58 protein-coding genes and 1 tRNA gene (1 of these 59 only partly in view) are annotated in these 55,953 nt (G+C 64.5%); 37 read left to right on the top strand and 22 right to left on the bottom strand.

Annotated features, from left to right (window positions below; genetic code table 11):
- The 4 genes from B0G57_RS08035 to B0G57_RS08020 form a co-directional block, all read left to right on the top strand.
- Window positions 1–1,408: the 3' portion of an ABC transporter permease gene (locus B0G57_RS08035; RefSeq protein ID WP_018442946.1), read on the top strand. Its footprint begins 1,169 nt before the window's first position; only the last 1,408 of its 2,577 coding nucleotides appear in the window; its start codon lies off the left edge, out of view; the stop codon is at window positions 1,406–1,408.
- 18 nt (window positions 1,409–1,426) lie between these two features.
- Window positions 1,427–1,840, top strand: coding sequence for a group II truncated hemoglobin (locus tag B0G57_RS08030; RefSeq protein ID WP_018442945.1), 414 nt, complete (start codon window positions 1,427–1,429; stop codon window positions 1,838–1,840).
- Between the two features lie 99 nt (window positions 1,841–1,939).
- Entirely contained in the window at window positions 1,940–2,674 is a 735-nt protein-coding gene (locus B0G57_RS08025) for an alanyl-tRNA editing protein (RefSeq protein WP_018442944.1), read from the top strand.
- Window positions 2,671–3,285, top strand: coding sequence for a DUF924 family protein (locus B0G57_RS08020; RefSeq protein WP_018442943.1), 615 nt, complete (start codon window positions 2,671–2,673; stop codon window positions 3,283–3,285). The genes B0G57_RS08025 and B0G57_RS08020 overlap by 4 nt, the downstream gene beginning before the upstream one ends.
- A gap of 39 nt (window positions 3,286–3,324) precedes the next feature.
- On the opposite strand, the gene B0G57_RS08015 is transcribed toward B0G57_RS08020, so the two are convergent.
- From B0G57_RS08015 to B0G57_RS07970, 10 genes are all read right to left on the bottom strand, one after another.
- Window positions 3,325–4,080 (bottom strand): SDR family oxidoreductase, encoded by a 756-nt coding sequence (locus tag B0G57_RS08015; RefSeq protein WP_018442942.1) that lies wholly within the window; start codon window positions 4,078–4,080, stop codon window positions 3,325–3,327.
- Window positions 4,081–4,092: 12 nt separating this feature from the next.
- Complete coding sequence (locus B0G57_RS08010; RefSeq protein WP_018442941.1) at window positions 4,093–4,677, bottom strand: LOG family protein; 585 nt, start codon at window positions 4,675–4,677, stop codon at window positions 4,093–4,095.
- Window positions 4,674–5,402: a TetR/AcrR family transcriptional regulator gene (locus B0G57_RS08005; RefSeq protein ID WP_018442940.1), complete on the bottom strand. Its 729-nt coding sequence runs from the start codon at window positions 5,400–5,402 to the stop codon at window positions 4,674–4,676. Before B0G57_RS08005 ends, B0G57_RS08010 begins: the two co-directional genes overlap by 4 nt.
- Window positions 5,403–5,561: 159 nt before the next feature.
- Entirely contained in the window at window positions 5,562–6,143 is a 582-nt protein-coding gene (locus B0G57_RS08000; RefSeq protein WP_018442939.1) for a diacylglycerol kinase, read from the bottom strand.
- On the bottom strand, window positions 6,140–7,177 hold the full coding sequence (locus tag B0G57_RS07995; protein WP_102607132.1) for a glycosyltransferase family 4 protein: 1,038 nt from the start codon (window positions 7,175–7,177) through the stop codon (window positions 6,140–6,142). Before B0G57_RS07995 ends, B0G57_RS08000 begins: the two co-directional genes overlap by 4 nt.
- 75 nt (window positions 7,178–7,252) lie before the next feature.
- Window positions 7,253–8,194: a UDP-2,3-diacylglucosamine diphosphatase gene (locus B0G57_RS07990; RefSeq protein ID WP_018442937.1), complete on the bottom strand. Its 942-nt coding sequence runs from the start codon at window positions 8,192–8,194 to the stop codon at window positions 7,253–7,255.
- A gap of 132 nt (window positions 8,195–8,326) precedes the next feature.
- Entirely contained in the window at window positions 8,327–8,905 is a 579-nt protein-coding gene (locus B0G57_RS07985) for an RDD family protein (RefSeq protein ID WP_018442936.1), read from the bottom strand.
- An 11-nt stretch (window positions 8,906–8,916) separates the two neighbouring features.
- Window positions 8,917–9,687 carry a DUF3106 domain-containing protein gene (locus B0G57_RS07980; RefSeq protein WP_018442935.1) on the bottom strand — a complete coding sequence of 257 codons (771 nt, stop codon included), beginning with the start codon at window positions 9,685–9,687 and terminating at the stop codon, window positions 8,917–8,919.
- A gap of 21 nt (window positions 9,688–9,708) precedes the next feature.
- Entirely contained in the window at window positions 9,709–10,143 is a 435-nt protein-coding gene (locus B0G57_RS07975) for a DUF3619 family protein (RefSeq protein WP_018442934.1), read from the bottom strand.
- A complete protein-coding gene (locus tag B0G57_RS07970; RefSeq protein ID WP_018442933.1) occupies window positions 10,140–10,703 on the bottom strand; it encodes an RNA polymerase sigma factor in 564 nt (187 codons plus the stop codon). The genes B0G57_RS07975 and B0G57_RS07970 overlap by 4 nt, the downstream gene beginning before the upstream one ends.
- Window positions 10,704–11,107: 404 nt before the next feature.
- Between B0G57_RS07970 and B0G57_RS07965 the strand changes: the two genes are divergently transcribed.
- The 6 genes from B0G57_RS07965 (at window position 11,108) to B0G57_RS07940 (ending at window position 17,980) form a co-directional block, all read left to right on the top strand.
- Window positions 11,108–12,871 (top strand): acetolactate synthase 3 catalytic subunit, encoded by a 1,764-nt coding sequence (locus B0G57_RS07965; RefSeq protein WP_026230088.1) that lies wholly within the window; start codon window positions 11,108–11,110, stop codon window positions 12,869–12,871.
- Window positions 12,872–12,884: 13 nt separating this feature from the next.
- The gene (ilvN, locus tag B0G57_RS07960) at window positions 12,885–13,376 is read left to right on the top strand and encodes an acetolactate synthase small subunit (RefSeq protein WP_018442931.1); all 492 of its coding nucleotides are present in this window, start codon (window positions 12,885–12,887) and stop codon (window positions 13,374–13,376) included.
- A 92-nt stretch (window positions 13,377–13,468) separates the two neighbouring features.
- Entirely contained in the window at window positions 13,469–14,485 is a 1,017-nt protein-coding gene (gene ilvC / locus B0G57_RS07955; protein WP_018442930.1) for a ketol-acid reductoisomerase, read from the top strand.
- A 102-nt stretch (window positions 14,486–14,587) separates the two neighbouring features.
- Window positions 14,588–15,226, top strand: a complete 639-nt coding sequence (locus tag B0G57_RS07950) for a phosphatidylserine decarboxylase (RefSeq protein ID WP_018442929.1) — start codon at window positions 14,588–14,590, stop codon at window positions 15,224–15,226.
- Window positions 15,227–15,247: 21 nt separating this feature from the next.
- On the top strand, window positions 15,248–16,138 hold the full coding sequence (pssA, locus tag B0G57_RS07945) for a CDP-diacylglycerol--serine O-phosphatidyltransferase (RefSeq protein ID WP_018442928.1): 891 nt from the start codon (window positions 15,248–15,250) through the stop codon (window positions 16,136–16,138).
- A gap of 300 nt (window positions 16,139–16,438) precedes the next feature.
- Window positions 16,439–17,980: a 2-isopropylmalate synthase gene (locus B0G57_RS07940; protein ID WP_018442927.1), complete on the top strand. Its 1,542-nt coding sequence runs from the start codon at window positions 16,439–16,441 to the stop codon at window positions 17,978–17,980.
- A 95-nt stretch (window positions 17,981–18,075) separates the two neighbouring features.
- On the opposite strand, the gene B0G57_RS07935 is transcribed toward B0G57_RS07940, so the two are convergent.
- Window positions 18,076–18,591: a hypothetical protein gene (locus tag B0G57_RS07935; RefSeq protein WP_018442926.1), complete on the bottom strand. Its 516-nt coding sequence runs from the start codon at window positions 18,589–18,591 to the stop codon at window positions 18,076–18,078.
- Between the two features lie 179 nt (window positions 18,592–18,770).
- Between B0G57_RS07935 and B0G57_RS07930 the strand changes: the two genes are divergently transcribed.
- From B0G57_RS07930 to B0G57_RS07810, 25 genes are all read left to right on the top strand, one after another.
- Window positions 18,771–20,099, top strand: a complete 1,329-nt coding sequence (locus tag B0G57_RS07930) for a branched-chain amino acid ABC transporter substrate-binding protein (RefSeq protein WP_189595331.1) — start codon at window positions 18,771–18,773, stop codon at window positions 20,097–20,099.
- A gap of 102 nt (window positions 20,100–20,201) precedes the next feature.
- Complete coding sequence (rpsO, locus tag B0G57_RS07925) at window positions 20,202–20,471, top strand: 30S ribosomal protein S15 (protein ID WP_018442924.1); 270 nt, start codon at window positions 20,202–20,204, stop codon at window positions 20,469–20,471.
- Between the two features lie 318 nt (window positions 20,472–20,789).
- A complete protein-coding gene (pnp, locus tag B0G57_RS07920; RefSeq protein ID WP_026230085.1) occupies window positions 20,790–22,949 on the top strand; it encodes a polyribonucleotide nucleotidyltransferase in 2,160 nt (719 codons plus the stop codon).
- Between the two features lie 117 nt (window positions 22,950–23,066).
- Complete coding sequence (locus B0G57_RS07915) at window positions 23,067–24,080, top strand: NAD(P)H-quinone oxidoreductase (RefSeq protein ID WP_018442922.1); 1,014 nt, start codon at window positions 23,067–23,069, stop codon at window positions 24,078–24,080.
- A gap of 91 nt (window positions 24,081–24,171) precedes the next feature.
- Window positions 24,172–24,975: a triose-phosphate isomerase gene (tpiA, locus tag B0G57_RS07910; protein WP_102607130.1), complete on the top strand. Its 804-nt coding sequence runs from the start codon at window positions 24,172–24,174 to the stop codon at window positions 24,973–24,975.
- A gap of 86 nt (window positions 24,976–25,061) precedes the next feature.
- A complete protein-coding gene (gene secG / locus B0G57_RS07905; RefSeq protein WP_018442920.1) occupies window positions 25,062–25,454 on the top strand; it encodes a preprotein translocase subunit SecG in 393 nt (130 codons plus the stop codon).
- Window positions 25,455–25,569: 115 nt separating this feature from the next.
- Window positions 25,570–25,654, top strand: a tRNA-Leu gene (locus B0G57_RS07900).
- A gap of 191 nt (window positions 25,655–25,845) precedes the next feature.
- The gene (locus B0G57_RS07895) at window positions 25,846–26,205 is read left to right on the top strand and encodes an NADH-quinone oxidoreductase subunit A (protein WP_018442919.1); all 360 of its coding nucleotides are present in this window, start codon (window positions 25,846–25,848) and stop codon (window positions 26,203–26,205) included.
- Between the two features lie 68 nt (window positions 26,206–26,273).
- Window positions 26,274–26,753, top strand: a complete 480-nt coding sequence (locus B0G57_RS07890; protein ID WP_006052903.1) for a NuoB/complex I 20 kDa subunit family protein — start codon at window positions 26,274–26,276, stop codon at window positions 26,751–26,753.
- A 29-nt stretch (window positions 26,754–26,782) separates the two neighbouring features.
- Window positions 26,783–27,385 carry an NADH-quinone oxidoreductase subunit C gene (locus B0G57_RS07885; protein ID WP_018442918.1) on the top strand — a complete coding sequence of 201 codons (603 nt, stop codon included), beginning with the start codon at window positions 26,783–26,785 and terminating at the stop codon, window positions 27,383–27,385.
- Between the two features lie 9 nt (window positions 27,386–27,394).
- Window positions 27,395–28,648, top strand: a complete 1,254-nt coding sequence (locus B0G57_RS07880; RefSeq protein WP_018442917.1) for an NADH-quinone oxidoreductase subunit D — start codon at window positions 27,395–27,397, stop codon at window positions 28,646–28,648.
- A gap of 106 nt (window positions 28,649–28,754) precedes the next feature.
- A complete protein-coding gene (gene nuoE / locus B0G57_RS07875; RefSeq protein ID WP_018442916.1) occupies window positions 28,755–29,240 on the top strand; it encodes an NADH-quinone oxidoreductase subunit NuoE in 486 nt (161 codons plus the stop codon).
- Entirely contained in the window at window positions 29,237–30,565 is a 1,329-nt protein-coding gene (gene nuoF, locus B0G57_RS07870; protein WP_102607129.1) for an NADH-quinone oxidoreductase subunit NuoF, read from the top strand. Before nuoE ends, nuoF begins: the two co-directional genes overlap by 4 nt.
- 148 nt (window positions 30,566–30,713) lie before the next feature.
- The gene (gene nuoG / locus B0G57_RS07865) at window positions 30,714–33,050 is read left to right on the top strand and encodes an NADH-quinone oxidoreductase subunit NuoG (protein WP_018442914.1); all 2,337 of its coding nucleotides are present in this window, start codon (window positions 30,714–30,716) and stop codon (window positions 33,048–33,050) included.
- Window positions 33,051–34,115, top strand: coding sequence for an NADH-quinone oxidoreductase subunit NuoH (gene nuoH, locus B0G57_RS07860; protein WP_018442913.1), 1,065 nt, complete (start codon window positions 33,051–33,053; stop codon window positions 34,113–34,115).
- Window positions 34,116–34,128: 13 nt separating this feature from the next.
- On the top strand, window positions 34,129–34,617 hold the full coding sequence (nuoI, locus tag B0G57_RS07855) for an NADH-quinone oxidoreductase subunit NuoI (protein ID WP_018442912.1): 489 nt from the start codon (window positions 34,129–34,131) through the stop codon (window positions 34,615–34,617).
- A 126-nt stretch (window positions 34,618–34,743) separates the two neighbouring features.
- Entirely contained in the window at window positions 34,744–35,439 is a 696-nt protein-coding gene (locus B0G57_RS07850; RefSeq protein WP_018442911.1) for an NADH-quinone oxidoreductase subunit J, read from the top strand.
- A 17-nt stretch (window positions 35,440–35,456) separates the two neighbouring features.
- Window positions 35,457–35,762: an NADH-quinone oxidoreductase subunit NuoK gene (nuoK, locus tag B0G57_RS07845; RefSeq protein WP_018442910.1), complete on the top strand. Its 306-nt coding sequence runs from the start codon at window positions 35,457–35,459 to the stop codon at window positions 35,760–35,762.
- A 16-nt stretch (window positions 35,763–35,778) separates the two neighbouring features.
- Window positions 35,779–37,824: an NADH-quinone oxidoreductase subunit L gene (nuoL, locus tag B0G57_RS07840; protein ID WP_018442909.1), complete on the top strand. Its 2,046-nt coding sequence runs from the start codon at window positions 35,779–35,781 to the stop codon at window positions 37,822–37,824.
- Window positions 37,825–37,844: 20 nt separating this feature from the next.
- The gene (locus B0G57_RS07835; protein ID WP_018442908.1) at window positions 37,845–39,338 is read left to right on the top strand and encodes an NADH-quinone oxidoreductase subunit M; all 1,494 of its coding nucleotides are present in this window, start codon (window positions 37,845–37,847) and stop codon (window positions 39,336–39,338) included.
- Between the two features lie 25 nt (window positions 39,339–39,363).
- Window positions 39,364–40,839: an NADH-quinone oxidoreductase subunit NuoN gene (gene nuoN / locus B0G57_RS07830; RefSeq protein WP_035469306.1), complete on the top strand. Its 1,476-nt coding sequence runs from the start codon at window positions 39,364–39,366 to the stop codon at window positions 40,837–40,839.
- Between the two features lie 63 nt (window positions 40,840–40,902).
- Complete coding sequence (locus B0G57_RS07825) at window positions 40,903–41,199, top strand: DUF2818 family protein (RefSeq protein WP_018442906.1); 297 nt, start codon at window positions 40,903–40,905, stop codon at window positions 41,197–41,199.
- 59 nt (window positions 41,200–41,258) lie between these two features.
- Window positions 41,259–41,870, top strand: coding sequence for an NUDIX domain-containing protein (locus B0G57_RS07820; protein ID WP_018442905.1), 612 nt, complete (start codon window positions 41,259–41,261; stop codon window positions 41,868–41,870).
- Window positions 41,871–41,987: 117 nt separating this feature from the next.
- Window positions 41,988–42,476, top strand: a complete 489-nt coding sequence (locus B0G57_RS07815; protein ID WP_018442904.1) for a DUF1178 family protein — start codon at window positions 41,988–41,990, stop codon at window positions 42,474–42,476.
- A gap of 21 nt (window positions 42,477–42,497) precedes the next feature.
- A complete protein-coding gene (locus B0G57_RS07810) occupies window positions 42,498–42,944 on the top strand; it encodes a MaoC family dehydratase (protein WP_018442903.1) in 447 nt (148 codons plus the stop codon).
- Here the strand turns inward: B0G57_RS07810 and B0G57_RS07805 are convergent.
- From B0G57_RS07805 to B0G57_RS07775, 7 genes are all read right to left on the bottom strand, one after another.
- On the bottom strand, window positions 42,941–43,633 hold the full coding sequence (locus tag B0G57_RS07805; protein WP_018442902.1) for a glutathione binding-like protein: 693 nt from the start codon (window positions 43,631–43,633) through the stop codon (window positions 42,941–42,943). The two genes, B0G57_RS07810 and B0G57_RS07805, sit on opposite strands and share 4 nt — an antisense overlap.
- A 158-nt stretch (window positions 43,634–43,791) precedes the next feature.
- Entirely contained in the window at window positions 43,792–45,021 is a 1,230-nt protein-coding gene (locus tag B0G57_RS07800; protein WP_018442901.1) for an acyl-CoA dehydrogenase family protein, read from the bottom strand.
- A 24-nt stretch (window positions 45,022–45,045) separates the two neighbouring features.
- Window positions 45,046–46,164 carry a phosphotransferase gene (locus tag B0G57_RS07795; RefSeq protein WP_018442900.1) on the bottom strand — a complete coding sequence of 373 codons (1,119 nt, stop codon included), beginning with the start codon at window positions 46,162–46,164 and terminating at the stop codon, window positions 45,046–45,048.
- 32 nt (window positions 46,165–46,196) lie between these two features.
- Entirely contained in the window at window positions 46,197–46,997 is an 801-nt protein-coding gene (locus B0G57_RS07790) for a histidine phosphatase family protein (protein ID WP_018442899.1), read from the bottom strand.
- A gap of 12 nt (window positions 46,998–47,009) precedes the next feature.
- Entirely contained in the window at window positions 47,010–47,804 is a 795-nt protein-coding gene (locus B0G57_RS07785; RefSeq protein ID WP_026230083.1) for an oxepin-CoA hydrolase, alternative type, read from the bottom strand.
- Between the two features lie 5 nt (window positions 47,805–47,809).
- On the bottom strand, window positions 47,810–49,000 hold the full coding sequence (locus tag B0G57_RS07780; RefSeq protein WP_018442897.1) for a pyridoxal phosphate-dependent aminotransferase: 1,191 nt from the start codon (window positions 48,998–49,000) through the stop codon (window positions 47,810–47,812).
- Window positions 48,997–49,500 (bottom strand): putative toxin-antitoxin system toxin component, PIN family, encoded by a 504-nt coding sequence (locus tag B0G57_RS07775; RefSeq protein WP_018442896.1) that lies wholly within the window; start codon window positions 49,498–49,500, stop codon window positions 48,997–48,999. Before B0G57_RS07775 ends, B0G57_RS07780 begins: the two co-directional genes overlap by 4 nt.
- A gap of 57 nt (window positions 49,501–49,557) precedes the next feature.
- On the opposite strand from B0G57_RS07775, the gene yaaA reads away from it, so the two are divergent.
- Window positions 49,558–50,340: a peroxide stress protein YaaA gene (gene yaaA, locus B0G57_RS07770; protein ID WP_018442895.1), complete on the top strand. Its 783-nt coding sequence runs from the start codon at window positions 49,558–49,560 to the stop codon at window positions 50,338–50,340.
- 8 nt (window positions 50,341–50,348) lie between these two features.
- On the top strand, window positions 50,349–51,524 hold the full coding sequence (locus B0G57_RS07765; RefSeq protein ID WP_018442894.1) for a M14 family metallopeptidase: 1,176 nt from the start codon (window positions 50,349–50,351) through the stop codon (window positions 51,522–51,524).
- Between the two features lie 37 nt (window positions 51,525–51,561).
- Here B0G57_RS07765 and B0G57_RS07760 read toward each other — a convergent pair whose 3' ends face one another.
- The 4 genes from B0G57_RS07760 to B0G57_RS07740 form a co-directional block, all read right to left on the bottom strand.
- Window positions 51,562–52,137: a BspC domain-containing protein gene (locus tag B0G57_RS07760; RefSeq protein ID WP_026230082.1), complete on the bottom strand. Its 576-nt coding sequence runs from the start codon at window positions 52,135–52,137 to the stop codon at window positions 51,562–51,564.
- Window positions 52,138–52,399: 262 nt separating this feature from the next.
- The gene (locus B0G57_RS07755) at window positions 52,400–53,077 is read right to left on the bottom strand and encodes an energy-coupling factor ABC transporter permease (protein WP_018442890.1); all 678 of its coding nucleotides are present in this window, start codon (window positions 53,075–53,077) and stop codon (window positions 52,400–52,402) included.
- Window positions 53,078–53,158: 81 nt separating this feature from the next.
- Window positions 53,159–54,016 carry a response regulator transcription factor gene (locus B0G57_RS07750; RefSeq protein WP_018442889.1) on the bottom strand — a complete coding sequence of 286 codons (858 nt, stop codon included), beginning with the start codon at window positions 54,014–54,016 and terminating at the stop codon, window positions 53,159–53,161.
- A gap of 342 nt (window positions 54,017–54,358) precedes the next feature.
- Window positions 54,359–55,564 (bottom strand): DUF2863 family protein, encoded by a 1,206-nt coding sequence (locus B0G57_RS07740; RefSeq protein WP_018442888.1) that lies wholly within the window; start codon window positions 55,562–55,564, stop codon window positions 54,359–54,361.
- Window positions 55,565–55,953 lie beyond the last annotated feature (389 nt).

Below are 55,953 nucleotides of genomic sequence, written 5' to 3'. Positions count from 1 at the left end.
GCCGCTCTTGCCGTTGACGCGCGTGCCGCCCGTGCGCGTGCTGCGGCGCGAGTGGGGCGGCGAGGCGCGCATCGCCTGGTACGCCTATGCGATCGGGATCGCGCTCTTCGGCGCGCTGCTGGTGCTCGCGGCGGGCGAGGTGAAGCTCGGCGGCATCGTCGCGGGCGGATTCGCGGCGGGGCTCGTCGTATTCGGCGGGGTCGCGCGCGCGGCGCTTTGGACGACCTCGAAGATCGCACGCAGCGAGCGCGGTGTTCAGCGCATCGCGGCCGGCGTCGGCTGGCGTTACGCCCTTGCTTCGCTCGAGCGGCGCGGCGCCGCGAGCGCGCTGCAGATCACGGCGCTCGCGATCGGGCTCATGTGCCTGCTCATGATCGCGATCACGCGCAACGACCTCATCGCCGGTTGGCGCAAGTCGACGCCGCCCGACGCGCCCAACGAGTTCCTCATCGACATTCAGCCCGACGAGCGGCAGGCCGTGACGGATTATCTGGCCGCGCACGGCTTCCCGGGCGTCGTGCTCGAGCCGATGGTCCGCGGGCGGCTCCTCGCGATCGACGGCAAGCCTGTCGATCCCGCGTCGTACAAGGACGAACAGGCACGCCGTCTCGTCGATCGCGAGTTCAATCTCTCGTATCGCTCGAGCCTGCCCGACGATAATCGGATCGTCGGGGGCCGATGGTACGGCGACACGACACGGCCCGAGATTTCGATCGAAGAAGGACTCGCCAAGCTCGTCGGGATCAAGCTCGGCGACGTGCTGCGCTTCGACGTGACGGGCCTGACGATCGACGCGCCGGTCACGAGCGTGCGCAAGCTCGACTGGGGCACGTTCAATGTCAACTTCTTCGTGCTCATGCCGCCTTCGTCGCTGAAGGGCTTTCCGGCCACTTACATCACGAGCTTTCACCTGCCGCCCGAGCGGCGTGCCGTCCTCGATAGTCTGATCGCGGCCCATCCGAACGTGACGGCGATCGACGTCGGGCCGATTCTCGCGCAGATCCAGCACGTGCTCGAGCAGGTGATCGGCGCGGTGCAGTTCCTGTTTGCGTTCACGCTCGGAGCCGGCGTCCTGGTGCTTTATGCGGCGCTGGCCGGCACACGCGACGAACGCATGAAAGAATCGGCGCTCTTGCGGGCGCTCGGGGCCTCGCACCGGCAGGTGCGCGCGGTGCAGGCGGCCGAGTTCGCCGTCGTGGGCGCGCTGGCGGGGCTCATGGCGGCCATCGGCGCACAGGTGCTCGGCTCGGTACTCGCGACGCATGTGTTTCTCTTCTATCTCGATTTCGATCCATGGCTGCTGCCGGCCGGCATCGCCGCGGGTATTGCATGTGCCGGCGTTGGCGGGTGGCTCAGCTTGCGGCATGTGCTCGAGCGGCCCGCCGGACAGTCGTTGCGCGACGCTTGATCTTTGACCCTTTCGCTTATGACCGATTCCACCGACGACGATGCGCGATCGCAACCGAGCGCATTCGAGCTCATTGGAGGCGAGGCGCGCGTGCGCGAGCTCGTCGACCGTTTTTATGACCTGATGGACCTCGAGCCGGAGTTCGCCGGCATTCGGGCGCTTCATCCGCCGACGCTCGAGGGCTCGCGCGACAAATTGTTCTGGTTCCTTTGCGGCTGGCTCGGCGGCCCCAGTCACTACACCGATCGTTTCGGCCATCCGATGCTGCGTGCGCGCCACCTGCCGTTCGCGATCGCCTCGTCCGAGCGCGATCAGTGGCTGCGCTGTATGGCGTGGGCGATGGAGGACGCGGGCCTGCCGGAATGGCTGCGCGAGCGTCTGTTGCGCGCGTTTTTCGATACGGCGGACTGGATGCGCAACCGGCCCGGCTGAACGCCCGGTACAGTCGCGACGGGGCGGCTCTCGAAGCGTGCTGTCGACGCGTCGCGACGAACGCGATAATCGGCAACGAGATCGACAAGGAATCGGCCCATGACGACACAAGCGCTTTTTCGAGAAGACGCCTATCTGACGCGATGCGAGGCGACGATCGCCGCGATCGGCGACGAGGGGATCCTGCTTGACCGAACCGTTTTCTATCCGCTCGGCGGCGGCCAGGCGGGCGACGCCGGCGCGCTCGTCCTTTCCGACGGCACGCGCATCGACATTGCGGACACGCGCAAGGCGAAGTTCGAGGATGCGACGCCCGACGACGCGCTGCACGTGCCCGCGCCGGGTCAGGACGCGGTACTGGAGAGGCTCGCTGCGGGCGAATCGGTGCTGGCCGAGATCGATTGGGCTCGCCGCTACCGGCACATGCGCCTGCATACGGCGAGCCACCTCATGTGCGCGGTGCTGCCGTACCCCGTCGATGGCTGCAGCATCACGGTCGACTATGCGCGCCTCGACTTCGCGACCGTCGAGCCGATCGAGCGCGAGTTCGTCGAGACGCGGCTTGCGTCGCTCGTCGACGGCGGACACCGCGTCGGCACCGAATGGATCACCGACGACGAGATGGCGGCGAGACCCGAGCTCGTGCGCACGATGAGCGTGAAGCCGCCGATGGGGCTCGGGCGCGTGCGGCTGTTGCGCATCGAGGGTGTCGATCTGCAGCCGTGCGGCGGCACGCATGTGCGCAATACGGCGGAGATTGGCGCGTTGCGCGTGGCCAAGCTCGAGAAGAAGAGCGCGCGCACGCGGCGCCTCGTGCTGGAGCTCGCGTCGTGATCGTGGGGGCTGACGACTACGCCGCGCTCGCGCCGGCCGCGCGCGACGTGCTCGATTTCTGGTTCGGCGAGCCGGGCTCGGCGCGCTTCGGCAAGGAGTGGGATCGGTGGTTCGACGGCGACGAAGGCTTCGATGCGACGCTGAGCGCGCGCTTCGGCAAGACGCTGGAAGCCGCGCGGCGCGGGGACTTCGACGATTGGGAACGCTCGCCGCCAGGTACGCTCGCGCTCATCGTCGTGCTCGACCAGTTCTCACGGAACATCCATCGTGGCAGCGCCGAGGCTTTCGCCGGCGACGCCCGGGCGCTCGCGGCGGCGCGCCGCATGGTCGATTCCGGCGCCGACCGCTGCCTTCCCTCGGCGCAGCATCGTGCGTTCGTCTACATGCCGTTCGAGCATGATGAGTCCCGGGAGAGCCAGGAGCTTGCCGTACGCCTTTTCGAGGCGCTCGAGCGTGAAACGGGATTGAGCGGGTACCTCCGCTATGCGCGGCGTCACGCGGAGATCATCGAGCGCTTCGGGCGCTTTCCGCACCGCAATGCCATGCTTGGCCGGCGCCCGACCGATGCCGAGCGTGACTTCCTGTCCGAGCCGGGCTCCTCGTTCCGCTAGCGGATCCAGTGCCCAAGCGCACATCGAATCCGGGCGGACTCAGCGCCCGCCCGCAACGTCGAGCAGTGCGCCGTTCACATACGATGCCGCATCGGAGAGCAGCCAGACGATCGCCGCCGCCACTTCGTCGGCGCGGCCGGGCCGTCCGGCCGGCGTTTGCGCGCCGAGCTGCGCGGCGCGATCGGGCTTGCCGCCGCTCGCGTGAATCTCGGTATCGATGAGGCCGGGGCGCACGGCATTGACGCGTACGCCGCGCGCGCCGAGCTCCTTCGCAAGTCCGATCGTCATCGTGTCGACGGCGCCCTTCGAGCCCGCATAGTCGACGTACTCGTTCGGCGACCCGAGTCGCGACGCCGCGGATGAAACGTTGACGATCGCGCCGCCCGCTCCGCCACGGTCCGTCGCCATGCGCCGCGCTGCTTCGCGGGCGCACAGATAGGCGCCCAAGACGTTGACGTCGAACACTCGCTTAAGACGCGCGAGATCCATGTCCGCGAGCGGCATCGAGGGCGCGACAATGCCCGCGTTGTTGACGAGCGCATCGAGCCGGCCGAACGCCTGCGCGACGGCATCGAACATCGCGCTGACGGCCGGTTCGTCGGCGACGTCGGCCTGCACAAAGAGGGCCTTGCCGCCCGCCTGCTCGACTTCGCGTGCCGTTTGCTCGGCCGCTTGCCGATCTCGCGCATAGTTGATGCCGACGGCCCAGCCCTGCGCGCCCAGCGACCGCGCGGTCGCGCGTCCGATGCCGCGGCTCGCGCCGGTGATGAGTACGACACGCATCTCCGTTTTCATGGGGCGGCTCGCTCAAACGGCCTCGCGCTCGGTGGCCCATTTATCGGGACCGGGCGGGCGATAGCGGCGCAGCTTGTCGACGAGTGCCGCGGGTTGCGAATCGATTTGCAGGATGTCCACGTAGCGCTGCTGCATGAAGCCTTCGCGGACCGTATGCCGCAGCAGGCCGACGAGCGGCGCGTAGTAGCCGTCGACATCGAACAGGCCGATCGGTTTCGAGTGATACCCGAGCTGGGCCCACGTGTAGACCTCGAACAGCTCTTCCAACGTGCCGGCGCCGCCCGGCAGGGCAACGAACGCGTCGGCGAGGTCGGCCATCATTTTCTTGCGCTGGTGCATATCCGGCACGACGTGCAATTCGGTGAGCCCGCGATGCCCCACCTCCTTGTCGACGAGGAGCTTCGGAATGACGCCGATCGCACGGCCCCCCGCCGCGAGCACCTCGTCGGCGACGACGCCCATCAAGCCGACGCGGCCGCCGCCGTAGACGAGCGTGCAGCCCGCCTCGACGAGTGCACGGCCGAAGCCGCGCGCCGCTTCCGCATAGGCGGGTTTGGCGCCGAGCGAAGAACCACAGTAGACGCAGATCGACTTCATGGCTGCGCGTCCTTGACGACCGTCTTCACGGCGGAATCGCGTGGCGGCAGATAGTCGTGGAATTCCCGCAAGGGGCGCCGGCCGGAGACGAGATCATCGAAGAGCTGCCGCGAGCGGCCGCGCAGATAGGGCGCCATGACCGAGATGACGTGGACGCTCACCTGATGCAACTCAGCGCGGATCGCCTCCTGCTCGTTGTACTTGCGCGGATGCATGACGAACTGATACGAGAGCCAGTAGGTGGCGATGACGCCCATGTTCGTCGAGATGACCTGGATTTCGTCGGGCGTCGCGACCATTTCGTCGTCGGCGACGAGCAATTCGCACATTTCGCGCGCAAAGCGCACCTTGTGACTGATGATCTGCTTGAAATGCGTCTCGAGGGTGCGGTTGCGCGCGAGCAGATCGTTGAGGTCGCGATAGAGAAAGCGGTACTGCCACATGAAATCGGCCATGTACTGCAGATATGACCAGGTTTCGTCGATGGTCGGACGATGATCTTCCGGGAACCGGAGCCGCTTTTCGATCGCCTGCTCGAACTGAGCAAATATGCTGTTGATGATGTCGTCTTTATTACGGAAATGGTAATAAAGATTGCCGGGGCTGATCTCCATTTCCTCGGCGATGGTCGTGGTCGTGACGTTCGGCTCGCCGATCTCGTTGAAGAGCTTCAACGACAGTTCGAGGATCCGTTCACGGGTGCGGCGGGGAGTTTTTGCTTCCATGTCGTCCGGCCCTGAAATGTGTTCGCGCTGGGCCAAATACGACGGAACGCGCGGCACTTTCGCGACGCTGCGTCGTGTCAGCCCGGCGTGGTTGGTCTGTCTCGGAGTTGTGGGCCGATTATAAACCGGTCGTTCTCTTCTTCGACCGGCCTAGGGTTTTCATGGAGAAGCGACAAGCCGCCCGATCCATGCAACGAGGAGCGGGCCGGCGATGAGCACCCACGTGAGCAGGCATGCGCCGAGCGCGACCGTCACGGCCGCGCTGCCGAGATCCTTCGCGCGCCGGGAAAGCTCGTGGCGCTCGAGCGAAATGCGGTCGATGGCCGCTTCGACGCTCGAATTGAGCAGCTCGACGATCAGCACGAGCAGCACGGAGCCGATCAGGAGCACGTGCGAGACGGCGTCGACCGGAACGAGCGCGCCGCCCGGCACGAGTATCGCGGCGAGCGTGAGTTCCTGGCGAAACGCGCTCTCCTCGCGGATGGCCACTCGGAAGCCATTGACCGAGTTTTTGAGCGCATGCCAGGCGCGCGTGAACCCGCGATTGCCCTTGTAGGGGTTGAAGGGCGGCGGGGCGAGCGGATCGTCGGGGGAGAGCGGCTCCGGCCGCTCCACGTGGTCATCGCGCGCGTGCGACTCGTCGGGCGCGAGCTCGACGTGGCGCTCGCGAGCCGCGGGCGGTTCAGCGGGCGGGGGCGACTCGACCCGTTCGTCGCGGGCGAGCGATTCATCGCGCCTCATGCCGCGGCGTTCTCGTTCTCTTCGCGCCACGGGGCGCGCGAAAGGGGTTTCAAATGCGCGGCGAACTGCTCGGACGCGGCGCGCCAGGAGAACCGCTCGGCCCAGGCACGCGCGTGTGCGCGCTCGATCTTCAGCGCGTCGAGGCAAGCTTCGCGCAAGTCCTCGTTCATCGCGCCGGCTCCACCGTCGCCGAGCACGTCGATCGGGCCCGTCACGGGGTAGGCCGCGACGGGCGTGCCGCAGGCGAGCGCCTCGAGCAGCACGAGCCCGAAGGTGTCGGTGCGGCTCGGAAAGACGAACACGTCGGCGGCCGCGTAGACTTTCGCGAGCTCGGCCTGCGTCAGCACGCCGAGGTAGTTGGCCTCGGGGTAGCGGGACTTGAGCTCCGCGAGCGCCGGGCCTTCGCCGGCCACCCATTTGGAACCGGGCAGATCGAGCTTGAGGAAAGCCTCGACGTTCTTCTCGATCGCGACACGGCCGACATAAAGGAAGATCGGCCGCGCCGTGTTGAGCACCTTTGATTCCATCGGATGGAAGATATCGAGGTCGACTCCGCGCGACCAGAGCACGACATTCGTGAAGCCGTACTCCTCGAGATCGGCTTTCACGACGGGCGTCGGCGCCATGACGGCGAGCGACGGCCGGTGGAACCAGCGCAGGAACCGATAGGAGACCGCGGCCGGCAGCGCGAAGCGGGCCTCGATGTACTCGGGAAACCGCGTGTGATAGGCCGTCGTGAACGGCAACCCGTGCCGGATCGCGTAGCGGCGCGCGGCGAGCCCGAGCGGGCCCTCCGTCGCAATATGGAGCGCGTCGGGGCCGAACTCGTCGATCCGCCGGTTCAGCCGCATGCGCGGAAAGAGTGACAGGCGGATCTCGGGGTAGGTCGGACACGGCACCGTGCGAAACTCGAGCGGGGCGAGCAGCTCGACGCGATGCCCGAGCGCCGTGAGTTCGCGCGTGGTGTTCTTGAGCGTGCGGACGACGCCGTTGACTTGAGGTTCCCACGCGTCGGTGACGATCATGATCTTCATGCGAAGCCCTATGCGGTGAAGGGGGAGCGTGAGGAGCGGGGCGGCGGACGTCGCGACCGTGAGCGCCCTGTCATTTTAGGCGGTTGCCTTGGCCTTGCGCGAATTGACTTCCGGCGAGCGCATCACGGTCCAATAGACCACCTGCAGCTCGCCCTCGAGCGTTTCGACGAGCGCGGATAGACTTTCGACCCAATCGCCGTCGTTGCAATAGGTGAGGCCGTCGACCTCGCGGATCTCGGCCTTGTGGATGTGGCCGCAGACGACGCCGTCGCAGCCGCGGCGGCGCGCCTCGTCGATCATGACCTGCTCGAACGACGAGATGAAGTTCACCGCGTTCTTGACCTGGTGTTTCAGATATTGCGAGAGCGACCAGTACTGAAACCCGAAGCGGCTGCGAATACGGTTGAACCAGCGGTTGAGCACGAGGATCGCCGTGTAGGCGGTGTCGCCGAGATAGGCGAGCCACTTGGCGTGCTGAATCACGCCGTCGAAGAGATCGCCGTGAACGATCCAGAGGCGCTTGCCCGCCAACGTCGTATGAAATGCTTCGCCGCGCACGTGAATGTCGCCGAACGCGAGATCGCAGAACTGCCGTGCCGCTTCGTCGTGATTGCCGGGAATGTAGACGACCTGCGTGCCTTTGCGCGCCTTGCGCAGGATTTTCTGCACGACGTCGTTGTGCGCCTGCGGCCAGTACCAGCCCTTCTTGAGCTGCCAGCCGTCGATGATATCGCCGACGAGATAGAGATACTCGGACTCGTTGTGGCGCAGGAAATCCAGCAGGTAATTGGCCTGGCAGCCGCTCGAACCGAGGTGGATGTCGGAGAGCCAGATCGTGCGGTAACGGTGGGGATCGGGCACGCTGTCGTCGTGGTGGCTGCTGCTCGAAGCCGACTGCCGACCCCCTGCATCCTCGATCGTCGACGCGCCGCCGGGCGTGGCGGGGTGGAACGGAACGGCGTCGACCGAAGCGCCGATCTGCCGTAGGAGGGAAGTCGCGGACGTCGCACGGTCCATGGCTTCTCGCGTCGAGTTGTACATGTGTGCATTGCGCCACGCGCCTGTGACTGCCACATGACAGTCACGAGAAGTTCTTATTACGCAGCGGGGATTCGACGGGCGGCCCGCGAGAGGGTCGCGGCGCGCGCGTCAGGAGGGCGACGTGCCGGCCGTGGCCTGCCGACGCGCTTCGGCAATCACGATGCGTGTGCCGGCGAGGCGATCGTGGGGGAACTGTCGTGCGCCGTCGAGCCGCGCGGAGGCGGCCCAGAGCACGAACCAGACGGCGGCGGCGCCGAGCGTGTAAGGCAGCGAAAGGTCGATGAGCGGATGCAGCGCGAGGGGCGGCAGAAACCAGAGCCAGGCCAGCAGATAGCGAACGACGGCGCGGGCGGGCCGCACCGGGGAGCCGTGGCGGCCGACGAGGCGCAGGCGCCAGGTTTTCATCGGCAGCGTCTGGCCGCCGTGCGTCCAGCACCAGACGAAGTAGGCACCGACGACGAGCGCGATCCACGCCGCGAGCAGGTCGCGATGGACGAGCCCGTTGCGCTGCTGGGTGAGCGTGCCGAACAGATAGCCGGCGAAAAAGACGATGCCGAAGAGAATCACCGCCTCGTAGACGAGCGCGGCGAGACGCCGGCGCACACTCGGGGGCGGCAACGGCGGCGCACTCTTTGCCGCGCCGGCGTTGCCGAGCGCGCTCGTGTCCGATTCGTCCAATGCCGACATCGCGCGAGCCCTCAGGCGCCTTTGAAAATGCCCGATTGGTCCTCGGACGGCGAGAGCGGCGCACTGTTGGCCGGTGCCGGGCTGGCCGGGGCCGTCGGGACCGACGGCGGCGGTACGGCGACGGGCGCCGACGCGCTCGTCGCGGATGCGACGCTACTGCCCGCGCCTGGCCGCTGCTCGACGAGTCGATTGAGCCCGCGGATCTCGCTTTTCGCGCCCGACGGGGGCGCGCTGACGACGGTCGGCCGCCGCTTGCGCTCGCTTGCCGCCAAGCGGGCCTTTTGCTCGGGTGAGAGTTGCTGATAGGCCGTCCATGCCTTTTGGCGCGCTTGCGGCGGCAGCGCTTTCGAGAGCTGGTAGTTTTCGCGCGCGACGCGCCGCTGCTCGGGCGTCATGCGCACCCACTCCGCCATCTGTTCATGCAGCCTTTTTTGCCGTTCGGGCGACATCTTCGCGAAACCGGACGCGATCTTGATCCATTTTCGCTTGCGTTCGTCGCTGAACTTGTCCCATACCGCAGCGAAAGGCGCGAGCGCCGCGTGTTGCGCGGGCGTCAGACGGGCCCATGAAAGCGGATTGTGGTCCGTGACGAGCGGCGGAAAGTCGAGCGCGAGGGGGGCGCCGGGCGTCGACGCCGACGCGACGGCGGGCGCGCTGGCGCCCGCGGCCGCATGGGCGGCGGCCGGCGGCGGGGCGAAAAACCGGTGGTAGGTGGCGGCGAATGCGACCGCCGAGGCGATCGCGCACGCGAACACGACGGCCAGGCCGCGCTTGTAGCTCACGCAGGACTCCTCCGCATGCGTTCAGCGCGCACGCGAGAGATACGCGTTGAACCCGTGATCGAGATACGCGTTGAGCGGGAGCTCGTCGTTGAGCATGGCTGCGTCGATGTCGGCAAGCTCTGCCGAGCGTTGCAGGTTTTCCCAGTAGGCGATCGCGGCGACGCCGACGACGAGTGCAATGACGGGCCACGCGCGCAGCATGCGGACGAACGGCGACACGCGCCGTTCGCGCGGCGCGGACCTCGGACTCATGCTCGGCTCCCCCCCGGCATGCGCGAGCACTGGCACGAACGCGCGCGCCGCGAGCGCTTCGGGCTTCTTGCGCGCGAGCGCGACAAGCCGCGCGGCCGCGAGTTTCTCGACCGTCGAGGCGGGCAAGCTGGCCGCGTTTTCGTCGAGCGCGCGACAGATGTTGTGCGCGAACTCGCGTTCTTTGATTTCGGGAGCGGGGCTCATAGCGTGATTCCTTTGGCCTTGAGCGCAACCGCCAGCGTATGCGTGGCTCTCGAGCAGTGCGTCTTGACACTGCCTTCGGAGCAGCCCATCGCGGCGGCAGTCTCGGCGACATCCATATCTTCCCAGTAACGCATGAGAAACGCCTCCCGTTGACGCGCCGGTAATTTTTGGATCTCTTCGTCGATGAGTGCGAGCACTTGATGGCGCTCGAGCGTTTGCTCGGAGCTTTCCGATCCGCCCGAGGCTTCCTGTCCTTCGATCGTCTCCAGCAGGTCGAATTCCTCGTCTTCGCCGCTGCCGAACGACGAAAAGAGGCTCACCCAGGTGTTGCGCACCTTTTGCCGACGAAAAAAGTCGTGCGTCGCATTCTGGAGAATACGCTGAAAGAGGAGCGGAAGCTCGGCGAGCGGCCGGTCGCCATACCGTTCGGCGAGCCGGATCATCGCGTCCTGCACGATGTCGAGGGCGGCATCGTCGTCGCGCACGGCGTAGACGGTCTGCTTGAACGCACGCCTTTCGACGCTCGTCAGGAAATCGGCGAGTTCCTTGTCTGATGCCATCCGAGGGAGGCCGCGCCTCTTTTTGGGGCGCGCGCCGTAATCGATTGAAAAAAATCCGTAAAACTGGCGGATGCTAGCAAACTTTTCGAGATGACGGGGTGCGAACAGGGGGCCGCGGCGGCTGCGGGCGGCGTTTTTTCGAAGCCTTGTGGTGCAAACGCCACCGGCACGGCTGCGCGGTGTCGGCTAGCGGCGCCGCATGCTCTTCCGGCGCTGCAGCAAATTTTGCTTGACCCGCAGGGCCGTACCCGTTAACGTTTCCGGTTCGCAACATAAGTGATTGTCTTCTTTGAGGCGTGCCCAAGAGGCCCGCCTGTCAAACTGGACGCGCCGCTTGAACCCGAGCCACAAGCCCGGCAGAGAGCACCCGATCAATTTTTTGCCGAAAATTCGAAAGGTGAATGATGAATATGCCCAGCGCGGAATTCTCCACGTCGGATACCACCCCCCCTCATGAAGCTCCCTCGATCGGCGCGACCGTGCTCATGCGCGCGCTGGCCGACGAAGGCGTCGAGGTGCTCTGGGGCTATCCCGGCGGCGCAGTGCTCTACATCTACGACGAACTCTACAAGCAGGACAAAGTGCAGCACGTGCTCGTGCGCCACGAGCAGGCGGCGGTGCACGCGGCCGACGGCTACGCGCGCTCGACGGGCAAGGTGGGCGTGTGCCTCGTCACGTCGGGCCCCGGCGTGACGAACGCGGTGACGGGTATTGCCACTGCCTACATGGATTCGATTCCGCTCGTCATCATCAGCGGCCAGGTGCCGACGGCCGCGATCGGCCAGGATGCGTTCCAGGAGTGCGATACGGTCGGCATCACGCGCCCGTGCGTCAAGCACAACTTCCTCGTGAAGGATGTGCGCGACCTCGCGGCGACCGTCAAGAAGGCCTTCTACATCGCGCGTACGGGCCGCCCGGGACCGGTGCTCATCGACATTCCGAAGGACGTGTCGAAGACGCCGTGCGAGTACGAGCCCGTGAAGAGCGTGTCGCTGCGCTCGTACAACCCGGTGACGAAAGGGCACTCGGGCCAGATCCGCAAGGCCGTCTCGCTGCTGCTCGGCGCGAAGCGCCCCTACATCTACACGGGCGGCGGCATCGTTCTCGCCGACGCCGCGCGCGAGCTCAATCAGTTCGCCGATCTGCTCGGCTATCCCGTCACGAACACGCTGATGGGCCTGGGCGGCTACCGCGCGAGCGACAAGAAATTCCTCGGCATGCTCGGCATGCACGGCACGTATGAAGCCAACATGGCGATGCAGCACTGCGACGTGCTGATCGCGATCGGCGCCCGCTTCGACGACCGCGTGATCGGCGATCCGCAGCATTTCTCGTCGCGTCCGCGCAAGATCATCCATATCGATATCGATCCGTCGTCGATCAGCAAGCGAGTGAAGGTCGACATTCCGATCGTCGGCGACGTGAAAGAGGTGCTCAAGGAGCTCATCGAGCAGCTGCAGCACGCCGAGCACGGGCCCGACGCCGCGGCGCTCGCCGAATGGTGGAAAGAAATCGAGAGCTGGCGCGCGAAGGATTGCCTCAAGTACGACCGGACGAGCCCGATCATCAAGCCGCAGTATGTCGTCGAGAAGCTCTGGGAGCTCACGGACGGCAGCGCCTACGTCTGCTCCGACGTCGGTCAGCACCAGATGTGGGCGGCGCAGTTCTACCGCTTCGACAAGCCGCGCCGCTGGATCAACTCGGGCGGGCTCGGCACGATGGGCTTCGGGCTGCCCGCGGCGATGGGCGTGAAGATGGCGCATCCCGAGTCCGACGTGGCCTGCATCACGGGCGAAGGCTCGATCCAGATGTGCATCCAGGAGCTGTCGACGTGCAAGCAGTACGACACGCCGATCAAGATCATCTCGCTCAACAACCGCTATCTCGGCATGGTTCGCCAGTGGCAGCAGATCGAGTACAGCAAGCGCTATTCGCATTCGTATATGGATGCGCTGCCGGATTTCGTGAAGCTGGCCGAGGCGTACGGCCATATCGGCATCCGCGTCGAAAAGACGGCGGATGTCGAGCCCGCGTTGAAGGAGGCCCTGCGGCTCAAGGATCGCACCGTGTTTCTCGATTTCCAGACCGATCCGACCGAAAACGTCTGGCCGATGGTTCAAGCCGGCAAGGGCATCACCGAGATGCTGCTCGGTGCGGAAGATCTCTGACGGGGAACACAACATGCGACATATCATCTCCGTCCTGCTGGAAAACGAACCGGGTGCGCTTTCGCGCGTGGTCGGCCTTTTTTCTGCACGCGGCTACAACATCGAAACCTTGACGGTGGCGCCGACCGAAGACCAATCGCTTTCGCGCCTGACCATCGTCTCCATTGGCTCGGACGACGTGATCGAACAGATCACGAAGCACTTGAACCGCCTGATCGAGGTGGTCAAAGTGGTCGACTTGACCGAAGGCGCCCACATCGAGCGCGAGCTGATGTTGATCAAGGTAAGAGCGGTCGGCAAGGAACGCGAAGAGATGAAGCGGATGGCGGACATCTTCCGCGGCCGCATCATCGACGTCACCGAAAAGACCTACACGATCGAGCTGACGGGGGCGAGCGACAAGCTCGACGCCTTCATCGAAGGGCTCGACAGCACGGTGATTCTCGAGACGGTCCGCACGGGCAGCTCGGGCATCGGCCGTGGCGAGCGCATTCTGAAGGTCTGAGGCCGCGTCAATGCTTTTTGGCGCCTCGCTCGTCGTGTACGGGTGGGCGCGTTATCCGAATTTCACTGAATCGATCAAGCGAAGGAATCAACATGAAAGTTTTCTACGATAAAGACGCGGACCTCTCCCTCATCAAGGGCAAGGACGTCACGATCATCGGCTACGGCTCGCAAGGCCATGCCCACGCGCTGAACCTCAAGGAGAGCGGCGTGCGCGTGACGGTCGGTCTGCGCCGTGGCGGGGCATCGTGGAAGAAGGCCGAGCAGGCCGGGCTCGCGGTCAAGGAAGTCGCGGAAGCCGTGAAGGGCGCCGATGTCGTCATGATGCTGCTGCCCGACGAGCAGATCGCCGAGGTCTACAAGAGCGAAGTGCACGCGAACATCAAGGAAGGCGCGGCGCTCGCGTTCGCGCACGGCTTCAACGTCCACTACGGCCAGGTCATTCCTCGCGCCGATCTCGACGTGATCATGATTGCGCCGAAGGCGCCGGGTCACACCGTGCGCAACACGTACCAGAACGGCGGCGGCGTGCCGCATCTCATCGCCGTTGCGCAGGACAAGTCGGGCGCGGCGCGCGACATCGCGCTCTCGTACGCGGCGGCGAACGGCGGCGGCCGCGCCGGCGTGATCGAGACGAACTTCCGCGAAGAGACCGAGACGGACCTCTTCGGCGAGCAGGCGGTCCTTTGCGGCGGCACGGTCGAGCTCATCAAGGCTGGCTTCGAGACGCTCGTCGAAGCCGGCTATGCTCCCGAGATGGCGTATTTCGAATGCCTGCACGAGCTCAAGCTCATCGTCGACCTCATCTACGAAGGCGGCATCGCGAACATGAACTACTCGATCTCGAACAACGCCGAGTACGGCGAGTACGTGACGGGGCCGCGCATCGTCAATGAAGAGACGAAGAAGGTCATGAAGGAAGTCCTGAAGGACATCCAGACCGGCGAGTACGCGAAGAGCTTCATCATCGAGAACCGCGCCGGCGCGCCGGTGCTGCAATCGCGCCGCCGCATCACGGCCGAGCACCCGATCGAAACCGTCGGCGAGAAGCTGCGCGCAATGATGCCGTGGATCGCGAAGAACAAGCTCGTCGACCAGTCGAAGAACTAAGCGCGCCCGATTCATCGGCATGTTCGAGAAAGCCGTCCCGCGCGTCGAGCGCCGGACGGCTTTTGCTATCCTACGGTTTTACAAAAAGACCCAAACTGTTTTATGAATTACCCTCATCCGATCATCGCGCGCGAAGGGTGGCCCTTCATTGCGATTGCCGCCGTCGTCGCGCTGTTGATCCATGCGGTCGCGGGATTCGGCGTAGCCTGGATTTTCTGGCTGCTGCTCATTTTCGTCGTGCAGTTTTTCCGCGATCCGGCGCGCCCGATTCCGACTGAGCCCGGCGCGGTGCTGTGCCCCGCCGACGGCCGTATCGTTGCGGTGGAGACGACGCTCGATCCTTACGTCGGCCGCGAGGCGCTCAAAATCAGCGTGTTCATGAATGTCTTCAACGTTCATTCGCAGCGTTCGCCCGTCGACGGCGCCGTGACCAAAGTCGAGTATTTTCCGGGCGCATACCTCAATGCGTCGATCGACAAGGCATCGCTCGAAAACGAGCGCAACGCGATCGTCATCCAGACGGGGAGCGGACATACGGTGACATCGGTGCAAATCGCCGGGCTCATCGCGCGGCGCATTCTCTGCTACGTGAGGGAAGGGGAGCCGCTCACGCGCGGTCAGCGCTACGGCTTCATTCGCTTCGGTTCGCGCGTCGACGTCTATTTGCCTGTCGGCAGTCGCGCCAAGGTCTCGATCGGCGAGAAGGTGTTCGCCTCGTCGACGATTCTCGCCGAGCTCTGACGCGGCGCGAGGAGGAGTTCGATGGCCGCATTGAAACCGCGCCGCCCACGCATCGGCAAATCGCCGCTGCCGCGAGCGTTCAGGCGCAACAAGATATTCGCCGACGCGGCGTCGCAGTCGTCAGTGAGCGCGCCGGCCGAAAACCGGCGTTTCGCGCGTCAGCAGTTCCTGCGCAGGCGCGGCATTTACCTGCTGCCGAACGCATTCACGACGGCTGCGCTCTTTTGCGGCTTCTTCGCCGTCGTGCAGGCGATGAACGTGCGCTTCGAGATCGCGGCCATCGCGATCTTCGTCGCGATGGTGCTCGACGGGATGGACGGCCGCGTCGCGCGCATGACGCATACGCAAAGCGCGTTCGGCGAACAGTTCGACAGCCTTTCCGACATGGTCTCGTTCGGCGTCGCGCCGGCGCTCGTCATGTACGAATGGGTGCTGAAGGACCTCGGGCGCTGGGGCTGGCTCGCGGCCTTCGTCTACTGTTCGGGGGCGGCGCTGCGGCTCGCCCGCTTCAACACCAACATCGGCGTCGTCGACAAGCGCTTCTTCCAGGGGCTGCCGAGCCCGGCCGCGGCCGCGCTGATCGCCGGCTTCGTCTGGCTCGCCACTGACAACCGCGTGCCGCTCAAGCTCGTCTGGCTGCCCTGGGTGGCGTTTGCACTGACCGTCTACGCGGGCGTGACGATGGTATCGAACGCGCCGTTTTATAGCGGCAAGGCGCTCGACGTGAGGCATCGCGTGCCGTTCGCGGCGATATTGCTCGTCGTCGTCGCGTTCGTGCTCGTGTCGTCCGACCCGCCGTTGATGCTGTTCGGCCTCTTCGTGCTTTACGGCCTGTCGGGCTATGCGTTCTGGGGGTATCTGGCGCTGCGCCGGCGCGACAACCCGGCTCGCTCGGTGCCGCACGACCGCTGATTTGAGGGGGGCGCCGAGCCAGGCGCCCCCGACCAGGGGCACCCAGCCGATCGATTGCACGTTTTCGCGAATGCCGCTATAGTCGGCGACATGTCGAAATTTGCGTTCCCCCTCCTATCCCTTCTCGCCGGTGCGCCGCTACTACGCGGTCTAGCACTAGCGTCGGCGCGTCTCGCGCGCTGACCGTTCTCGCCCCCCGTCTGCCTTCGTTCGTTGTTCGGCGTCGCCAGCGGTGGCGCGAACACCCGAATTCCGTTGTGACTTTCCGACTTCCGATTGCAAATCGTCCAGGAGACCCAGATGGCAGACAAGCTGATAATTTTCGACACGACGTTGCGTGACGGCGAGCAGTCGCCGGGTGCTTCGATGACGAAAGAAGAGAAGATCCGCATCGCGCGGCAGCTCGAGCGGATGAAGGTCGACGTCATCGAGGCAGGCTTCGCGGCGAGCTCGAACGGCGATTTCGACGCCATCAACGCCATCGCGTCGCTCGTTAAAGAGAGCACCGTCTGCTCGCTCGCGCGCGCGAACGACAAGGACATCCAGCGGGCCGCCGACGCGCTGAAGCCGGCCGAGCGCTTCCGCATCCATACCTTTATCGCGACGTCGCCGCTGCATATGGAAAAGAAGCTGCGCATGACGCCCGATCAGGTCTACGAGCAGGCGCGGCTCGCCGTGCGCTTCGCGCGCAAGTTCACGGACGACGTCGAGTTCTCGCCCGAGGACGGCAGCCGCTCGGACATGGACTTCCTCTGCCGAGTGCTCGAGGCCGTGATCGACGAAGGCGCGACGACGATCAACATCGCCGATACGGTCGGCTACGGCGTGCCCGAGCTTTACGGCAACCTCGTGAAGACATTGCGCGAGCGGATTCCGAATGCGGACAAGGCCGTCTTCTCCGTGCATTGCCACAACGATCTCGGGATGGCCGTCGCGAACTCGCTCGCGGGCGTGCAGCTCGGCGGTGCGCGTCAGGTCGAGTGCACGATCAACGGCCTCGGCGAGCGCGCGGGCAACACGGCGCTCGAGGAAATCGTCATGGCCGTGAAGACGCGCAAGGACTATTTCGGTCTCGAGCTCGGCATCGATACGACGCAGATCGTGCCGGCGTCGAAGCTCGTCTCGCAGATCACCGGTTTCGTCGTGCAGCCGAACAAGGCGGTCGTCGGTGCCAACGCGTTCGCTCACGCTTCGGGCATCCATCAGGACGGCGTGCTGAAGGCGCGCGATACGTACGAGATCATGCGCGCCGAAGACGTGGGCTGGTCGGCGAACAAGATCGTGCTCGGCAAGCTCTCGGGGCGCAACGCCTTCAAGCAGCGCTTGCAGGAGCTCAACGTCAGGCTCGAGAGCGAAGCAGAGCTCAACACAGCATTCGCGCGCTTCAAGGAACTCGCCGATCGCAAGGCCGAGATCTACGACGAGGACATCATGGCGATCGTCGGCGAAGAATCGGCCGGGGCGGCCGAGCGCGAGCATTTCAAGTTCGTTTCGCTTTCGCAGCGTTCCGAGACGGGCGAGCGGCCGCACGCGCGCATCGTGATGTCGTCCGAGGGGCAGGAGGTCACGACCGAGTCCGATGGCAACGGACCTGTCGATGCGACGCTCAATGCCATCGAGGCGCACGCGAAGAGCGGCTCCGAGATGCTCCTCTACTCGGTCAACGCCATCACGACGGGCACGCAGGCGCAAGGGGAAGTGACGGTGCGTCTCTCGAAGAACGGGCGCATCGTCAACGGTGTCGGCACGGATCTCGACATCGTCGCGGCATCGGCGAAGGCCTATATCGCCGCCCTCAACAAGCTTTACGCCGGTGGCGAGAAGCTGAATCCGCAGATCTGACGTGGAACGCAACGGCGCCCGGTCCGAGCGGGCCCGGCGCCTGCCTCCCCGCGTAGCACGCGCGTAGCGCGGGGGGGAGGCAGCCGTGGCGCACCCTACATCATTCCGAAGTGGTCGCGCTCGGGCTCGTGCAACGGATCGGGCGTCTTCTGCGTGAGCCGCAGCACGCCCTGCTGGTCGAAATAAAAGTTGTAGAGCAGGTACCAGACGTTGTCTTCCTGGTACCGGTAGGACCAGACCTCGCGCTTCATCAGCGGAAAATACGACGTTTCGACGGGGCGGCCGAAGTTGATGAGCACGTCCTTCTTCGTCCACGTGCCGATCTGCGCTTTATAGAACTCGTTGGCCGACAGCACCTGACGCACCGTCAGGACTTTGCCTGAAGCATCGATGTCCGCGGCCGTCGTCACTTCGCCCATCGGTTGCGTCGGCCACATGAGACGCTTGCCGCCCGTCGGCAGGTCATAGACTTCACGCGGCGGGCCCAGGCGCGCGACGAGCGTCGATTCCGCTTCTCCCGGCGTAAATTGCTGCCAAGGCTGCGCGCAGCCGGCCGTCACGAGCACGGCTGCCGCTGCCGCCACTGCTGAAAGACGCTTGCCCATCGACATAAGAAACTCCTCCGTTCGTCTCCGGCGTTTTATCACGAGCCCCATTATTTTGACAGGCAACGCCCTCAAAAGATCGAGGGCGTCCCCCGCGAGCCACCCGCCGCTTGCGGCAGACCGCTTCGACGGCCTATGATCCGCGCTTTCGATCGATTGCATCGCGGGTGAGGAAGGACATCAACATGATTGCCGGAAGATGGGCTTGGATCGCCGTCGCCGCCGTCTCGACGGCGTTCTGCCTGGCGCGGGCGGCCGCGGCGGACGAACGGGCCGAACCGGTGCGCCTGGCATTGATTGAAGGCATGTCGGGACCGTTCGCGGATGCCGGCGCGGCCGTCGAGCGCAACCTGCGCTTCGGCGTCGAGCGGGTCAACGCGCGCGGCGGAGTCGAGCTTGCCGATGGACGGCATCCGCTCGAGCTCGTCGTCCTCGACAGTCATGGGAGCGTCGACGAGGCGCTCGTGCAGCAGCGCGCGGCAGCCGACCGCCGTATTCCGTTCGTTCTGCAAGGGAACAGCTCGGCCGTCGCCGCGGCCCTGATGGCGGCCATCGACAAGCACAATGCGCGCGAGCCCGGCGATCGCCAGCTCTTCCTCAACTACTCGGCCGACGACCCGGCATTGACGGGCTCGGGGTGCAGCTTCTGGCATTTCCGCTTCGACGCGCATGCCGGCATGCGAATGAGCGCGCTCGCGGCCGTGATCGAGCGCGATCGGTCGGTGAAGAAAGTCTATCTGCTCAATCAGGACTATAGCTTCGGACGCGACGTGAGCGCGCTTGCGCGCGAGGCGCTTGCGGCTCGCCGCCCCGAAATCGCCATCGTCGGGGACGAGTTCCACCCGATCGGGCGCGTGAAGGACTTCGCGCCCTATATCGCCAAAATCCGAGCGAGCGGCGCCGATGCGGTCGTGACCGGCAACTGGGGAAACGACTTGACCTTGCTCGTCAAGGCGGCGCGCGAGCAGGGCTTCAACGGCAAGTTCTATACGTTCTATGGCAACAGCCTCGGCGCGCCCGCCGCGCTCGGCGACGCGGGCGTCGGCCGCGTGCTTGCCGTGGCGGACTGGCACCCGAACGCGGGCGTCGCGCCGATGCCGGGGGAGGCCGGCGGCGCCCGGCAGCCCGATGCCGACGCGGCCGCCGCCTCGAACGCCTATTACGCCGCGTTTCGCGCGCGTTTTCCGGCCGCGCGCGACGACTATCCCGTGCTGCGCATGGAGATTCTCGTGGAAATGCTGGCCGACGCGATCACCCGCGCCCGTACGACGGAAGCGGCGGCTGTCGCCAAAGCGCTCGAAGGGATGCGCTACGACAACGGATTCCAGCGGGTCGAGATGCGGGCCGACGATCACCAGCTGATCCAGCCCCTTTACGTGATCGAGATGGAGCGGGCCGGAGCCCCGGCTGTCCGGTTCGACAACGAGGGCTCCGGCTACGGCTTTCGCACGGTCCTCGCGCTGTCGCCGCAAGCAACGGCCGAGCCGGTCGCCTGCCGGATGAAGCGTCCATGAATGGGTGGCCGGCCGGCGCGCCTGTGCTACAATGCTCGCTTCGTCGTAACCCACGGCACGGCCGTTCCTCCGTGACCGCCTGTCAGATTCAAAGGAAATCACATGTCTGTAGCTGATATCAAGAAGTCCGACATCGTCGCGCAATACGCGCGCGCCGCGAACGATACGGGTTCGCCCGAGGTTCAGGTTGCTCTGCTGACCTCCCGCATCAACGAATTGACCGCCCACTTCAAGTCGCACGTGAAGGATCACCACAGCCGCCGCGGCCTGCTGCGCATGGTGAGCCGTCGCCGCAAGCTGCTCGACTACCTGAAGGGCAAAGATGCCGACCGTTACCGTTCGCTGATCGAAAAGCTGGGTCTGCGCAAGTAATCGGCGCGGCGGTCGTCGCTTCATGCAAGATGCCTGTGTCAGCATGCTGATGCAGGCATTTTGTTTTTTTCGACCGCGCAAGGCCGCATGAGGCCGCAGAGGGTCGCTGAGAGACGGGCTAGAGCTTTGTGTCATTCCAGTGCGGTGCACGAATAAGAGCCGGAGTGCCGACGAGCGGCGCGCTGGAATGGCATAACACTCCTCTTCCCGTGTCGCGAGGGCCCGCGGCGTCGTTGCCGGCATGTCTCGTCATGCCGCGCGGCGACAATCGACAACGAAGACGAGCAAAGAGAAAGTGAGAGAAAGCAAGGAGTGACCATGTCAATGTTCAATAAAGTCGTCAAAGAATTCAAATGGGGGCAGCACAACGTTCGCCTCGAGACGGGCGAGCTTGCTCGCCAGGCCACCGGTGCCGTCATTGTCGATATCGAAGACACCGTCGTGCTCGCGACCGTCGTCGGCGCGAAGGCGGCCAAGCCCGGCCAGGATTTCTTCCCGCTGACCGTCGATTACCTGGAAAAGACGTACTCGGCCGGCAAGATCCCGGGCGGCTTCTTCCGCCGGGAAGGGCGCCCGTCGGAACACGAGACGCTGACGTCGCGTCTCATCGACAGGCCGTTGCGCCCGCTCTTTCCCGAAGGTTTCTACAACGAAGTGCAGGTTGTCGTGCACGTGCTGTCGGTGAACCCGGAAGTGCCGGCCGATATTCCCGCGTTGATCGGCGCATCGGCCGCGCTCGCCGTGTCGGGCATTCCGTTCAACGGCCCGGTCGGCGCCGCGCGCGTGGCCTACGTCAACAACGAGTACGTGCTGAACCCGACACGCACGCAGATGAAGGATTCGCGCCTCGACCTCGTCGTCGCCGGCACTGAGCGTGCCGTGCTGATGGTGGAATCGGAAGCCGATCAACTGCCCGAAGACGTGATGCTCGGCGCCGTCGTGTTCGGCCACGAGCAGATGCAGACCGCCATCGATGCGATCCACGAGCTCGTCCGTGAAGGCGGCAAGCCCGAATGGGATTGGCAGCCGGCAGCGAAGGACGAGGCATTGATTGCGCGCGTGACCGAGCTCGCGCAGGCACAGCTCGACGGCGCCTATCAGATCCGCAACAAGCAGGAGCGCTCGAACAAGCTCAAGGAAACCTACGCGGCAACGGGCGTGAAGCTCGACGAAGAGGCGCTCGCGGCGGGCAAGCTGCCTGTCGACAAGGCGACGATCGGCAACATCCTGTTCGACCTCGAGGCGAAGATCGTGCGCAGCCAGATTCTCTCGGGCGAGCCGCGGATCGACGGCCGCGACACGCGTACCGTTCGCCCCATCGAGATTCGCACCGGCGTGCTGCCGCGCACGCACGGCTCGGCGCTCTTCACGCGCGGCGAGACGCAGGCGCTCGTCGTGGCAACGCTCGGCACGAAAGGCGACGAGCAGATCATCGATGCGCTCGAAGGCGAGTACCGCGAACGCTTCATGCTCCACTACAACATGCCGCCGTTCGCGACGGGCGAAACCGGCCGTGTCGGTTCGCCGAAGCGGCGCGAGATCGGCCATGGCCGGCTCGCGAAGCGCGCGCTCTCGCCGTGCCTGCCCGGGCCCGACGAGTTCGGCTATTCGATTCGCGTCGTCTCGGAGATCACCGAGTCGAACGGATCGTCGTCGATGGCCTCGGTGTGCGGCGGCTGTCTGGCATTGATGGATGCGGGCGTTCCGATGAAGGCTCACGTGGCCGGCATCGCGATGGGCCTCATCCTCGAAGGCAACAAGTTCGCGGTGCTCTCCGACATCCTCGGCGACGAGGATCACCTCGGCGACATGGACTTCAAGGTGGCCGGCACGGCCGAAGGCGTCACGGCGCTGCAGATGGACATCAAGATCCAGGGGATCACGAAGGAGATCATGCAGGTCGCGCTCGCGCAGGCAAAGGAAGGGCGCATGCACATCCTCGGCAAGATGAAGGACGCCGTGGCCGGGGCGAGCACCGAGCTCTCCGAATTCGCGCCGCGCATGATCACGATCAAGATCAATCCGGAGAAGATCCGCGACGTGATCGGCAAGGGCGGCTCCGTCATCCGCGCGCTGACCGAGGAAACGGGCACGACGATCGACATCTCCGACGACGGCGTCGTCACGATCGCGAGCACGAGCAGCGAAGGCATGGCCGAAGCGAAGCGCCGCATCGAACAGATCACGGCGGAGGTCGAAGTCGGCCAGGTGTACGAAGGCACCGTCCTCAAGCTGCTCGAATTCGGCGCGATCGTGAATATCCTGCCGGGCAAGGACGGCCTGCTGCACATCTCCGAGATCGCCAACGAGCGCATCAAGGACATCAAGGACTACCTGAGCGAAGGCCAGCAGGTCAAAGTCAAGGTCATTCAGACGGACGAGAAGGGTCGCGTTCGCCTGTCGGCCAAGGCGCTGCTCAACGAGGCCGCCTCGGGTGGGTCGGGTGCCGTGGAGAGTGAGTCGGCGCCGCAGCAGTAACGCTGCGACGACGATGATGAGCGGCCGGTGCGCTTGCGAGCGAGCCGGCCGTTTTTTTATCAGAATAGTGCCGCGTGAAGTTGCTGCGCGAACCCGTCAGCGAGAGAGGTGAGGTAGATGAGAGCAATCGAAATTACCGAATTCGGCGGCCCCGAGGTGCTCGCGCTGGCCGAGCGGCCAAAGCCCGAGCCCGCGCCCGGCGAGGTGCTGGTGAAGGTCGCCGCATCGGGCGTCAACCGCCCCGATGTGTTTCAGCGCAAAGGCGCTTATGCGCCGCCTCCGGGCGCCTCCGACCTGCCGGGCCTCGAAATCGCCGGCGAGATCGTCGGCGGCGCGCTCGAAGACAAGCACAATCCGTTCGGCCTCAGGATCGGCGATCGCGTTTGCGCGTTGTTGGCGGGCGGCGGCTACGCCGAATACGCGGCCGTGCCGCTCGCGCAGTGCTTGCCGGTGCCGGCCGGCCTCTCCGATGTCGAGGCCGCGTCGCTGCCCGAGACGTTCTTCACCGTCTGGAGCAATGTATTCGAGCGCGGACAGCTCGGCGCCGGAGAGGGAGGGGCCAACGAAACGCTGCTCGTGCAGGGCGGCACGAGCGGCATCGGCGTGGCGGCGATCCAAATCGCGCACGCGCGGGGCTTCCGAGTCTTCGCGACGGCGGGCACGGCCGACAAATGCCTGGCTTGCGAAGCGCTCGGCGCCGAGCGCGCGATCAACTACAAGTCGGAAGATTTCGTCGAGGTAGTGAAGTCGCTGACGAACGATCGCGGTGTCGATGTGATTCTCGACATGGTGGCGGGCGGTTACGTGCCGCGCGAGCTGTCGGCGCTTGCCGACGGCGGGCGGCTCGTGATCATCGCGCTGCTCGGCGGCGCGAAGGCCGAGGTGAATCTCAACGAGATTCTGCGCAGGAGACTGACCGTCACAGGCTCGACGCTGCGCGCACGCTCCGTCGACTTCAAGGCGGCGGTCGCGAGGCAGCTGAAGGAGCATGTCTGGCCGCTCGTCGAGGACGGACGCGTGAAGCCGATCGTCTATCGCGTTCTGCCTGCGCCGCAGGCGGCGGATGCGCACGCGCTCATGGAAAGCGGCGAGCACGTCGGCAAGATCGTGCTGGATTGGACGCAAGTTTGACCCGCCGTGCTCGCGCACAGTAAAATTGCGCGTTTTGCGTGCGCGTTGCGTAGTCGAATCGCGTAGGGCGACACAGGGGAGTTCGGGGACGATGGCGAGACAACCTGGGCAACGAAAGAAATGGGTGGTCGGCAACTGGAAGATGCATGGGCGGCTCGCCGATAACGAGGCGCTCTTGCGGGCTCTTGCCAGCGGTGCGGGCGCCTGCTCCGGTATCCGGGTGGGCGTTTGCGTGCCGACCCCTTATCTCGCGCAGGTCGAGGCGGCGCTAAGCGGTACTCCGTTCGCCTGGGGCGTGCAGGACGTTTCGGCCTATACGCATGGCGCTTATACGGGCGAAGTGGCCGCCGAGATGACACTCGAGTTCGGCGCAACGCTTGCCATCGTCGGACACTCGGAGCGGCGCGCCTATCATGGCGAGCATTCGGAGCTTGTGGCCGCGAAAGCCCAGCGCGCGTTGCAAGCGGGTCTGACGCCGATCGTCTGCGTCGGCGAGACGCTCGAAGAGCGCGAAAGCGGCGCAACGCAGGCGGTCGTCGGCGCCCAGATCGACGCACTGCTCGCGAAGCTGTCCGTCGATGAAACGGCGCGCGTCGTCATCGCCTATGAGCCGGTCTGGGCGATCGGCACCGGCAGGACGGCGACGACCGACCAGGCGCAGGAGGTGCACGCGTTCTTGCGTGCGCGTCTCCTCGGCAAGCATGCGGTGCTCGCAAGCGTACCGCTGCTTTACGGCGGCAGCGTCAAGCCGGAGAACGCCGCGGCGCTTTTCTCGCAGGCGGACATCGACGGCGGCCTCATCGGCGGCGCGTCGTTGAAGAGTCAGGATTTTCTTGCAATCTGCGCGGCGGCGCAGGCGGCGCAGGCGGCGCAGGCGGCGGGCGCGGCGCGCTGAAGGCGCGCGGCGAACCGTGCCGGCTTTGCTTCCGGGTGCGCAAGCGAAAGGCGCTTTGCGCCTAAACCTCAATTCAGGTGAATGTGATGCTGTTTTTCAAAACGTTGGTCATCGTCGTACAGCTGCTGTCGGCGCTCGGTATCATCGGTCTCGTGCTGCTTCAGCACGGCAAGGGCGCGGACATGGGCGCGGCGTTTGGCAGCGGTGCATCGGGGAGTCTCTTCGGCGCGACGGGGTCAGCGAATTTCCTTTCGCGCACCACGGCAATCCTGGCAGCGGTGTTCTTTGCCGCAACGCTCGCGCTGACCTACATCGGCTCGTATAAATCGAAGCCTTCGGCCGGTGTGCTCGGTGTGGCCCCGACGGCGCCCGTCACTGCTTCGGCCGCCGGTCCCGCTTCCGCGCCCGCCGCGTCGGCCGCGCTTGCGCCGGCTCCCGCATCGGGGCAGAGCGCGCCGGCGCCGGCCGTTCCGAAATGATCTTTTTCGCTGAACGTCGTATTTGTGCGTTGAACAAATCCAGCGGACAGGTTAGAATTTAAGTCTTGAAGCGATTCGCGGGTCTCGAAGAGTTCTGTCCCGGGTTGCAGTCAGTGCCGACGTGGTGAAATTGGTAGACACGCTATCTTGAGGGGGTAGTGGCGAAAGCTGTGCGAGTTCGAGTCTCGCCGTCGGCACCAACGTTATCCAATGCCAGCCGCTTGCTTCGCTTCGGCTGGCATTTCCACTTCTGGGGTTAAGCTTGCGGCATCCTTGCGGTGCAGGGGCACGTTGCGCGGGATGTGTGGGCAGTGTGAAGTGATTTTTCGATCGGGGATGGCATCAGCAGTCGGTCTCCGTGGCACTTAGAACCAACCGTTAGAGGATAGTCTTGAACCTCGCAGCCTACTTCCCCGTTTTTCTCTTCCTCCTCGTGGGCCTGGGTTTGGGCATTGCGCTTGTCAGCATCGGCAAGATCCTCGGTCCCAGCAAGCCAGATAGCGACAAGAACGCCCCCTATGAATGCGGCTTCGAGGCGTTCGAAGACGCGCGTATGAAGTTCGACGTACGCTATTACCTCGTCGCCATCCTTTTCATCATCTTCGATATCGAGACCGCGTTCCTGTTCCCGTGGGGCGTTGCCCTGCGCGACATCGGCTGGTTCGGCTTCCTGTCGATGATGATCTTCCTCGTCGAACTGCTGCTCGGATTCGCCTATATCTGGCGCAAGGGCGGGCTCGAGTGGGAATGATGGATCGTTAATTGCCGATTTCTCGCGGGCGGCTAAGCGCGCGCCGCTCCGTTTGGAGTGCAAAGCAAATGAGTATCGAAGGGGTCTTGAAGGAAGGGTTTGTCACCACGACGGCTGACAAGCTGATCAACTGGACGCGCACAGGGTCGCTTTGGCCCATGACGTTCGGGCTTGCCTGCTGTGCGGTCGAGATGATGCACGCGGGCGCGGCCCGCTACGATCTCGACCGGTTCGGCGTGGTGTTCCGCCCGAGTCCGCGTCAGTCGGATGTGATGATCGTCGCCGGCACGCTTTGCAACAAGATGGCGCCGGCGTTGCGCAAGGTCTACGACCAGATGGCCGAGCCGCGCTGGGTCATTTCGATGGGTTCGTGCGCGAACGGTGGCGGCTACTACCACTACTCGTACTCGGTCGTGCGCGGTTGCGACCGGATCGTGCCCGTCGATGTCTACGTGCCCGGTTGTCCGCCCACCGCGGAGGCGCTCGTCTACGGCGTGATCCAGCTGCAAGCGAAGATCCGCCGCACGAACACGATCGCCCGGCAATAGCCCCAGAACAGATCCAGCTTCCCCACAACATGGCAAGCAAACTCGAGACTCTCAAAGCGAACCTCGAGGCGGCCTTCGGCGGCCGTCTCTCGAGCATCACCGAATCGGTCGGGGAGCTCACGATCGTCGTGAAGGCGGGCGATTTCCTCGACGTGGCGAAGCGCCTGCGCGACGATCGCTCGCTCGGCTTCGAGCAGTTGATCGACTTGTGCGGCGTCGACTATCAAACGTACGGCGACGGCGCTTATGACGGTCCTCGCTTCGCCGCGGTCCTCCATCTGCTCTCGATTTCGAACAACTGGCGGTTGCGCGTGCGCGTGTTCGCACCCGACGACGATCTGCCGATCGTGCCGTCGGTCGTTGAAATCTGGAACTCGGCGAACTGGTACGAGCGAGAGGCGTTCGATCTCTACGGCATCGTCTTCGAGGGGCATCCGGACCTGCGCCGCATCCTGACCGACTACGGCTTCATCGGCCACCCGTTCCGCAAGGATTTCCCGATCTCGGGCTATGTGGAAATGCGTTACGACCCGGAAGAGAAGCGCGTCGTCTACCAGCCGGTGACGATCGAGCCGCGCGAAATCACGCCTCGCGTGATCCGCGAGGATCGCTACGGCGGTCTGAAACACTAAGAGGGCGCCATGGCAGAGATCAAGAACTACACGCTCAACTTCGGTCCGCAACACCCGGCCGCGCACGGCGTGCTGCGCCTCGTCCTCGAGCTCGACGGCGAAGTGATCCAGCGCGCCGATCCGCATATCGGCCTTTTGCATCGCGCGACCGAAAAGCTCGCCGAGAACAAGACGTTCATCCAGTCGGTGCCGTACATGGACCGGCTCGATTACGTGTCGATGATGGCGAACGAGCACGGCTATGTGCTCGCGATCGAGAAGCTGCTCGGAATCGACGTGCCGATCCGCGCGAAGTACATCCGTGTGCTCTTCGACGAGATCACGCGCTGCCTGAACCATCTGATGTGGATTGGTGCGCACGCGCTCGACGTCGGCGCGATGGCCGTGTTCCTTTACGCGTTCCGCGAGCGGGAAGATCTGATGGACGTCTACGAGGCGGTATCGGGCGCGCGCATGCACGCGGCCTACTATCGCCCCGGCGGCGTCTACCGCGATCTGCCCGACGCGATGCCGCAATACAAGCCGTCGAAAATTCGCAATGCCAAGGCGCTCGAGAGACTGAACGAGGCGCGCCAAGGGTCGCTTCTCGATTTCATCGACGATTTCTTCACACGCTTTCCGGGCTGCGTCGACGAGTACGAAACGCTCCTGACCGACAACCGGATCTGGAAGCAGCGCCTGGTCGGCATCGGCGTCGTGAGCCCCGAGCGCGCGCTGCAGCTCGGCTTGACGGGAGCGATGCTGCGCGGCTCGGGCATCGAATGGGATCTGCGCAAGAAGCAGCCCTACGAAGTCTACGACCAGCTCGATTTCGACATTCCGGTCGGCGTGAACGGGGATTGCTACGATCGTTATCTCGTGCGCGTCGAGGAAATGCGTCAATCGACGCGGATCGCGAAACAATGCATTGAGTGGCTGCGGAAGAATCCCGGTCCCGTGATGACGGACAATCACAAAGTTGCACCGCCTTCGCGCGTGTCCATGAAGTCGAACATGGAAGAGCTGATTCACCACTTCAAGCTCTTTACCGAAGGCTTCCACGTGCCGGAAGGCGAAGCGTACGCGGCGGTCGAGCATCCGAAGGGCGAGTTCGGCATCTACCTGATCTCGGACGGCGCGAACAAGCCCTATCGCCTCAAGATTCGTGCGCCCGGCTACGCACACCTTGCGGCGCTCGACGAAATGGCGCGCGGCCACATGATTGCGGACGCGGTGACGATCATCGGCACGCAGGACATCGTGTTCGGCGAGATCGATCGTTGAAACGCAGGCGCCGCGCGAAAGGCAAGGAATGCAAGAGCGCTGGGTCTGCCGCGCAATCGGCGGCAGGTTTTCGTTCGGTAGGTTTTGAAAGAGTCGTGTTCAGAAAATGATCTCAGCTGAAGGCCTGAAAGAAATCGATCGCGCGGTCGCGAAGTACCCCGCGGATCAGAAGCAGTCCGCCGTCATGTCGGCGTTGGCCGTCGCCCAGGAAGAGCATGGCTGGCTCTCGCCCGAGCTCATGCAGTACGTCGCCGACTACCTCGGCATGCCGGCTGTCGCCGTGCAAGAGGTTGCGACGTTCTACACGATGTACGAGACGGAGCCCGTCGGCAAGTTCAAGATCACCCTCTGCACGAATCTTCCGTGCCAGCTCGGCCCCCACGGCGGCGCCGAAAGCGCGGCCGACTATCTGAAGCACAAGCTCGGCATCGACTTCGGCGAGACGACGCCCGACGGCAAGTTCACGCTGACGGAAGGCGAATGCTTCGGCTCGTGCGGCGACGCGCCGGTGCTGCTCGTGAACAACACGCGCATGTGCAGCTTCATGAGTCGAGACAAGATCGAGCAGCTGCTCGAGGAGCTTTCGAAATGACGTCTTTGCACGATCGTCACATCAAACCGCTGATTCTCGCGGGCCTCACCGGCGAGAACTGGCATCTCGAGGATTACGTCGCGCGCGGCGGCTACAAGCAACTGCGCCGCATTCTCGAAGAGAAGATTCCCCCCGAGCAGGTGATTGCCGACGTCAAGGCGTCGGGCTTGCGCGGACGAGGCGGCGCGGGCTTCCCGACCGGTCTCAAGTGGAGCTTCATGCCGCGCCAGTTTCCGGGGCAGAAGTATCTCGTCTGCAATTCGGACGAAGGCGAGCCTGGCACGTTCAAGGATCGCGACATCCTACGCTGGAACCCGCACTCGCTGATCGAGGGCATGGCGATCGGCGCCTATGCGATGGGGATCACGGTCGGCTACAACTACATTCACGGCGAGATCTGGGACGTCTACAAGCGTTTCGAGGAGGCGCTCGAAGAGGCGCGCCGCGCCGGGTTCCTTGGCGAGAACATCCTCGGCTCGGGCTTTTCGTTCCAGCTCCATGCCCATCACGGCTACGGCGCCTATATCTGCGGCGAGGAGACGGCGCTGCTCGAATCGCTCGAAGGCAAGAAGGGACAGCCGCGCTTCAAGCCGCCGTTTCCGGCGAGCTTCGGCGTCTACGGCAAGCCGACGACGATCAACAATACCGAGACGTTCGCCGCGGTGCCGTTCATTCTCGACATTGGACCCCAGAAGTATCTCGAGCTCGGCAAGCCGAACAACGGCGGCACGAAGATCTTCTCGGTCTCGGGCGACGTCGAGCGGCCGGGCAACTATGAAGTGCCGCTCGGCACCCCGTTCTCGACGCTGATGGAGCTGGCGGGCGGCGTGCGCGGCGGAAAGAAGCTGAAGGCCGTCATTCCGGGCGGCTCGTCGGCGCCGGTCGTGCCCGGTGACATCATGATGCAAACCGACATGGACTACGATTCGATCGCCAAGGTCGGGTCGATGCTCGGTTCGGGTGCCGTCATCGTCATGGACGAGACGCGCTGCATGGTGCGCTCGCTCCTGCGCCTGTCGTACTTTTATTTCGAAGAGTCGTGCGGCCAGTGCACGCCTTGCCGCGAAGGCACGGGCTGGCTCTGGCGCGTCGTCAATCGGATCGAGCACGGTCAGGGCCGCAAGGAAGACCTCGACCTGCTGAACTCGGTGGCCGACAACATCATGGGCCGCACGATCTGCGCGCTCGGCGATGCGGCGGCGATGCCCGTGCGTGGCATGCTCAAGCACTACTGGGACGAGTTCGCCTATCACGTCGAGCACAAGCGTTGCCTCGTCGGCGGGCATGCGGGGACGCCCCAGACGGTCGAGGCGGTGGTCGCGTAACGGCGGCCTCGGGGCAAAAGGCGAAAGCCCCGGGTTGCGCGGTGCCGGCGGCAAGCAATTGATCGCATCGGCTCACGCTCGCCGACTTCGCGCGGCGCGCGCGACGCGAGCGAACGAGCGGTAAATAGGTTAAGGACCATCCACCATCATGGTTGAACTTGAAATAGACGGGAAGAAGGTCGAGGTGCCCGAAGGGAGCATGGTGATCCAGGCTGCCCATAAGGTCGATACGTACATCCCTCACTTCTGCTACCACAAGAAGCTTTCGATCGCGGCCAACTGCCGGATGTGTCTCGTCGAAGTCGAGAAGATGCCGAAGGCCGTGCCGGCCTGCGCGACGCCCGTCTCGGCCGGCATGGTCGTGCGCACGACGTCCGAGAAGGCGGTCAAGGCGCAGCAGTCGGTGATGGAATTTCTGCTCATCAATCACCCGCTCGATTGCCCGATCTGCGACCAGGGCGGCGAATGCCAGCTGCAGGACCTCGCCGTCGGCTACGGCAAGTCCGCCTCGCGCTACAGCGAGGAGAAGCGCGTCGTTTTTCACAAGAACGTCGGCCCGCTCATCTCGATGGAAGAGATGACACGCTGCATCCACTGCACGCGCTGCGTGCGCTTCGGACAGGAAGTCGCAGGCGTCATGGAGCTCGGCATGCTGGGCCGTGGCGAGAACTCCGAAATCACGACGTTCGTCGGCAAGACCGTCGACTCGGAGCTGTCCGGCAACATGATCGATCTGTGCCCCGTCGGCGCGCTGACGAGCAAGCCTTTCCGCTACAGCGCACGCACGTGGGAGCTGTCGCGGCGCAAGTCGGTGAGCCCGCACGATTCCGTCGGCGCCAACCTCGTCGTCCAGGTCAAGAACAACCGCGTCATGCGCGTGCTGCCGCTCGAGAACGAGGCCATCAACGAATGCTGGATCTCGGACAAGGACCGGTTCTCGTACGAGGGGCTCAATAGCGAAGAGCGCCTGACGCAGCCGATGATCAAGCAAGGCGGCCAGTGGCTCGAAACCGACTGGCAGACGGCGCTCGAGTACGCGGCGAAGTCGCTCAAGGGTATCAAGGACGAGCACGGCGCGAATGCGCTCGCGATGCTGGGCAGCCCGCACAGCAGCGTCGAAGAACTGTTCCTCCTGAAGGCGCTCGCCAAGGCGATCGGCACGCCGAACGTCGACTTCCGCCTGCGCCAATCCGATTTCTCCGCCGTGCCCACGGGCGCACCGTGGCTCGGCGTGCCGCTCGCCGAGCTTTCGACGCTCGACGCCGCGTTCGTCGTCGGCTCCTTCCTGCGCCGCGATCATCCGCTGCCGGCCGCCCGTCTGCGGCAGGCCGCGAAGACGGGCGCCAAGCTGCATTTGCTGCATGCGACCGGCGACCACTCGCTGATTCCGAGCGCGAAGACGATCGTCGCCGCGCCGTCGCAGTGGCTGGCCGCGCTCGCCGGTGTGGCCGGCGCCGTCTCGCAGGCGCGCGGCGTGGCGCTGCCCGAAGGGTTCGGCGGCGTCGAGGCGTCGGCCGCGGCGCAAGACGTGGCGGCCGCGCTGACGACGGGCGAGCGCCGCGTCGTCCTGCTCGGCAACAGCGTTGTCCAGCATCCCGATTTCTCGCGTATCCATGCGCTTGCGCAATGGATCGCCGACAACACGGGCGCCACGCTCGGCTTCCTGACCGAAGCGGCCAACACGGTCGGCGCGCATGTCGTCGGCGCATTGCCCGACGCCGGCGGCCTCAATGCACGCGAGGCGTTCGAAAAGCCGCGCAAGGGCTACGTGCTCCTCAACGTCGAGCCCGAGTTCGACACGGCCAACCCGGCGCAGGCGCTCGCGGCGCTCGGTCAGGCGGAGTCGGTCGTCATGCTGACGGCTTTCAAGACCGGCACCGAATATGCCGACGTGCTGCTGCCGATCGCGCCGTTCTCCGAAACGGCCGGCTCGTTCGTCAATGCGGAGGGCACGTTGCAGGGATTCAGCGGCGTCGTGCGGCCGCTCGGCGAAACGCGCCCCGCATGGAAAGTGCTGCGCGTGCTCGGCAATGTGCTCGGCCTTGCCGGTTTCGATTACGACACCGTTGACGAAGTCCGCCGTGCGGCCATCGCCGACGGCGACGGCGCGATCCGCGCCAAGCTGTCGAACCGCGCAGCCGCCGCGCCGGCGGCGAACGGCACGCTCGCGCAGCCGGCCGGCTTCGAGCGCGTCGCCGATGTGCCGATCTATCACGCCGATCCGCTCGTGCGTCGGGCGCCGTCGCTGCATCTGACGGCCGCGGCGCGCGCGGCGCACACGATCGGCTTGCCGGCGGGACTGTTCGATAAGCTCGGCTTGAAAGAGGGCGACCCGGTGCGCGTGCGCCAGGGCGACCGTGCGGTCATCTCGAGCGCGGTCCGCGATGCGGATCTGGCGGAGACGGTCGTTCGCGTGCCCGCGGCCACGCCCGCGGCGGCGGCGCTCGGCGGCCTGTTCGGTGAACTGCTGGTGGAGAAGGCTTAAATGAGCTTGTTCGATACGATCAATGCGGGCGGCAGCCAGGCGCTCGGCGCGGCGTGGCCCACGATTTGGGCGCTCGTTCGCATCGTCGTGGTGTCCGTCGTCATCCTGCTTTGCGTGGCGTACCTGATTCTCTGGGAGCGCAAGCTGATCGGTTGGATGCACGTGCGTCTCGGGCCGAACCGTGTCGGCCCCGCGGGTCTGCTGCAGCCGATCGCCGACGTGCTGAAGCTGCTCTTGAAGGAAGTCATTCAGCCGACGGCCGCGGCGCGCTGGCTCTATCTGATCGCGCCGATCATGGTCGTCGTGCCGGCGTTCGCCGTCTGGGCGGTCATTCCGTTCCAGGCCGGCGCGGTGCTCGGCAACATCAACGCGGGTCTGCTCTATGTCATCGCGATTTCGTCGGTCGGAGTCTACGGCGTGATCCTCGCGGGCTGGGCGTCGAACTCGAAGTACGCGTTCCTCGGCGCGATGCGCGCCGCCGCGCAGATGGTCTCGTACGAGGTCTCGATGGGTTTCGCGCTCGTCGTCGTGCTGATGACCTCGGGGAGCCTCAACCTGTCCGACATCGTCGGCTCGCAGGAGCACGGCTTTTTTGCGAGCCACGGTATCACGTTCCTTTCGTGGAACTGGCTGCCGCTTCTGCCCGTTTTCGTCGTCTATTTCATTTCGGGCATCGCCGAAACGAACCGCCACCCGTTCGACGTCGTGGAAGGGGAGTCGGAGATCGTCGCCGGTCACATGATCGATTACTCGGGGATGGCGTTCGCGCTCTTCTTCCTTGCCGAGTACATCAACATGATCGTGATCTCGGCGCTCGCGGCAACGTTGTTCCTCGGGGGCTGGAGCGCGCCGTTCGGCTTCCTCTCGTTCATCCCGGGCATCTTCTGGCTCGTCCTGAAGGTGTTCGCGCTGCTGTCGGTGTTCATCTGGGCGCGTGCGACGTTCCCGCGCTATCGCTATGACCAGATCATGCGTCTCGGCTGGAAGGTGTTCCTGCCCGTGACGATCCTCTGGGTGGTGGTGATCGGGTTCTGGATCATGTCGCCGCTGAACATCTGGAAATAAAGGGCGGAACGAAATGACCGCAATTCAAAACTTCTTCAAGACGTTTTTCCTGACCGAGCTCATCAAGGGGCTGGCGCTGACGGGCCGTTACGCATTCAAGCGCAAGTTCACGGTGCAGTTCCCCGAGGAAAAGACGCCGATCTCGCCGCGCTTTCGCGGGTTGCATGCGCTGCGCCGCTACGAAAACGGCGAAGAGCGGTGCATCGCCTGCAAGCTCTGCGAAGCGATCTGTCCGGCGCTCGCGATCACGATCGAGTCGGAAACGCGCGCCGACAACACGCGCCGCACGACGCGTTACGACATCGATCTGACCAAGTGCATCTTCTGCGGTTTCTGCGAGGAGAGCTGCCCCGTCGATTCGATCGTCGAGACGCACATCCTCGAGTACCACGGCGAGAAGCGCGGCGACCTTTACTTCACGAAGGACATGCTGCTCGCGGTCGGCGATCGCTATGAAGCCGAGATCGCCGCGTCGAAAGCCGCCGACGCCCCGTATCGGTGACAAGGATTGACCAACGTAGTCAGTAGTGAGCGGTTGGCGCGGCGGCGTAAGGCCGTCGCGGCAGGGCCGGCTTGTGTGCCGGCGACCGCTTGAGCCTCAAGATGGGCTAACGATGAAACGGTGACCATGGAATTCACGACCGTACTGTTCTACATCTTCGCGCTGCTCCTGACGGTGTCAGGGCTGAAGGTGATCACGTCGCGCAACCCTGTCGGGTCCGCGCTCTTTCTCGTGCTCGCGTTCTTCAACGCGGCCGCCATCTGGATGCTGCTCGAGGCCGAGTTTCTCGCGATCCTGCTCGTGCTGCTCTATGTCGGCGCGGTGATGGTGCTGTTCCTGTTCGTCGTGATGATGCTCGACATCAATCTCGACGTGCTGCGGCGCGACTTCAGGCGTTTCGTGCCGATGGCGAGCATCGTCGGCGCGATCATCGTCGTCGAGACGGCGCTGATTCTCTGGCACGGCTACGGCGCGACGACGACGCCCGTGCACGACGCGACGACGGGCGGCGGAGCGGCCGCCGCGCTCCCGAACACGTTCCTGATCGGCAAGGCGATCTACACCGACTACGTGTTCGCGTTCGAAGTCGCGGGCCTCGTGCTGCTCGTGGCGATCATCGCCGCGATCGCATTGACGGCGCGCAAGGGCAAGGACAGCAAGCGCCAGCGTGTCTCGGAGCAGGTCAAGGTGCGCGCGAAAGATCGCGTGCGGATCGTGAAGATGCCGGCGGAAACGGCGGTGCTCGAGACGGGCAAGGGCCCGGACGCGCAGGGCGAGACGGGCGCGAACGTCGGCGCGGGCGCCGTCGGCAACAACGGTTGAGCATCGAGGAGATAAACATGTTGACCCTGGCTCACTACCTCGTGCTCGGTGCGATCCTCTTTGCGATCAGCATCGTCGGCATTTTCCTGAACCGTCGCAACATCATCATCATCCTGATGGCGATCGAACTGATGCTGCTCGCGGTGAACACGAACTTCATCGCGTTCTCGCATTACCTCGGCGACGTGCACGGGCAGATCTTCGTGTTCTTCGTGCTGACCGTGGCGGCGGCCGAGGCGGCGATCGGCCTCGCGATTCTGGTGACTCTCTTCCGGACCCTCGACACGATCAACGTCGAGGATCTCGATCAGCTCAAAGGCTAATTCAGGCACTGCGGCCATGACGACACTCAATGAAAATTTGCTGCTGGGCATCCCGCTCGCACCACTCGCCGGCTCGCTGATCGCGGGGCTCGCGGGCAAGGTGGTGGGACGCAAAGGGAGCCACCGGATCACGATCCTCGGCGTGTTCATCTCGTTCGTGCTCTCGGCGATCGTCTACGCCGACGTGATGAACGGCGCGAGCTTCAATGCGACCATCTATGAATGGATGCGCGTCGGATCGCTCAAGCTCGAGGTCGGTTTCCTCGTCGATTCGCTGACCGCGATGATGATGTGCGTCGTGACGTTCGTCTCGCTGATGGTGCACATCTACACGATCGGCTACATGGCCGACGACGACGGCTATGAGCGCTTTTTCTCGTATATCTCGCTCTTCACGTTCTCGATGCTGATGCTCGTGATGAGCAACAACTTCCTGCAGCTCTTCTTCGGCTGGGAAGCGGTCGGTCTCGTGTCGTACCTGCTGATCGGGTTCTACTTCACGCGTGAAAGCGCGATCTACGCGAATCTGAAGGCGTTCCTCGTGAACCGTGTCGGCGACTTCGGCTTTTTGCTCGGCATCGGCCTGATCCTCGCCTATGCCGGCTCGATGAACTACGGCGAAGTGTTCGCGAAGCGCAACGAGCTCGCCGCGATGACGTTCCCCGGCACGGACTGGGGGCTCATCACGGTAGCTTGCATCTGCCTCTTCATCGGCGCGATGGGTAAGTCCGCGCAGTTCCCGCTGCACGTCTGGCTGCCCGATTCGATGGAAGGCCCGACCCCGATCTCCGCGCTGATTCACGCGGCGACGATGGTGACGGCCGGCATCTTCATGGTCACGCGCATGTCGCCGCTGTTCGAGCTCTCCGACACCGCGCTCTCGTTCATCATGGTGATCGGCGCGATCACGGCGCTCTTCATGGGCTTTCTCGGGGTCGTGCAGAACGACATCAAACGCGTCGTCGCCTATTCGACGCTGTCCCAGCTCGGCTACATGACCGTCGCGCTCGGCGCCTCGGCCTACTCGGTCGCTGTCTTCCACCTGATGACGCACGCCTTCTTCAAGGCGCTGCTGTTCCTCGGCGCGGGCTCCGTCATCATCGGCATGCACCACGACCAGGACATGCGCAACATGGGCGGCCTCTACAAGTACATGCCGATCACGTGGATCACGTCGCTGGTCGGCTCGCTCGCGCTGATCGGCACGCCGTTCTTCTCGGGCTTCTACTCGAAGGATTCGATCATCGACGCCGTCGCCCATTCGAATCTGCCGGGGTCGAGCTTCGCCTACTTCGCCGTGGTGGCGAGCGTTTTCGTGACGGCCCTCTACTCGTTCCGGATGTACTTCATGGTCTTTCACGGCGAGGAGCGCTTCCGTCATCCGCAGGATTTCGGCAACGGTCACGGCGCCGAATCGTCCGCGCACGGCGAGCATGGCCACGACGAGCACGCGCATCATTCGCACGAGCCTCATGAAACGCCGTGGGTCGTGTGGGTGCCGCTCGTGCTGCTCGCGATCCCGTCGATCGTCATCGGTGCGATCGCCGTCGGTCCGATGCTCTACGGGGACTTCTATCAGCATGGCGTCGCGTTCGACAAGGTCATCTACATTGCCGATAACCACCCGGCGCTGCACGAGATGGCCGAAGAATTTCACGGCTGGCTCGCAATGGGCCTGCATTCGGTGTCGGGGCTGCCCGTGTGGCTCGCACTCGCGGGCGTGGTGACGGCGTGGTTCCTGTACCTCAAGCGTCCTGACCTACCGGCGACGATCCGCCGCGCGTTCGGGCCGATCTACACGCTGCTCGACAACAAGTACTACATGGACAAGATCAACGAAGTTGTCTTCGCACGGGGCGCGGTGGTCATCGGCCGCGGCCTCTGGAAGGAGGGCGACGTCGTTTGCATCGACGGTATCGTCAACGGAAGCGCGCGCTTCATCGGCTGGTTCGCGAGCGTGATCCGCTTCCTGCAATCCGGCTACATCTATCACTACGCGTTCGCCATGATCATCGGCATGCTGGGGCTCCTTACCCTGTTTGTCACGCTCGGCGGGAAATAAAGGCGGGGAGAGAAAACTCAATGCACTCGTTTCCGATTCTCAGTGTCGCGATCTGGCTGCCGATCGTTTTCGGGCTGATCGTCCTTGCCGTCGGGTCCGACAAGAACCCCGCGCCTGCGCGCTGGATTGCACTCGTCGGCTCGGTCCTCGGGCTCATCGTCACGCTGCCGTTGATCAGCGGCTTCGATTCGTCGAGCGCCGCGTTGCAGTTCGTCGAGCAGTCGGACTGGATCGATCGCTTCCATATCACGTATCACCTCGGCGTCGACGGCATCTCGATGTGGTTCGTCGTGCTGACGGCGCTGATCACGGTCATCGTCGTCATCGCGGGCTGGGAGGTGATCACCGAGAACGTCGCGCAATACATGGCGGCGTTCCTGATCCTCTCCGGGATCATGGTCGGCGTGTTCTCGGCCGTCGACGGACTGCTCTTCTACGTGTTCTTCGAGGCGACGCTGATCCCGATGTACCTGATCATCGGTATCTGGGGCGGTCCGAACCGGATTTACGCCGCGTTCAAGTTCTTCCTCTATACGCTCGCCGGCTCGCTGCTGATGCTGGTTGCGCTGATTTACCTGTACGTGCAAACGGGTACCTTCGATCTCGCCGCCTGGCAGAAGGCGCCGCTCGCGATGACGCCGCAGGTGCTGCTCTTTATCGCGTTCTTCCTCGCGTTCGCGGTGAAGGTGCCGATGTGGCCGGTCCATACCTGGCTGCCCGATGCGCACGTCGAAGCGCCGACGGGGGGCTCCGTCGTCCTGGCCGCGATCATGCTGAAGCTCGGCGCGTACGGCTTCCTGCGCTTCTCGCTGCCGATCGCACCCGATGCGAGTCACGCGCTCGCGCCCGCCGTCATCACACTGTCGCTCGTCGCCGTCATCTACATCGGCTTCGTCGCGATGGTGCAGGCCGACATGAAGAAGCTCGTCGCCTATTCGTCGATCGCGCACATGGGTTTCGTCACCCTCGGCTTCTTCATCTTCAACCAGCTCGGCACGGAAGGGGCGATCGTGCAGATGATCTCGCACGGCTTCGTCTCCGGCGCGATGTTCCTTTGCATCGGGGTGCTCTACGACCGTATGCATTCGCGCCAGATCGCCGATTACGGCGGCGTCGTCAATGTGATGCCGAAGTTCGCGGCGCTCGTCATGCTGTTCTCGATGGCCAACTGCGGCTTGCCGGGCACCTCCGGGTTCGTCGGCGAGTTCATGGTCATCCTCGCGGCCGTTCAGCACAATTTCTGGATCGCTTTCGGCGCGGCGTTCACGTTGATTCTCGGCGCGGCCTATACGCTCTGGATGTATAAGCGCGTCTACTTCGGCGCCGTCACGAACGATCACGTGAAGTCGCTTGCCGATATCAACGGCCGCGAGTTCCTCGTGCTCGGCGTGCTGGCGGCGCTGACGCTGTTCATGGGCCTCTACCCGAAGCCCTTTACCGATGTAATGCACGTGTCCGTGCAGGACCTCCTCTCCCACGTCGCGCAGTCGAAACTGCCGCCGCTGCCCCAGTAACGCCGAGCGGAGGAACGAAAAGATCATGCAAAACGCCTCTATGACTGTCCTGTTGCCCGACGCGCTCATCATGGTGGCCGCCGTCGTGGCCTGGCTCAACGAAACGTTCGTCGGCGATTCCGGCCGCCGCGTCACCTATCTGATCGGCGTGCTGTCGTCGCTCATCGCCGGCATCTGGTTCGCGACGCTGATCGTCACCCCGCAGCAGTACTTCTTCTCGCACATGTACGTCGTCGACGGCTTCGCGAGTGCGATGAAGGCGGTCGTGTCGATCGGCTACGCGATCACGATGATCTACTCGCGCAAGTACCTGGAAGACCGCGGCCTCTTCCGCGGCGACTACCTGCTGCTCGGCATGTTCGCGCTGCTCGGCCAGCTCGTGATGATCTCGGGCAGCAACTTCCTCACGCTCTATCTCGGCCTCGAGCTGATGTCGCTCTCGCTCTACGCGGCCATCGCGATGCGCCGCGACGCGTCGCAGTCGAACGAAGCGGCGATGAAGTACTACGTGCTCGGTGCGCTTGCCTCGGGTTTCCTGCTCTACGGCATCTCGATGATCTACGGCGCGACGGGCTCGCTCGATCTGAGCGAGGTGCTGAAGGCGATCGCATCGGGCCGGATCAACGACGCGGTGCTGCTCTTCGGCGTCATCTTCATCGTGGCCGGTGTCGCATTCAAGATGGGCGCCGTGCCGTTCCATATGTGGGTGCCCGATGTCTACCACGGCGCGCCGACGGCGATGACGCTGCTCGTCGGCGGCGGCCCGAAGGTAGCCGCGTTTGCATGGGGCCTGCGCTTCCTCGTGATGGGTCTTCTGCCGCTCGCCGCCGATTGGCAGGACATGCTGATCATCCTGGCCGCGCTCTCGCTCATCGTCGGCAACATCACCGGTATCGCGCAGCGCAATGTCAAGCGAATGCTCGCCTACTCGGCGATTTCGAACATGGGCTTCGTGCTGCTGGGCCTGCTGGCGGGCGTCGTCGACGGTAAGGCCGACGGCATGGCGAGCGCCTACAGCTCGGCGATGTTCTACAGCATCATTTACTTCCTGACGACGCTCGGTTCGTTCGGCATCGTCATGCTGCTGGCGCGCCGCGATTTCGAAGCGGAGACGCTCGACGACTTCAAGGGCCTCAACAAGCGCAGCCCGGTTTATGCGTTCGTGATGATGGCGATGATGTTTTCACTCGCCGGCATCCCGCCGACGGTCGGTTTTTACGCGAAGCTGGCCGTGTTGCAGGCGGCACTCAACGCCGGGCTCGTCTGGCTCGTCGTGCTAGCAGTCATTACCTCGCTCTTTGGCGCCTTCTATTACCTGCGCATCGTCAAGCTGATGTATTTTGACGCTCCGCAGGACAACGCGCCGCTTGCAAGCCCGATCGCCAATCGCTGGGTGCTGACGCTCAACGGCGTTGCCGTGCTCGTGCTGGGTATCGTGCCGGGTCCGTTGATGACGCTCTGCCTGAACGCCATCGCCCACACGCTGCCCGTCGCACTGTGATGCCCCCGCGCTCATTGTCGTTCGCTGCCGCGCAGGTGATCCCCTTGGGGACGGGGAGCTGAGATGTCGGCCGCAGGCTGGTTCGTCGTCCTGTTGGCGGTGCTCGCCGCCAACGTGCCATTTGCCAATCAGCGGCTTTTCGCGGTCCTGCCGCTCGGCGCGGTGAAAAAGAGCGCCTGGATCAGGCTCGCCGAGCTGATTGCGTTGTATTTCGCGGTCGGTGCGCTCGGCTTCATGCTCGAAGCGCGCGCCGGCAACCGCTTCGAGCAGGGCTGGCAGTTTTACGCGATCACGTTCTGCCTCTTCCTCGTTTTCGCGTTTCCGGGGTTTACCTTTCAATATCTCGTCAGGCGCCGCTGACGGAGCGAGCGTCAAATGGGGAGTGGAGGAGACGTTCCTTCCCTATCGGAGAAAAGCGCATGGCCGACTTGCCCGACAATGACCACGATGCGTCGCTGACCGAGACGCGCCTTTCCGGCGAGACCGTCCACAAGGGCTCGTTTTTGCACGTCAAGCGCGATGTCGTGAGGCTGCCTGACGGTAAGCAGGCTACGCGCGAATATGTCCAGCACCCTGGCGCCGTGATGGTGATCCCGCTTTTCGACGACGGGCGCGTGTTGCTCGAGCGTCAATATCGCTATCCCATCGGTCGTGTGATGGTCGAGTATCCGGCCGGCAAGCTCGACGACGACGAAGACGAGCTCGCCTGTGCGCAACGCGAGCTGCAAGAGGAAACGGGCTATACGGCGCGTGAATGGCACTTCCTGACGCGCATCCATCCGATCATTTCGTATTCGACCGAGTTCATCGACATCTTTCTCGCGCGCGGACTGACCTCGGGCGAGCGCAAGCTCGACGACGGCGAATTTCTCGAGACCTTCGTGACCGAGTTGCCGCAGGTCACCGAATGGATTCGCACCGGTGCGATCACCGATGTGAAGACGATCATCGGCACCCTTTGGCTCGAGAAGGTGCTCGCCGGCGTCTGGACGCCCGGCGACGCCGCGGCGGCGCGACTGTTCGGCAAATAGGGCATGGTCGGCGCGGTTCGCGCAAGCGCGCTAGAATGAGCCGTTTCGTTCGGTGAACGGTCGTTCACCGGAATCGTTTTCGCGCTACACTTAGCCGCAGTTTTTGTCCGATCGAGCATGAAGGTCCTTGATTTGCAATGTCCGCACGGTCATCGGTTCGAAGGCTGGTTCGCCTCCGTCGATGAGTTTGAATCGCAGTTGTCGCGCAAGCTGGTCGAATGTCCCGTTTGCGCCGCGACCGCGGTGAGCCGTGTCCCGTCCGCACCGCGCCTGAACTTGTCGGGCGCCACGCGCCCCGACGAGAGCGGGGCGGGAAGGCGTCCGTCCACCGGCGGCGACGTGCAAGCGGATGCGCCCGCGGCGCAGAGGGAGCGCATGCGCGAAATCGAGGCGCGCGCCATGCGTGCTTTACGTGAGCTGGTCCAGAACACGGAAAACGTCGGCGACCGGTTTGCCGAGGAGGCGCGCCGCATCCACTATAACGAGGCGCCTGCCCGCAATATCCGCGGCGTAGCCACGCCCGATGACGCGCGCTCGCTCGCCGAAGAAGGGATCGACGTCATGGCGGTGCCTGGGGCCTGGGCGTCGAAAGAGTCGCTGCAGTAAATCCAACAAGGAGACAGCGCGATGGGTTTGAGCTTCGAGGACCTCGAAGTCGGCTCCCGGCGGGACGCGGGCGCACATACATTCAGCGTCGATGAGATCCTCGAGTTCGCCGAGCGCTTCGATCCGCAACCGTTTCATCTCGACGAGGCGGCCGCAAAAGCTTCCCCGTTCGGCGGGTTGATCGCGAGCGGCTGGCATACGTGCTCAGTGCTCATGGGCCTTTGCGGCCGCAACATGCTGAGCGGCTCGACCTCGATGGGTTCGCCCGGTATCGACGAGATTCGCTGGACCAAGCCCGTGCGCCCCGGCGATACCCTTCACCTTTTCATTTCGGTCCTCGAGAAGCGCATTTCGGCGAGCCGGCCTGATCGTGGCATCGTCTCGTTGCTTTGGGAGGGTATCAATCAGGCGGGCGAGACGGCCGTGACCGTGCGATCGAAGGTGATCTTCGGTTTGCGCGGCGCTTAGTGCTTCGCGTACTGCGTGGCGCCGAACAACATTTCCCTCGCCTTGTCGTCCATCAGGGGCCTGCGGGCAGAAGAAAGCACCTCGACGCCACGCACGACGGCCGGCCGCGCCGCAATGGCTTCATGCCAGCGCTTCACGTTCGGGAACTCGCTGAGCTCGATACCCTGGTTTTGCCATGAGCGCGTCCACGGAAAGGCTGCGATATCCGCAATCGTGTAGTCGTCGCCGGCAAGGTACCGAGTTTTGCTCAGCTGCGTGTCCATGACGCCATAGAGGCGCTTGGCCTCGTTCGTGTAGCGGTTGATCGCGTATTCGATCTTTTCCGGGGCATAGACGCGAAAGTGATGCGTCTGCCCGAGCATCGGCCCGATGCCGCCCATCTGGAACATGAGCCATTGCAGTGTCGAGTAGCGCGCCACCGGGTCAGCCGGCAGGAATTTGCCCGTCTTCTCGGCGAGATAGAGGAGGATCGCTCCTGATTCGAAGAGCGAGATCGGCTTGCCGCCGGGACCGTCGGCATCGACGATCGCCGGGATCTTGTTGTTCGGGCTGATGGCGAGAAACTCGGCCTTGAATTGATCGCCAGCACCGATATCGATCGCATGGACGCGATATTCGAGGCCCGTTTCCTCGAGCATGATATGGACCTTGTGCCCATTCGGCGTCGCCCAGCTATAGACATCGATCATCGCGGCTCCTTGTAGGACGGTGGCGTCGCAACAAGCAACGCCGATCGAGCCGGAAATTAGCATAGAACGACGGGAGCCGCAGACAGCGCCGCAAACCCCCTTCGGCGGTGCGGTTTCGGTGCGCGTGCGCGCCGAACCTCCCGCGCGTTAGACTCGCGTCAGGCCGCGTTTGGCGGGGTATAGCGCGCCAGTTCCAGCTTCGCAATGGCGTTTCGGTGAACTTCGTCGGGACCGTCTGCAAAGCGCAGCGTGCGTGCTAGCGCGTACGCGTAAGCGAGCGGAAAATCGTCGCTGACGCCACCGCCGCCGTGCGCCTGGATCGCCCAGTCGATCACCTGGCACGCCATGTTCGGCGCGACGACCTTGATCATCGCGATCTCGGCGCGGGCAGCCTTGTTGCCGACCGTATCCATCATATAGGCCGCCTTCAGCGTCAGGAGGCGTGCCTGCTCGATCGCGCATCGCGCTTCGGCGATGCGCTCCTGCGTGACCGTTTGCGCGGCGATCGGCTTGCCGAATGCGACGCGCTCGGACGTCCGTCGACACATCAGTTCGAGGGCTCGCTCCGCGAGCCCCACCAGCCGCATGCAGTGATGGATGCGGCCAGGACCGAGGCGACCCTGTGCGATCTCGAAGCCGCGACCCTCGCCGAGCAGCACGTTCGCGGCGGGCACGCGCACGTCGTCGAGCGAAATTTCCATATGGCCGTGTGGTGCGTCGTCGTAGCCGAAAACGTTGAGCGGGCGATGCACGGTGATGCCCGGCGTATCGGCCGGCACGAGGATCATCGATTGCTGCGCATGCTTCGGCGCGGCGGGATCGGTCTTGCCCATGAAGATGTAGACTTTGCAGCGCGGATCGCCAGCCCCCGAGGACCACCACTTGCGGCCGTTGATCACATAGCTCTCGCCGTCGCGTTCGATGCGCGTGCGGATATTCGTCGCGTCGGACGAGGCGACGTCGGGCTCGGTCATCAGGAACGCCGAGCGGATAACGCCTGCGAGCAGCGGTTCGAGCCAACGGCGCTTTTGTTCGTCCGTACCGTAGCGCTCGATGGTCTCCATGTTCCCCGTATCGGGTGCATTGCAATTGAAGACTTCGGGCGCCCAAGGCACGCGTCCCATGATCTCCGCGAGCGGCGCATATTCGAGATTCGTCAGGCCGGCACCACGCGAAGAGTCGGGAAGAAAGAGATTCCAGAGGCCAGCCTCGCGTGCGCGTGCTTTGAGCGTCTCGATCAGCTGTGTCGGCACCCACGCGTTGCCGTTTTGGCGATTGCGCGCGACTTCTTCGATGAACGCGCGCTCGTTCGGGTAGATGTGCTCGTCGAAGAAAGCGAGGAGCCGCGAACGCAGCGCCTCGACTTTGGGGGTGTAGTCGAAATTCATCGTCAGCTCCCTTTCAATCTCGAGTCAGCGCACCTTCTGTGCATACGACCACGCGAGCTCCGCCATCGGCCTCGCGCGCCGGCCAGCGTCGGCCGCTTGCGCGCTCGCGGCGGTACCGACGGTCACGCGCTTCATGATGCCCTGCAGGATCGCGGCGATGCGAAACATGTTGAAGGCGAGGTAGAAATTCCAGTCGCCCGTGATCGCGAGCCCCGTACGCTCGCAGTAGCGGCCGACGTAGCTGGCTTCGTCGGGGATGCCGAGCGTCGCCCAATCGAGGCCGCCGATCCCGCGGAATTGCCGCGGATCGACGTGCCATGTCATCACGTGATAGGCGAAATCGACGATCGGATCGCCGAGCGTCGACAGCTCCCAATCGAGCACCGCCAAGATGCTCGGCTCACTCGGATGGAAGATCAGATTGTCGAGCCGATAGTCGCCATGTACGATTGCGACACGCGTTTCGCCGTCGGACGATTCCACGGGAACATGGGCGGGCAGCCATTCGATGAGCCGATGCATCGCTTCGATCGGCTCGGTCTCGGAGGCTTCGTACTGCTTGCTCCAGCGTGCGATCTGGCGCGCCAGATAGTTGCCTGGCTTGCCGTAGTCCGCGAGGCCGACGCGCTCGGCATCGACCGTATGGAGCGCCGCGATCACGCGGTTCATTTCGTCGTAGATCGCAGTGCGCTCGTCGCGCGACATGCCGGGCAGTGTCGGGTCCCAGAGCACGCGTCCGTCGACGTGCTCCATTACATAAAACGCGCGACCCATCACCGATTCGTCGTCGCAAAGCGCGAGCATGCGGGCGACGGGCACATCGCTGCCGGCCAGCGCATCCATCACGCGGTACTCGCGCTCTATCGCGTGCGCGGACGGAAGCAGCTTCGCGGCAGGCGCGGGCTTCGCGCGCATCACATAATTTCGCGCGGGAGTGACGAGCTTGAATGTCGGGTTCGACTGGCCGCCCGCGAACTGCTCGACGGCGAGCGGGCCCGCGAATCCGTCGACATGCTCGCGCAGCCAGGCCGAAAGCGCTGCTTCGTCCAAGCGCTGTTGCGCCGATACCGAGCGTGTGCCGGTGAACGCCGAATAGTCCTGCCGCTGATCCGCGTCGCTTGCCGGTGGGCTTTGCGCCGTCATGGTCCGACTCCTCCGATGTCCTAGTCGTGCTCCTAGTCCCCTCGATATCGCAGATATTGGGCATAAAGCATCTCCATCGTCGTGTGCCGCACATCGCGAAAGAGCGGGCCGGGCGGCGCGTAATTGAGCATCCGCACCACCCAATCGCATGGCTGGCTACCGGCGTCGAGTGCATTGATACACCCCGCCGCTTGGGCAAGATGGCCGAAGAATGCTCTGCCGCCCGCCGTGATCGCATGCGAGAGCAGCGCGCGGTTGACGCCACCATGCAGCACGAGCAATACGGTATCCCACGATGGATCGGCGCGCAGCCGGGCGAGCGCGGGAAGGACCCGGTCAAGCAATTCGCCGATCGTTTCGCCGCCGAGAAAGCGCGTTTCCTCGGGCACGATGCCGTCGAAGATCGTCAGGAACGCACGCTCGATTTCGGCCGGCGGCAAATCGGGCAATCGTCCCGATCGAATCTCGCGCCACTCGGGCCAGCATTCGATCTCGACTTGCTTTCCGAGCGGATCGTCATCGTCGGGCCGCTTCATCTGACTGGCCGGGTTGCCGGGCTCATCGCGCTCGCTCGCGCCGATGGCCTGACGCATTTCCGCGATCACGCACTGCGCGGTTTCGATCGTGCGCGGCAGGCCGCTTGCGATGACGCGATCGAATTGCACGTTGGCCGCGGCAAATGCCTGGCCTGCGGCCCGCGCTTGCGCTTGGCCCCGTTCGTTGAGCGGTACCGTATCGGGATCGATCGCCCGGCCAGAGTCGTCGAAGTAGGTCACGTCGCCATGCCGCATCAGGAAGATGCGCCGCCGCTTCGGGATCTTGAACTCGGGCATCGCGGTGGTCCGTTATCGATAGCGCGCAGGCCGCTTTTCGAGAAAGGCGGTGATGCCTTCGAGCCCCTCGCGGTGATGCAGCGAGGCGACAAAGTGGTCGCGCTCGAAGTTCAGCTGATCGAGCAACGACTGCTCGCCAGCGGCGGCCACGAGCGCCTTGATGCGGCTCGTCGCATTGGGCGAGCCGCGGCCGAGCTCGTCGGCCCACGCGATCGCCGCATCGCGGATCTGCCCCGGCCCGGGCTTCACGAGGCGGTTGACGAGGCCGAGCGCATGAAGACGCGCCGCGGAGATCGGTTTGGCGTCGAGCAGCACTTCCGTCGCGAGCTGGCGCGGCAGCGACTGTCCGAGGAACCACGAGCCGCCGCCGTCAGGCGTCAACCCGACGCGCGCATACGACATGACGAACTTCGCATCTTCGGCCGCGACGATCAGATCGCAGGCGAGGGCAAGCGAAAACCCGGCCCCGGCCGCCGCGCCGGCCACCGCGGCGATGACGGGTTTCGTCGACGTGCGCAGCGCCAGAATCCATTGACCGAGCAGATCGATGCTTTGCGCCTGGACGGAGGGGTCTTTCGCGCGGTTCTCGAGCAGCCGGTTCAAATTGCCGCCGGCGCAGAAGAAATCGTCCGCGCCCGTCAGCACGACGGCGCGGATCGATGCGTCACGCTCGGCCGTCTCGAGGGCGACGATGCCGGCCGCGTACATATCCGGGTGCAGCGCGTTGCGCGCGCCGGGGTTCGAGAGCGTCAGGACGAGCGTCGATTCGCTCTCGGGCGGCCGCGCCGCGAGAAGTTCCGCGCTCATGATCGTCAAAGGCGCGAAAGCCGATCGAGCGCCGTGGCGAGGGTTTCCTCGCGCTTCGCGAAGCAAAAGCGCACGACGCCCGACTCGTGCCGCTCATGATAGAACGCCGACACCGGAATGGCGGCCACGCCGATTTCGCGCGTGAGCCACTTCGAGAAATCCTCTTCGGACATATCGCTGATCGCCGAGTAATCGACGCACTGGAAGTAGGTGCCTTCGCAAGGCAGCAGCTTGAAACGCGTACCGCCCAGGCCGGCGCGGAAAAAGTCGCGCTTGCGCTGATAGAAGGCGGCCAGTTCGAGATAGGGTGCGGGATCGCGCAGATAGTCGGCGATGCCGACCTGCATCGGCGTGTTCACCGTGAACACATTGAACTGATGCACCTTGCGGAACTCGGCCGTAAGCGGCGCCGGCGCCGCCACGTAACCGACCTTCCAGCCCGTCACGTGAAAGGTCTTGCCGAAACTCGAGACGACGAAGCTGCGCGCCGCGAGCTCGGGATAGCGCGCGACGCTCTGATGCGGCGCGCCGTCGTAGACCATGTGCTCGTAGACCTCGTCCGAGACGATGAGCACGTTCGTGCCGCGCACGATGTCTTCGAGCTTGCGCATGTCCTCGGCGTGCCAGACAGTACCCGTCGGGTTGTGCGGCGTGTTGATGAGAATGAGCCTCGTGCGCGGCGTGATGGCGGCCGCCAGCTTGTCGAACGGCACCCGATAGTCGGGCGCTTCGAGCGTCACGAAGACGGGCGTGCCGCCGGCGAGCTCGATCGACGGCAGATAGCTGTCGTAGGTGGGCTCGAGCACGACGACCTCGTCGCCCCGATGCACCGTCGCGAGGATCGCGGTCAAAAGCGCCTGCGTCGCTCCCGCCGTGACGGTGACTTCGGTCAGCGGATCGTATCGCCGTCCGTGAACCGCCTCTATCTTGTTCGCGATCGCATCGCGCAGCGCAGCGATGCCGGCCATTGGCGGGTACTGGTTGTGACCATCGCGCATGGCCTTTGCGACCGCGTCGACGATGCGGGCGTCGCAGCCGAAATCGGGAAATCCCTGGCCGAGGTTGACGGCTTCATGCTCCGTCGCGAGCGCGCTCATGACGGTGAAGATCGTCGTGCCGACATTCGGCAGACGCGAGGGAAACTCGGGAGGCGCTACGTCGTGCGCGCGTTGCGTTGGCTCGTGCGGTGCGTTCATGGGGCGCTCGAAGTGACGATAGGTTCATGCAGCATGCAGGCGGCCGCGAACGGCGCCGGCTGGGCGATGCGAAAGCCGAAATCGCGCGCGGTGCGCCGCGCGAGCTTGAGCAACGCGCGGTCCTTCGAGACGAGCCAGTCCGCGCCGGCCGAATGGGCGAGCTCGAGAAATTTCTGATCGTCGCGATCCTTGCAGCGCGGCAGCGTGGCTGCGCCGGCGGGCGGCTCGGCCGGCAGTGTCATGACCGAGAGCCGCGCGACCGACGCGAGCGCCTCCTGCTTGTCGACGGCGCGGCGCGTGAACTGCGGATAGTCGAGCACGCGCGAGAGCTCGGCGAGGCAGCGCGCATCGATGACGGCGTCGAGCGCACCGCTGCGCAAGGCGGCATGGATCGGGCGCGTGGCCGCGTCGTCGAACACGAGGATGTCGATCCAGACATTCGAATCGAGGACGACCCTAGGCGCGGCGCGCGAGGCATCGGGACCAGAAAGACTAGGCATTCGCTACAATCGGGCTTTTCGCGTTCTCCACCCGGCACATCGTGCCGGCCAGCCTCCATGATAATTGTTTTGTCTCCGGCGAAGTCGCTCGACTACGAGACCCCGCCGCACGTTCGACGTCACACGATTCCCGACTTCGTCGAGGACGCCGCGCAGCTCGTGGAGGGCTTGAGGCGTCTGTCGCCGCAGCAGATCGCGACGCTGATGGGCGTTTCCGACTCACTCGCGCAGCTCAATTTCCAGCGCTATGCCGACTGGTCGCCCGAGTTCGGCTTGCACAACGCGAAGCAGGCCGTGCTCGCGTTCAACGGCGACGTCTATGAGGGATTCGACGCGAAATCGCTGTCGGCGGCCGATCTCGATTACGCGCAGCAGCACGTGCGCGTGCTCTCCGGTCTTTACGGCCTGCTCCGGCCGCTCGATCTGCTGCAGCCTTACCGTCTCGAGATGGGAACGCGTTTTTCGAACGCGCGAGGCAAAGACCTCTACGCGTTCTGGGGCGAGCGCATTACCGATGCGCTCAACGCGCAGCTGCGCCAGAAAAAGCGCGGCGCTCGCGTACTGGTCAATTGCGCCTCGGAGGAGTATTTCAAATCGGTCAAGCCCAAGCGGCTCGAAGCGCCCGTGGTCACGCCGGTATTCGAGGACTGGAAGGGCGGCCGCTACAAGGTCATCAGCTTTCACGCCAAGCGCGCGCGAGGACTGATGGCACGCTTCGCTGTCGAACACCGCCTCGGCGCGCCCGAAGAATTGAAAGCCTTCGCGGCCGAGGGTTATTCGTTCGACGAAGCGGCGTCGAACGATGCCACCTATGTTTTTCGCCGCCGCGTCGGCGATTGAGACTCCCCATGACACTTTCGATCACGAGCAATTTCGATGGCGGCGCGGTGGAGGTGCTGTCTTGCGAGACGGCCGGCGATATCCGCTTGCGCATTCGCCCCGACAGCCATGCCGAGTTCGCGCAGTGGTTCTACTTTCGGCTCTCGGGCGCACGCGGCGAGCGCTGCGTGATGACGTTCGAGAACGCGGCCGATTGCGCGTTCGCGCAAGGATGGCACGGCTACCGCGCAATGGCGAGCTACGACCGGGTCAACTGGTTTCGCGTTCCCACGTCGTATGACGGCCGGGTGCTGACGATCGACCATACGCCCGAATTCGATCGCGTTTACTACGCTTACTTCGAGCCCTACAGCGAGGAGCGGCACGCGGAGTTTCTCGGCGCGCTGCAGCAGATGCCTCATGCGACGCTCGTCGAGCTGGGCCAAACGGTCGAGGGGCGTCCAGTCTCGCTGCTGGCGCTCGGCGCGCACGAAGCCGCCGACGCAGCGCGGCACGACGGCGCCGCGGCGAAAAAGAAAGTCTGGATCGTCGCCCGCCAGCACCCCGGGGAAACGATGGCCGAATGGTTCGTCGAAGGGCTCGCGAAGCGGCTGGCGGGGTGGGGCGACTGGTCGGGCGATCCGGTCGCGCGCAAGCTTTTCGAGCGCGCCGTGTTCTACATCGTGCCGAACATGAACCCCGACGGCAGCGTACACGGCAATCTGCGCACGAATGCGGCAGGCGCGAATCTCAACCGCGAATGGATGGATCCGGATCCGGAACGCAGCCCCGAGGTGCTCGCGGTACGCGATGCGATTCACTCGATCGGATGCGATCTGTTCTTCGATATTCACGGCGACGAGACGTTGCCTTATGTGTTCGTCGCCGGCTGCGAGATGCTGCCCGGCTTCACGGCGCACCAGGCGGCCGAGCAAGCGGCGTTCATCGAAGCGTTCAAGCAAGCGAGCCCTGATTTTCAGGACAAGCACGGCTACGAGTCGGGCAAATACCAGGAAGACGCACTGAAGCTCGCTTCGAAGTACATCGGCCATACGTTCGGCTGCCTGTCGCTGACGCTCGAGATGCCGTTCAAGGACAACGCGAATCTGCCCGATGAGCGAGTCGGATGGAACGGCGAGCGTAGCGCGGCGCTCGGCGCCGCCATGCTCGGCGCCGTGCTGCGCCATCTCGAAACGTTCGGGTAAGCGAAGCGCCGCGGCTTCCCGCGGCTAGTGCCCGACACTAGGTGCCGCCGCCGCGCTTTTTCCTCTGAGCCTGGGCTCGCTGCGTCGTTCTTTTCGTCGTGTGCTTCGACCCGTGCTTGCCTTTGCCCTTCTTCGTCGAGCGCTCAGCGCGCGGCTTGGCCGGCGGCACCGGGTCATTCCAGCTGAATGCCAGCATTTGCTGGCCGACATAGCCGCAGCGAAACTTCAGATCGTAGGGAGCGTGATCCTTGTCGCGCGCGATGCCTTGCCCTTCGACGGTGACGACATTGTCGACCTTGATCCGCTGCTTGCCTTCGTCGAACGAATCGTTCCACGGCGTAATCGTGGCATGCTGGCTGTCGAACGATTCGGGCGCGAATTCGACATGATCGATGACGTTCGACGTGCTGGCGACGAAGCTGCCGTGCGCGGCGCAATCGGCTACGAGCGGATCGGCGTGCATGTCGCCGACAAACTTGGCGATCAATTCGTTGCGCTGATCGATCAGATCGGCGCGGGCGGGGGTGACGAAGGCGAGAGGCAATGCGGCGAGCGCAACCGTCAGCGATCGGACAAGCCGGCGCAGGCGGCGTGATGTGTTGGAGCTATCCATCCAGTTGATATTATCGAGATGTCACTTGGCCAGACGCCCCTCCGTACACTGCCCTTGGGCAGCCTAACGGCGGAAATGGCGGGACGTCAGTGTGGCGGGCGCACTTCGCTAAGATGCCGCAGTCGCCGATAGAGTTCAACCGATCCGTGAACATTTGTGCCGCGGCAATGCTCGGCTCGAGCGCGGCGCGAAAGGCGAAGCTCCGGCGACACGGGCCGCGTGAGTCGCAATAGGGGGTGAACGTCGATGCAACGACTGACGATTACGTGCGCGGCCCCCCGAGGCGATAGCGGCGAACGTCGTTGGTGGTGACCCATGTCGGCTTGTAGACGGCGATGAGCGCCGTCGACATGCCCGTGAACCATGCTTCCCCGAGCGCGAGCAGGAGCACGCTCAATGCATAGCCGGCGGGGATGATGATCTTCGGCGAGCCACCCGCCAGCCCGACATGAAACCCGATCGCGACGGCCGAAGCGAGGGCGACGGCCACGGCGGGCGAGACGAAGCCTTGGATGGCGATGAATACGAAGAGATTGCGGGGCAGCCAGGCGAGTGAGGCGCGCTGCAACAGCGACGAGATGCCCACCGGCATTGCGCCGTAGACGAGGAACGTGAGCGCGATGCCTTGCCAGGCCGCGTCGAAGACGACGGCCGCGATCCCCGAGACGGCAGCCATCGCGACGAGCGCGAGCGCCCAGTCGAACAAGGTCACGAAAAGGGTGGCGCCGAGCAAGTGCATGACTGGGCCGTCTTCGAGCCATGCATTGCTTGCCCATAACACCGAGATAGCGACGATGATGGCGAGCCACACGTGCTGCAGCGTCGCGTCCTGCAAGCGCTTGAACGGCCTGCGCAGCACCGCGAGCGCGAGAAGCCCTGCCGCGGCGACCCAGGCACCGATGGAAACCCACAGCGGAAGCGGCGTATAAAAGAACCCCATGTCGCCATATTACTCGTTGGAATCCGAAACCGGGAGCCGTTGCTGGCCCGACGCCGGTGCGCCGAGCAGTGCTTTCCGTGCTTATCGCGAGCCGGTATTCGTTACCGTCTTGCGGAACGGCGTTGCAGGTTCGGCAGCCATTGGCAGGCTATTCGTTTCCTCTTGCCGCGGCAATGGATACTTGAATGTGGTGCGGCGGCGCAACGGTACCGGGCCTGGCTGGCCTATCGCGGGTTTCGGCGCGTGTTCGCGCTCGCCGCGCAACACTTCGAGCTGCGGCGTGAGCCATCCGTTGTAGATGGCGACGGCCGCGGCGCGATTCGGCGCGCCGAGTTGCTGGAAGATGCTCGCGAGGTGAATCTTGACCGTGCCCTCGCTGATACCGAGCGTACGGGCGATCATCTTGTTGGTGCTGCCCATATGAACACAGCGCATGATCTGCTCCTGCCGCGGGGAAAGGGCCGGCGCAAAGCGGGCGCGCCGCGCGGACGGCGGCGTCAGCTCGCAGACGAGCGCGGGCGGCGCCGAGACGTCGGGCGCAGTGCCTTCCTCGTGCATGAAAGCGGCGTGCGGCGCATAGTGCCCACCCGCCAGCACCAGCTCGACGAGGCGCAAAATCAGTTTGGGATTCGTGCCGCGCGGGATCACGCCTTGCACGCCCTCGTCCATCAGCAGCCGGACGCGGGCCGCGGACGCATCGTCGACGAATACCGCCACGCGCAGGCCGGGCTGCTCGGCGATCAGCGCGCGCACTTCCGAGACGCGCATCGCGTCGTGCCAGTCGACGACGAGCAAATCGACCGGTGCTCGCCGCAACGCCCGGCACGCCTGCGTCCAATCCCTTGCTTCGCAAAACCGTGCGTGCCGATTGATCTGTCGCAACAGTGCCTTGAGACCGTCGCGCCGCTCTGCTTCAGAACCGAGAACTGCGAACCGCATACTTTGCCTCCTGGTAGTCCAATGCGGCGCCGCCGCGGCGACCCGACAGCGGGCCGGCCGCGCTCCTCTCGTGCCGCCGACGCAATGATGACAAATTACTTACGAGCGGACGGCTAGCCGGACGGCATAGGACGCGCGTCGGTACGCTCGGCGTGCGGCTGGCGGCTGGCGGCTGGCGGCTGGCGGCTGGCGGCTGGCGGTTGGCGGTTGGCGAAGTATGGCTCGCCAAGGGAGCGACGGGCTCCCTTGCGGCGGGATCGGCGGGACGGTGCCCCGGCAAAGTCCCCTTTGAAGAAACCTGGGGGGCGGGGCACGCTAACGGGGCGGGAGCGAGTGGACGACTCAGTGGAAATGCGGCTGAGCGGGCTCGGCGTCTTCGGGCATCTCGGCGTGGACGATTTCACCGAGCGGATCCGCGTAGAGCGGAACGCCGCAATCGTCACAATATTCGGGCTCGAAACGGCCAGCGTGCCGGCGGATGTCGGTGAGACCCGCCTCCTTGAGCAGCGCGATGATTTCCTCGAGCGGGCCTTCCACTTCCTCGGTCTCCTCGTCGATCGAGAGCTCGCCGTTCTCGCGGCCGTAGAGCGGCCAGACGACGCCATAGATCACGTCGTTGCTGCCGCGGCGCGTGAAGCCGATCCGGTACTCGTCGATGCGCCGCTCGCCGAAGCCGGCGACGACCGCGCGCAAATCCTGCGCCGTCGCGCCGATCGTGTCATAGAGGTAGCGGATGGCAGTGCGCACCGTGTGCGGGCGCACGCGCTCGTCCGCGTCGCGGCAGGCGGAGTAGTAGGCGTCGGGCAGCAGGCATTCGAATTCGCAGCCAGGCAGGACGACCGCGAGGTTGGCGCCGCCTTGCGACGTCCACTGCTCCAGGCATTGCCCGCGCTCGATGCGCGCGCCGTTTTCTTCCTCTTGCCAGCGAAAGAGTGGCGCACCGACGGGCGCCGCCACCACGGCGAGCAAAAAGCGCGGATCGGCGAGGATAGGCGAAGTCTCCGGCAGCTCACCGAAGTTCATCTTGGCAGGCGTGCCGTTCACGGCGGCTTGAATCAGTTGCTGCGCCACGCGGTACGTCTCCACATGGTGGCGGGGCAGCTGGTCGATGCTGTAGAGGAAAGGCGCGAGCGCGACGCGTGTGCCGTCGGCCAGTACGTGCGCTTGAAGATGGGCCCGCAGGGCATCGACCGATTCGGTCTTGAGCGAACCCGAAGGGATGATGTAGCGCGTCCACGCCAATATGGGCGCCGCGATCAACAATGCTTCGTAGGAAGCGCCTTCGTGCTCGATGACGAACGATTCACTGTGCGTTTCCGCCATGTCCGCGAGCGCGCCGTAGGCGTCCGGGTGATTCTGCTGAAGGTGATCGAGCGCGGCGTCGAGCGTGGTCTGATTGCCATTGCGGACGATCTTCGCAAGCAACGTGTCGAGCTTCGCTTCCCAGAAGCGGTCTTCGATACGGCTGCCGGAGGCGAAAAGCGCGAGCGACAAGCCGACGAGCTTGTCGGCATCGGGGGGAAGGCGTTTGGCGATTCGCGAGCGCATAGTGAGTGAATAGGATGTTCATTCGATGAACCTTCCATTCTAGTCGTTTCCGGCACCGTGAGCCCCGACTGCGCAAACACGAGGAGGCTATTCTTCACTTGCCACGCTCTGCGAAGCGGCCTAGAATCACGCCCTTTCGCGCGGTCGGCGACGGCGGCGCGAGAGCGGGAAGTGGGAGGGCGAGCGGCGCGCATCGTGCAGTCAACGAGGCGCGCGGTTGGTGGTTGGCGGGTGAGAGTAGTGACGCTGAGCAGTGAGCGACGCAATCAAAAAACTCGTTGACGACTGGCTGATGACGCTGCATAATCTCGCTTCTCTGCTGCTGATGCAGCAACGCAAGACGGCGGTGCCGAAGGGTAGTGGTGGTAGCGGCGCCGAGGCAGTTGAGC

This window comes from Trinickia symbiotica (genome assembly GCF_002934455.1).
In the GTDB taxonomy this organism is placed as follows: Bacteria; Pseudomonadota; Gammaproteobacteria; order Burkholderiales; family Burkholderiaceae; genus Trinickia; species Trinickia symbiotica.
Note: the sequence above shows the minus strand (reverse complement) of the source record. Positions and strands in the feature narration are given on the sequence as shown.

Coding starts and splice junctions, on each gene's coding strand:
- B0G57_RS08030 (WP_018442945.1), top strand. CDS start 1,427: ATGACCGATTCCACCGACGACGATGCGCGATCGCAACCGAGCGCATTC.
- B0G57_RS08025 (WP_018442944.1), top strand. CDS start 1,940: ATGACGACACAAGCGCTTTTTCGAGAAGACGCCTATCTGACGCGATGC.
- B0G57_RS08015 (WP_018442942.1), bottom strand. CDS start 4,080: ATGAAAACGGAGATGCGTGTCGTACTCATCACCGGCGCGAGCCGCGGC.
- B0G57_RS08010 (WP_018442941.1), bottom strand. CDS start 4,677: ATGAAGTCGATCTGCGTCTACTGTGGTTCTTCGCTCGGCGCCAAACCC.
- B0G57_RS08005 (WP_018442940.1), bottom strand. CDS start 5,402: ATGGAAGCAAAAACTCCCCGCCGCACCCGTGAACGGATCCTCGAACTG.
- B0G57_RS08000 (WP_018442939.1), bottom strand. CDS start 6,143: ATGAGGCGCGATGAATCGCTCGCCCGCGACGAACGGGTCGAGTCGCCC.
- B0G57_RS07995 (WP_102607132.1), bottom strand. CDS start 7,177: ATGAAGATCATGATCGTCACCGACGCGTGGGAACCTCAAGTCAACGGC.
- B0G57_RS07990 (WP_018442937.1), bottom strand. CDS start 8,194: ATGGACCGTGCGACGTCCGCGACTTCCCTCCTACGGCAGATCGGCGCT.
- B0G57_RS07985 (WP_018442936.1), bottom strand. CDS start 8,905: ATGTCGGCATTGGACGAATCGGACACGAGCGCGCTCGGCAACGCCGGC.
- B0G57_RS07975 (WP_018442934.1), bottom strand. CDS start 10,143: ATGAGCCCCGCTCCCGAAATCAAAGAACGCGAGTTCGCGCACAACATC.
- B0G57_RS07970 (WP_018442933.1), bottom strand. CDS start 10,703: ATGGCATCAGACAAGGAACTCGCCGATTTCCTGACGAGCGTCGAAAGG.
- B0G57_RS07965 (WP_026230088.1), top strand. CDS start 11,108: ATGAATATGCCCAGCGCGGAATTCTCCACGTCGGATACCACCCCCCCT.
- ilvN (WP_018442931.1), top strand. CDS start 12,885: ATGCGACATATCATCTCCGTCCTGCTGGAAAACGAACCGGGTGCGCTT.
- ilvC (WP_018442930.1), top strand. CDS start 13,469: ATGAAAGTTTTCTACGATAAAGACGCGGACCTCTCCCTCATCAAGGGC.
- B0G57_RS07950 (WP_018442929.1), top strand. CDS start 14,588: ATGAATTACCCTCATCCGATCATCGCGCGCGAAGGGTGGCCCTTCATT.
- pssA (WP_018442928.1), top strand. CDS start 15,248: ATGGCCGCATTGAAACCGCGCCGCCCACGCATCGGCAAATCGCCGCTG.
- B0G57_RS07940 (WP_018442927.1), top strand. CDS start 16,439: ATGGCAGACAAGCTGATAATTTTCGACACGACGTTGCGTGACGGCGAG.
- B0G57_RS07935 (WP_018442926.1), bottom strand. CDS start 18,591: ATGTCGATGGGCAAGCGTCTTTCAGCAGTGGCGGCAGCGGCAGCCGTG.
- B0G57_RS07930 (WP_189595331.1), top strand. CDS start 18,771: ATGATTGCCGGAAGATGGGCTTGGATCGCCGTCGCCGCCGTCTCGACG.
- rpsO (WP_018442924.1), top strand. CDS start 20,202: ATGTCTGTAGCTGATATCAAGAAGTCCGACATCGTCGCGCAATACGCG.
- pnp (WP_026230085.1), top strand. CDS start 20,790: ATGTCAATGTTCAATAAAGTCGTCAAAGAATTCAAATGGGGGCAGCAC.
- B0G57_RS07915 (WP_018442922.1), top strand. CDS start 23,067: ATGAGAGCAATCGAAATTACCGAATTCGGCGGCCCCGAGGTGCTCGCG.
- tpiA (WP_102607130.1), top strand. CDS start 24,172: ATGGCGAGACAACCTGGGCAACGAAAGAAATGGGTGGTCGGCAACTGG.
- secG (WP_018442920.1), top strand. CDS start 25,062: ATGCTGTTTTTCAAAACGTTGGTCATCGTCGTACAGCTGCTGTCGGCG.
- B0G57_RS07890 (WP_006052903.1), top strand. CDS start 26,274: ATGAGTATCGAAGGGGTCTTGAAGGAAGGGTTTGTCACCACGACGGCT.
- B0G57_RS07885 (WP_018442918.1), top strand. CDS start 26,783: ATGGCAAGCAAACTCGAGACTCTCAAAGCGAACCTCGAGGCGGCCTTC.
- B0G57_RS07880 (WP_018442917.1), top strand. CDS start 27,395: ATGGCAGAGATCAAGAACTACACGCTCAACTTCGGTCCGCAACACCCG.
- nuoE (WP_018442916.1), top strand. CDS start 28,755: ATGATCTCAGCTGAAGGCCTGAAAGAAATCGATCGCGCGGTCGCGAAG.
- nuoF (WP_102607129.1), top strand. CDS start 29,237: ATGACGTCTTTGCACGATCGTCACATCAAACCGCTGATTCTCGCGGGC.
- nuoG (WP_018442914.1), top strand. CDS start 30,714: ATGGTTGAACTTGAAATAGACGGGAAGAAGGTCGAGGTGCCCGAAGGG.
- nuoH (WP_018442913.1), top strand. CDS start 33,051: ATGAGCTTGTTCGATACGATCAATGCGGGCGGCAGCCAGGCGCTCGGC.
- nuoI (WP_018442912.1), top strand. CDS start 34,129: ATGACCGCAATTCAAAACTTCTTCAAGACGTTTTTCCTGACCGAGCTC.
- B0G57_RS07850 (WP_018442911.1), top strand. CDS start 34,744: ATGGAATTCACGACCGTACTGTTCTACATCTTCGCGCTGCTCCTGACG.
- nuoK (WP_018442910.1), top strand. CDS start 35,457: ATGTTGACCCTGGCTCACTACCTCGTGCTCGGTGCGATCCTCTTTGCG.
- nuoL (WP_018442909.1), top strand. CDS start 35,779: ATGACGACACTCAATGAAAATTTGCTGCTGGGCATCCCGCTCGCACCA.
- B0G57_RS07835 (WP_018442908.1), top strand. CDS start 37,845: ATGCACTCGTTTCCGATTCTCAGTGTCGCGATCTGGCTGCCGATCGTT.
- nuoN (WP_035469306.1), top strand. CDS start 39,364: ATGCAAAACGCCTCTATGACTGTCCTGTTGCCCGACGCGCTCATCATG.
- B0G57_RS07825 (WP_018442906.1), top strand. CDS start 40,903: ATGTCGGCCGCAGGCTGGTTCGTCGTCCTGTTGGCGGTGCTCGCCGCC.
- B0G57_RS07820 (WP_018442905.1), top strand. CDS start 41,259: ATGGCCGACTTGCCCGACAATGACCACGATGCGTCGCTGACCGAGACG.
- B0G57_RS07815 (WP_018442904.1), top strand. CDS start 41,988: ATGAAGGTCCTTGATTTGCAATGTCCGCACGGTCATCGGTTCGAAGGC.
- B0G57_RS07810 (WP_018442903.1), top strand. CDS start 42,498: ATGGGTTTGAGCTTCGAGGACCTCGAAGTCGGCTCCCGGCGGGACGCG.
- B0G57_RS07805 (WP_018442902.1), bottom strand. CDS start 43,633: ATGATCGATGTCTATAGCTGGGCGACGCCGAATGGGCACAAGGTCCAT.
- B0G57_RS07800 (WP_018442901.1), bottom strand. CDS start 45,021: ATGAATTTCGACTACACCCCCAAAGTCGAGGCGCTGCGTTCGCGGCTC.
- B0G57_RS07795 (WP_018442900.1), bottom strand. CDS start 46,164: ATGACGGCGCAAAGCCCACCGGCAAGCGACGCGGATCAGCGGCAGGAC.
- B0G57_RS07790 (WP_018442899.1), bottom strand. CDS start 46,997: ATGCCCGAGTTCAAGATCCCGAAGCGGCGGCGCATCTTCCTGATGCGG.
- B0G57_RS07785 (WP_026230083.1), bottom strand. CDS start 47,804: ATGAGCGCGGAACTTCTCGCGGCGCGGCCGCCCGAGAGCGAATCGACG.
- B0G57_RS07780 (WP_018442897.1), bottom strand. CDS start 49,000: ATGAACGCACCGCACGAGCCAACGCAACGCGCGCACGACGTAGCGCCT.
- B0G57_RS07775 (WP_018442896.1), bottom strand. CDS start 49,500: ATGCCTAGTCTTTCTGGTCCCGATGCCTCGCGCGCCGCGCCTAGGGTC.
- yaaA (WP_018442895.1), top strand. CDS start 49,558: ATGATAATTGTTTTGTCTCCGGCGAAGTCGCTCGACTACGAGACCCCG.
- B0G57_RS07765 (WP_018442894.1), top strand. CDS start 50,349: ATGACACTTTCGATCACGAGCAATTTCGATGGCGGCGCGGTGGAGGTG.
- B0G57_RS07760 (WP_026230082.1), bottom strand. CDS start 52,137: ATGGATAGCTCCAACACATCACGCCGCCTGCGCCGGCTTGTCCGATCG.
- B0G57_RS07755 (WP_018442890.1), bottom strand. CDS start 53,077: ATGGGGTTCTTTTATACGCCGCTTCCGCTGTGGGTTTCCATCGGTGCC.
- B0G57_RS07750 (WP_018442889.1), bottom strand. CDS start 54,016: ATGCGGTTCGCAGTTCTCGGTTCTGAAGCAGAGCGGCGCGACGGTCTC.
- B0G57_RS07740 (WP_018442888.1), bottom strand. CDS start 55,564: ATGCGCTCGCGAATCGCCAAACGCCTTCCCCCCGATGCCGACAAGCTC.